41 protein-coding genes, 1 pseudogene and 1 riboswitch (2 of these 43 running past the window's edge) are annotated in these 57671 nt (G+C 70.4%); of the genes and pseudogenes, 20 read left to right on the top strand and 22 right to left on the bottom strand.

The window, feature by feature from the left end:
• A protein-coding gene (locus PZE19_RS23900; RefSeq protein WP_277863117.1) for a dienelactone hydrolase family protein crosses the window boundary here: on the top strand, positions 1–127 show its 3' portion. Its footprint begins 767 nt before the window's first position; 127 of the gene's 894 nt are visible here — the last part of the coding sequence; its start codon lies off the left edge, out of view; the stop codon is at positions 125–127.
• Between the two features lie 143 nt (positions 128–270).
• On the top strand, positions 271–987 hold the full coding sequence (locus tag PZE19_RS23895; protein WP_277863116.1) for a zinc metallopeptidase: 717 nt from the start codon (positions 271–273) through the stop codon (positions 985–987).
• Between the two features lie 333 nt (positions 988–1320).
• Here the strand turns inward: PZE19_RS23895 and PZE19_RS23890 are convergent, their stop codons facing one another.
• From PZE19_RS23890 to PZE19_RS23880, 3 genes are all read right to left on the bottom strand, one after another.
• Positions 1321–2127, bottom strand: a complete 807-nt coding sequence (locus PZE19_RS23890) for a class I SAM-dependent methyltransferase (RefSeq protein ID WP_277863115.1) — start codon at positions 2125–2127, stop codon at positions 1321–1323.
• A gap of 6 nt (positions 2128–2133) precedes the next feature.
• Complete coding sequence (locus PZE19_RS23885) at positions 2134–3015, bottom strand: glycosyltransferase family 2 protein (protein ID WP_277863114.1); 882 nt, start codon at positions 3013–3015, stop codon at positions 2134–2136.
• A gap of 172 nt (positions 3016–3187) precedes the next feature.
• Complete coding sequence (locus PZE19_RS23880) at positions 3188–4456, bottom strand: hypothetical protein (RefSeq protein ID WP_277863113.1); 1269 nt, start codon at positions 4454–4456, stop codon at positions 3188–3190.
• Between the two features lie 238 nt (positions 4457–4694).
• A riboswitch (cobalamin riboswitch) is annotated at positions 4695–4876 on the top strand.
• Between the two features lie 137 nt (positions 4877–5013).
• Between PZE19_RS23880 and PZE19_RS23875 the strand changes: the two genes are divergently transcribed.
• The 3 genes from PZE19_RS23875 to PZE19_RS23865 all read left to right on the top strand — a co-directional run bounded on the left by PZE19_RS23875 (position 5014) and on the right by PZE19_RS23865 (position 8426).
• Positions 5014–5874, top strand: a complete 861-nt coding sequence (locus PZE19_RS23875) for a DUF4465 domain-containing protein (RefSeq protein ID WP_277863112.1) — start codon at positions 5014–5016, stop codon at positions 5872–5874.
• Between the two features lie 189 nt (positions 5875–6063).
• A complete protein-coding gene (locus PZE19_RS23870) occupies positions 6064–7671 on the top strand; it encodes a TolC family protein (RefSeq protein WP_277863111.1) in 1608 nt (535 codons plus the stop codon).
• Positions 7672–7748: 77 nt separating this feature from the next.
• On the top strand, positions 7749–8426 hold the full coding sequence (locus tag PZE19_RS23865; protein ID WP_277863110.1) for a hypothetical protein: 678 nt from the start codon (positions 7749–7751) through the stop codon (positions 8424–8426).
• A gap of 22 nt (positions 8427–8448) precedes the next feature.
• On the opposite strand, the gene PZE19_RS23860 is transcribed toward PZE19_RS23865, so the two are convergent.
• The 3 genes from PZE19_RS23860 to PZE19_RS23850 all read right to left on the bottom strand — a co-directional run bounded on the left by PZE19_RS23860 (position 8449) and on the right by PZE19_RS23850 (position 10257).
• On the bottom strand, positions 8449–8898 hold the full coding sequence (locus tag PZE19_RS23860; protein ID WP_277863109.1) for a DoxX family protein: 450 nt from the start codon (positions 8896–8898) through the stop codon (positions 8449–8451).
• A 119-nt stretch (positions 8899–9017) separates the two neighbouring features.
• Positions 9018–9716, bottom strand: coding sequence for a pirin family protein (locus PZE19_RS23855; RefSeq protein WP_277863108.1), 699 nt, complete (start codon positions 9714–9716; stop codon positions 9018–9020).
• Positions 9717–9783: 67 nt separating this feature from the next.
• Entirely contained in the window at positions 9784–10257 is a 474-nt protein-coding gene (locus PZE19_RS23850) for a MarR family winged helix-turn-helix transcriptional regulator (protein ID WP_277863107.1), read from the bottom strand.
• Between the two features lie 151 nt (positions 10258–10408).
• On the opposite strand from PZE19_RS23850, the gene PZE19_RS23845 reads away from it, so the two are divergent.
• Complete coding sequence (locus PZE19_RS23845) at positions 10409–11014, top strand: DUF5658 family protein (RefSeq protein WP_277863106.1); 606 nt, start codon at positions 10409–10411, stop codon at positions 11012–11014.
• Between the two features lie 15 nt (positions 11015–11029).
• On the opposite strand, the gene PZE19_RS23840 is transcribed toward PZE19_RS23845, so the two are convergent.
• Positions 11030–11707, bottom strand: a complete 678-nt coding sequence (locus PZE19_RS23840; RefSeq protein WP_277863105.1) for a GNAT family N-acetyltransferase — start codon at positions 11705–11707, stop codon at positions 11030–11032.
• 26 nt (positions 11708–11733) lie between these two features.
• The gene (locus PZE19_RS23835; RefSeq protein ID WP_277863104.1) at positions 11734–12576 is read right to left on the bottom strand and encodes a GNAT family N-acetyltransferase; all 843 of its coding nucleotides are present in this window, start codon (positions 12574–12576) and stop codon (positions 11734–11736) included.
• 199 nt (positions 12577–12775) lie between these two features.
• Here PZE19_RS23835 and PZE19_RS23830 point away from each other — a divergent pair, with 199 nt between their 5' ends.
• On the top strand, positions 12776–16513 hold the full coding sequence (locus PZE19_RS23830; protein ID WP_277863103.1) for a PVC-type heme-binding CxxCH protein: 3738 nt from the start codon (positions 12776–12778) through the stop codon (positions 16511–16513).
• Between the two features lie 102 nt (positions 16514–16615).
• Complete coding sequence (locus tag PZE19_RS23825; protein WP_277863102.1) at positions 16616–18472, top strand: hypothetical protein; 1857 nt, start codon at positions 16616–16618, stop codon at positions 18470–18472.
• Between the two features lie 16 nt (positions 18473–18488).
• Here the strand turns inward: PZE19_RS23825 and PZE19_RS23820 are convergent, their stop codons facing one another.
• The 5 genes from PZE19_RS23820 to PZE19_RS23800 all read right to left on the bottom strand — a co-directional run bounded on the left by PZE19_RS23820 (position 18489) and on the right by PZE19_RS23800 (position 25094).
• Positions 18489–19796, bottom strand: a complete 1308-nt coding sequence (locus PZE19_RS23820; RefSeq protein ID WP_277863101.1) for a DUF1501 domain-containing protein — start codon at positions 19794–19796, stop codon at positions 18489–18491.
• A 35-nt stretch (positions 19797–19831) separates the two neighbouring features.
• On the bottom strand, positions 19832–21727 hold the full coding sequence (locus PZE19_RS23815; RefSeq protein WP_277863100.1) for a DUF1549 domain-containing protein: 1896 nt from the start codon (positions 21725–21727) through the stop codon (positions 19832–19834).
• 129 nt (positions 21728–21856) lie between these two features.
• On the bottom strand, positions 21857–22180 hold the full coding sequence (locus PZE19_RS23810; RefSeq protein WP_277863099.1) for a TMEM14 family protein: 324 nt from the start codon (positions 22178–22180) through the stop codon (positions 21857–21859).
• Positions 22181–22395: 215 nt separating this feature from the next.
• Positions 22396–22836 (bottom strand): hypothetical protein, encoded by a 441-nt coding sequence (locus PZE19_RS23805; RefSeq protein ID WP_277863098.1) that lies wholly within the window; start codon positions 22834–22836, stop codon positions 22396–22398.
• Between the two features lie 299 nt (positions 22837–23135).
• Positions 23136–25094 carry an Nramp family divalent metal transporter gene (locus tag PZE19_RS23800; protein WP_277863097.1) on the bottom strand — a complete coding sequence of 653 codons (1959 nt, stop codon included), beginning with the start codon at positions 25092–25094 and terminating at the stop codon, positions 23136–23138.
• Between the two features lie 292 nt (positions 25095–25386).
• Between PZE19_RS23800 and PZE19_RS23795 the strand changes: the two genes are divergently transcribed.
• From PZE19_RS23795 to PZE19_RS23780, 4 genes are all read left to right on the top strand, one after another.
• Positions 25387–26007 carry a hypothetical protein gene (locus PZE19_RS23795; RefSeq protein WP_277863096.1) on the top strand — a complete coding sequence of 207 codons (621 nt, stop codon included), beginning with the start codon at positions 25387–25389 and terminating at the stop codon, positions 26005–26007.
• A gap of 187 nt (positions 26008–26194) precedes the next feature.
• Complete coding sequence (locus tag PZE19_RS23790; RefSeq protein WP_277863095.1) at positions 26195–27715, top strand: RNA polymerase sigma factor; 1521 nt, start codon at positions 26195–26197, stop codon at positions 27713–27715.
• 223 nt (positions 27716–27938) lie between these two features.
• Positions 27939–29051: an MlaD family protein gene (locus PZE19_RS23785; protein ID WP_277863094.1), complete on the top strand. Its 1113-nt coding sequence runs from the start codon at positions 27939–27941 to the stop codon at positions 29049–29051.
• Between the two features lie 109 nt (positions 29052–29160).
• Positions 29161–30873: an ATP-binding protein gene (locus tag PZE19_RS23780; protein ID WP_277863093.1), complete on the top strand. Its 1713-nt coding sequence runs from the start codon at positions 29161–29163 to the stop codon at positions 30871–30873.
• Between the two features lie 26 nt (positions 30874–30899).
• On the opposite strand, the gene dnaE is transcribed toward PZE19_RS23780, so the two are convergent.
• The 4 genes from dnaE to PZE19_RS23760 all read right to left on the bottom strand — a co-directional run bounded on the left by dnaE (position 30900) and on the right by PZE19_RS23760 (position 37305).
• Entirely contained in the window at positions 30900–34616 is a 3717-nt protein-coding gene (dnaE, locus tag PZE19_RS23775) for a DNA polymerase III subunit alpha (protein WP_277863092.1), read from the bottom strand.
• Between the two features lie 130 nt (positions 34617–34746).
• Positions 34747–35217, bottom strand: a complete 471-nt coding sequence (gene nikR / locus PZE19_RS23770; RefSeq protein WP_277863091.1) for a nickel-responsive transcriptional regulator NikR — start codon at positions 35215–35217, stop codon at positions 34747–34749.
• A gap of 26 nt (positions 35218–35243) precedes the next feature.
• Complete coding sequence (locus PZE19_RS23765) at positions 35244–36407, bottom strand: Gfo/Idh/MocA family protein (protein WP_277863090.1); 1164 nt, start codon at positions 36405–36407, stop codon at positions 35244–35246.
• 127 nt (positions 36408–36534) lie between these two features.
• Positions 36535–37305: a YkgJ family cysteine cluster protein gene (locus PZE19_RS23760; protein ID WP_277863089.1), complete on the bottom strand. Its 771-nt coding sequence runs from the start codon at positions 37303–37305 to the stop codon at positions 36535–36537.
• 296 nt (positions 37306–37601) lie between these two features.
• Between PZE19_RS23760 and PZE19_RS23755 the strand changes: the two genes are divergently transcribed.
• Complete coding sequence (locus tag PZE19_RS23755) at positions 37602–38783, top strand: Gfo/Idh/MocA family protein (RefSeq protein ID WP_277863088.1); 1182 nt, start codon at positions 37602–37604, stop codon at positions 38781–38783.
• A 111-nt stretch (positions 38784–38894) separates the two neighbouring features.
• Positions 38895–40067 (top strand): Gfo/Idh/MocA family protein, encoded by a 1173-nt coding sequence (locus tag PZE19_RS23750; protein ID WP_277863087.1) that lies wholly within the window; start codon positions 38895–38897, stop codon positions 40065–40067.
• A 360-nt stretch (positions 40068–40427) separates the two neighbouring features.
• Here the strand turns inward: PZE19_RS23750 and PZE19_RS23745 are convergent, their stop codons facing one another.
• The gene (locus PZE19_RS23745) at positions 40428–42119 is read right to left on the bottom strand and encodes a complex I subunit 4 family protein (RefSeq protein ID WP_277863086.1); all 1692 of its coding nucleotides are present in this window, start codon (positions 42117–42119) and stop codon (positions 40428–40430) included.
• Positions 42120–42173: 54 nt separating this feature from the next.
• Entirely contained in the window at positions 42174–44462 is a 2289-nt protein-coding gene (gene nuoL / locus PZE19_RS23740) for an NADH-quinone oxidoreductase subunit L (RefSeq protein ID WP_277863085.1), read from the bottom strand.
• A gap of 288 nt (positions 44463–44750) precedes the next feature.
• Between nuoL and PZE19_RS23735 the strand changes: the two genes are divergently transcribed.
• The 6 genes and pseudogenes from PZE19_RS23735 to PZE19_RS23710 all read left to right on the top strand — a co-directional run bounded on the left by PZE19_RS23735 (position 44751) and on the right by PZE19_RS23710 (position 55226).
• Positions 44751–45074, top strand: a complete 324-nt coding sequence (locus PZE19_RS23735) for a 2Fe-2S iron-sulfur cluster-binding protein (protein WP_277863084.1) — start codon at positions 44751–44753, stop codon at positions 45072–45074.
• A 129-nt stretch (positions 45075–45203) separates the two neighbouring features.
• The gene (locus PZE19_RS23730) at positions 45204–45605 is read left to right on the top strand and encodes a hypothetical protein (RefSeq protein WP_277863083.1); all 402 of its coding nucleotides are present in this window, start codon (positions 45204–45206) and stop codon (positions 45603–45605) included.
• Between the two features lie 63 nt (positions 45606–45668).
• Entirely contained in the window at positions 45669–48488 is a 2820-nt protein-coding gene (locus PZE19_RS23725) for a M16 family metallopeptidase (protein WP_277863082.1), read from the top strand.
• A 114-nt stretch (positions 48489–48602) separates the two neighbouring features.
• A complete protein-coding gene (locus PZE19_RS23720) occupies positions 48603–49928 on the top strand; it encodes a dicarboxylate/amino acid:cation symporter (RefSeq protein ID WP_277863081.1) in 1326 nt (441 codons plus the stop codon).
• A gap of 158 nt (positions 49929–50086) precedes the next feature.
• On the top strand, positions 50087–54304 hold the full coding sequence (locus tag PZE19_RS23715; protein WP_277863080.1) for an Ig-like domain repeat protein: 4218 nt from the start codon (positions 50087–50089) through the stop codon (positions 54302–54304).
• Between the two features lie 218 nt (positions 54305–54522).
• Positions 54523–55226: pseudogene (locus tag PZE19_RS23710) on the top strand (bestrophin-like domain).
• Here PZE19_RS23710 and PZE19_RS23705 read toward each other — a convergent pair.
• From PZE19_RS23705 to PZE19_RS23695, 3 genes are all read right to left on the bottom strand, one after another.
• A complete protein-coding gene (locus PZE19_RS23705; RefSeq protein WP_277863078.1) occupies positions 55207–55359 on the bottom strand; it encodes a hypothetical protein in 153 nt (50 codons plus the stop codon). The pseudogene PZE19_RS23710 and the gene PZE19_RS23705 overlap by 20 nt on opposite strands.
• A gap of 197 nt (positions 55360–55556) precedes the next feature.
• Positions 55557–56579 (bottom strand): S66 peptidase family protein, encoded by a 1023-nt coding sequence (locus PZE19_RS23700; RefSeq protein WP_277863077.1) that lies wholly within the window; start codon positions 56577–56579, stop codon positions 55557–55559.
• A 149-nt stretch (positions 56580–56728) separates the two neighbouring features.
• Positions 56729–57671, bottom strand: partial view of a N,N-dimethylformamidase beta subunit family domain-containing protein gene (locus PZE19_RS23695; RefSeq protein WP_277863076.1) — the 3' portion only. The gene runs 536 nt beyond the window's last position; the window shows 943 of its 1479 coding nt (coding positions 537–1479); its start codon lies off the right edge, out of view — the gene reads right to left on this strand; its stop codon occupies positions 56729–56731.

Raw genomic sequence — 57671 nt, 5'->3', positions numbered from 1 at the left:
CTACCCCGGCGCGCCCCACGCCTTCAACGCCGACTACCGGCCGAGCTATCGCAAGGCCGAGGCCGAGAACGGCTGGCGGCGGCTGCTGGACTGGTTCCAGAAGCACGGCGTCGCGCCCAAGGCGTGAGCCTCGCCCGGTCCGTGGACCCGGCGGACCGTGGGAATGCGCCTGTGGCTGGACTATGATTTGCGTGAAGTCACGGGGCGGGCCGGATGGTCGGCCCGCCCCGAGACGACGTCGAGTCAGGCCCCACCACAGGAACCGCCCCCATGTTCTTCGGCGCCGATCCCCTGTACCTGCTCCTGGTGATGCCGGCCCTCGCGCTGGCGGGATGGGCCCAGACCCGCATCGTGACGGCGTACCGCGAGGGGTCGCGGTATCGCGCGTCGTCGGGGGTGACCGGCGCGCAGGCCGCGGAGATGGTGATGCGGGAGGGGGGCGTCCAGGGGGTGACGATCGAACCCGTCGCCGGCCAGTTGACCGACCACTACGACCCCTCGCACAAGGTCCTCCGGCTCTCGTCGGGGAACTTCCAGGAAGACTCGCTCGCGGCCGTCGGCGTCGCCGCGCACGAGGCCGGGCACGCGATCCAGGACGCGACCCATTATCCCCTGCTGGTGGTCCGCAACCTGATGGTCCCGCTCGCGGGCCTGGGCTCGAACGCCTCGATGATGCTGCTGATCGGCGGCGTCGCGCTGCAATGGCCGGCGCTCATGTACATCGCCATCGGCCTCTTCTCGCTGGCCGTGCTGTTCCAGGTCGTGAACCTGCCCGTCGAGTTCAACGCCAGCCGACGCGCCCGGACCATGCTCCAGCAATCGGGCTTGATCTCGCCCGAGGAAGACGTCGTCGTCGGTAAGGTCCTGAACGCGGCCGCAATGACCTACGTCGCCGCCACCCTGACGGGCGTCTCGCAGTTGGTGTACTTCCTCATCCGCAGCGGCGCGGTGGGACGCGGCAGCCGCGACGACGATCGGACGGCCTGACCTCTCCCGATCATCCCTCCGGGGCATCGGCCGCCGAGGAGATTCCGGCGGTCTGAAGACCAAGGGGCGTTCGCAATCGCCGAGGCTGGCCCATGATCTCTACAGGGATGGTGCGCGCGGCACCGCCCCGTGAGGATCCGGGGTGAGCGATGGAAGGCGGCTCGCAGAAAAAAATATCGACGACCGAAGCCAATCCCGGAGGCCGTTTTTCGACCTTAAACCCCAATAGCAATAGGGTTTAGGTTGTATGGGTCTGTTGGTCGCCCGGGACGAGCGGAGCCGATTTTTTGGGTTGGAGCGCCGCCAGGGTTCGGCGGCCCCTGAGGGATCGGGTCAGGGGGCGGACGGCTTCGCTTCGCTGGAGGGTTTGGGCTCGGCGGGCTTCGGTTCGGCGGGCTTCTCGAAGACGATGACGTGCTGCCAGGGGAGGAACTCGTGGGAGGTCTTGAAGGTGAAGCCGCGGGGCTCGACCTCGCGGCGGACCTGTTCGAGGGTCATCTTGTGCTCGGGCTTGATGGGGACCTCGGGGTCCTCGCCGCGGAACTCCACCAGGACGAGCCGGCCGCCGGGCTTGAGCGCGGCGAGCATGCCGTCGAGGAGGGCCTCCGGGCTTGAGCACTCGTGGTAGACGTCGACCATCAGGATCAGGTCGACCTCGCCGGCGGGGAGCTTGGTGTCGCGCTGGGTGCAGAGCAGGGGGCGGATGTTGCGGACGCCGGCGGCCTTGGCGTTGTCGCGGAGCATGGTGAGCATCTGGCGCTGGACGTCGGTGGCCAGGACGACGCCCGCTTCGCCGACGCGCTTCGCAAGCCGCAGGCTGTGGTAGCCCGCGCCGGCGCCGACGTCGGCGACGGTCATCCCGGGGGCGATCTCCAGGGCGTCGAGCATCGCCTCGGGCTGCTCCTCCTCGACGCGGGTCTCGCGGAAGAGCCACTCGACGCCCTCCCACGACATGACGTCGGCGATCGGCCGGCCCATGTAGAAGCCGGGCCGGTCGCGGCGCGCGGGCTTGGCCTTCGGCTTCTCCTGCGGCTTCGCGTCGCCGGGCGGCGTCGGGGCGGGTTGCTGGGCCTGCGCGCGAGCGGCGGCGAGCCAGGCGCAGAGGATGGCCGCGAGGAGTCGACCGGTCGCGTTCGTCATGGTGCCTCAGTCGCCGAAGGCGTAGCGGACGATGCAGTAGAGCGCCTGGAAGCCGTCCTTGACGCCGATCTTCTTCCCCTCGCGGTAGGTTCGCCCGTGGTACGACACGGGGATCTCGTAGATCCGGCAGGCGCGTTCCTGGCCGTTCTCGTCCTTCATGCGGTAGCGGGCGACCTTGGCGGTGACCTCGGGCTCGAAGCCGAACCGGTCGCTCTTCAGGGGGATGCTCTGGATGATCTCGCGCTTGAAGAGCTTGTAGCAGACCTCCATGTCGGTCAGGTTCAGATTCGTGAACATGTTCGACAGCAGGGTCAGGACCTTGTTGCCGACCGAGTGCCAGAAGTAGAGCACGCGGTGGGTCTCGCCGACGAACCGCGAGCCGAAGACGACGTCGGCCCTGCCCTCGATGATCGGCTGGAGCAGTTCGGGATATTGCTCGGGCTCGTATTCGAGGTCGGCGTCCTGGATGATCACGACGTCGCCGGTGGCGTGCTTGAAGCCGGTGCGCAGCGCCGCGCCCTTGCCCTGGTTGACCTGGTGGAAGGCGACGACGAGGTCGTCGTCGGCCTTGGCCAGCTCGCGGAGGACGTCGGCGGTGCCGTCCCGGGAGCAGTCGTCGACCAGGATGATCTGCTTGCGGATGGGGACGGCCCGGACCCGGCGGAGGATCTCGTGGATCGTCTTGTGCTCGTTGTAGACCGGGATGACGACCGAGAGCAGGAAGTCGGGCGGGATCCGGTAGACGCCGATCTTGCGGCAGAAGGTCTCGCCGAGGTTGCTCAGCAACCAGTCGCGGCGTTCCTCGTCGAGCGGGAAGTTCGGGCCGCCGCCTTCGTGCGGATCGGCGTCGGCCAGCCTCGAAGGCGCGGCGGAAGAGGGGTCGAACATCGCGATGCAAGCCTCCTGGGTCGAGTCCGCCGCGATCGGCTCGGGGGCGCTCCTCGCCTCCCGAAGGCCCCTGCGGGCCGCCGCCGCGGATCGTCGCTAAGGATGATCTGGCGGTCATGATACGCCAGACGTCGGAAACAAAGGAAGCCGGAATCCGGCCGGGCCGCCGCGATCAGGGATCCTCGGGGTCCAGGTCGGGGCCGCGGACGGCGCGGCTGCCGGCCTTGGGGGCCTTGGCGGACTTCGGCCTGGGGGCGTCGGCCTCGGCGTCCGCGTCGGCGCCCTCGAGGGTCGTCTTGGCGGCGTCGCCGCGGGCGCTCGACTTGGCGCGGCTGGCGACGGCGATGTCGAGGAAGACGAGGACCTCGGTGCTGCTGGGGGCGCCCAGCGGGGTGCCCAGCCAGCCGCCCTTCTTGTCGATCACGCCGGGGTGGATGCCGCCGCTGAGCAGCAGCGTCTGGCCCAGCGGCCAGTTCTTGATGGTCTGGTCCAGCCGGGTCTGGTAGGCGACGGGGACGTCGATCGACATCTCGCTGGAGCCGACCTCGCGGGGGGCGATGATCTTGGTGCGCTGGAACGCCTGCACCGAGTTGACGGTCAGGTCGACCGCGGCGTCGGCGGCGTCGCCCTCGTGGGTGAGCAGGGGGCTCATCCGCAGGACGATCGACTCCTCGAGCTTGTCGGCCTTGGGCTGGAAGCCGGTCCCCGCCGCGCTCTCGCGCTGGATGCCGCCGGAGTAGGTCCGGGGCTCGAACGTGCGGACGGTCAGGGTCTGGCCGTTGACGACCTCGACCTTCTGATCGACCAGACGGCGGAACCCCTGCTGCATCTGCATCTGCGCCAGGACGTGGGCGGCGTCGTCCATGGCGAGGGTCCAGATCTGCTGCCCCTGGGGGCCGCTGCCGACCGGCTCCAGCCTCCAGTAGACGGCGTGCCGCCAGCGGGTGTCGACGGCCGCGACGACCTGGATGTGCAGCGAGAGCACGTCCTCGAGCGCGTCGGTGAACCGCTCGACGACGCTGTCCACCTGGTCGAGGACCTCGGGGCTGTTGTACGCCCGCAGCTCGGTCTTGCTCGCGGTCAGGACGGCGGTCTTCTCGCCGTGCCAGTCGGCGGTCCCGGTGCGGCGGAAGATCCAGTCGAGGATCGCCTTCTGGGGGACCTTCTGCTCCAGGGCGGCCTGCGTGTAGCGCGTGATCGGGAAGCTTCGCCACTGGAAGCCGGGCTCGTTGACGAAGCCCGCGGGCTGGGGCTCGTCGGCGTCGAGGGCGGTCCGCCGCGACGCCTGGGCCTCGGCCTCGGCGGTGCCGGCGGGGCGGAAGTCGGGGTCTTCGCGGGGCTTCGGCTTCGGCTCGCGCCGCTTCGGCTCCTGCCCCAGGAGCCTCGACGGCGCGAGGGCGCCCAGCAGCGTCGTCAGCATCAGAGCGGTGCGGCGATCCATGCCACGAGGCCTCCTTGCCGGTTGGGGCGGGATCCGGACGGCGAGGCGATCGGCGGGCCGCGGACGCGAAGCCGCCGACCCGACGCCTCGGCCCGATCATCTGGCGGAAACCTAGCAGACACCGAAATTCGGCTCAAGTCCAATCGGCGATCGGCCGAAGGACCTCCGCCGCGCCGCCGACGCGCCGCTTGACGCCTCGCACGCCGCGATGCTCTAATCGACCTCCTCGACGGGAGTCCCGGGGTCGGCTTCGGCCGGCCTTCGAGAACGGGAAGAATAGGGAAGCCGGTGCGATTCCGGCGCGGGGCCGCCGCTGTAAACGGCCGAAAAGCGCGAGCCGCAGGGCCACTGCCGCGAGGTGGGAAGGCCGCTCGACGCCAGGCCGTGAGCCAGAAGACCTGCCCGTCGAGCCCATTTTGCTTGGGATGCTTCGGCCGCGAGCATCCGGGCGAGCGCGTACGCAGGCGACCTGCTCCCAGCGACTCACCGGAAACGACGACATCCCATCCCCGCGCGGGCCCACCGCCCGCGCGCGTCACCTCCCTGGAGTCCCGCCCATGCGTCTCGCCATCGCCCCCGCCCTGACCCTTGCGGTCGCCCTCGTTTCGGCGACGCCCGCCGCCCGCGCCGGCGACGTCCTCACGACGACCACTTTCGAGGGCTTTCCCGGCCTGACCGCCCCGGAGAGCTACGCCAACAACGCCAGCGGCTCCTCGGTCGGCGACGGCTCGTTCGCGTTCAACGGCAACGGCTTCAACAATCATTACGACGACACGTTCGGCCCTTACTGGGACGGCTGGGCGATCTCGAACCAGACCCTGCCGACCAGCCCGAACGCCGACTTCATGAACCAGTACCTGGCCGTCCCGACGGCCGGCGCCGGCGGGTCGTCGAACTACGCCGTGGCGTACTCCCCGGAGAGCGTCTTCCGGTCGAACTACGCGACGATCACCCTGGCCCAGGGGCAGTCCGCCTACTCGATCGACGTCGCCAACACCCTGTACGCCTTCATGGCGATCACGCAGGGCGACGGCTGGGCCCGCGCCTTCGGCCTGGGCGATTCGTTCAAGCTTTCCATCGAGGGGCTCGACGCCTCCGGCCAGGTCGTCGGCTCGGTCGACGTGACCCTCGCCGACTACACGAGCCAGGACTCCCGGGACTGGTACGTCCGCGACGACTGGACGACGGTCGACCTGACCTCGCTCGGCTCGGCGGCCCGATCGCTCCGGTTCGATTTCGAGACCACCGACGTCGGGGCGCTGGACGGCGAGGCCCGGACGCCGCTCACCGCCGCGTTCGACAACTTCACCACCTTCGCCCCCGCGGCCGCCGTCCCCGAGCCGGCGACATGGGCGCTGATGAGCCTGGGGCTGGCCGGAACCCTCATCTTCGGCCGAAGCGGGTGGCGCAAGGTCTGAGGATTGCGGTAAAAGAAGACCCCTGGGAGACCGCCGGAGGGGAAGGCGGTTGGGGATAAGTCGCTAAACCGGGGTATCTCCGAAGTCCGATACCTGAGACGAACCGAGACGACGTGCCACGGCCTCCGAGGTCGGGGCGAACCGGCGTGGCGCGGTCGACGGCGGAGCCGTCCCAGGAGTTCGTCCAGGATGTATCAGGGAATCCAAGCGAGCAGGCCGGCCCCGGGCCGTTGGAGATCCGCGCTGGTGCTGGGGGCGCTGGGACTGGCGTCCGCCTCCTCGGCCCGCGGCCAGGCGCCCGAGTTCGACGTCCCGGATCCGCCCGGGGTCTCCGCGGGGCGCAGCATGCTCGGCCCCGCGCCGGGGGCCGCGGGCTCGGGCCGGATCGGCGGCGCGGACGAGCCGGTGATCGGCGGCCGGGCGGGGCCGTCGGCGACCCGCGCCCCGCTCGATTCGGCCACGCCCCGCTCGGGCCGGGGCGAGATCCAGGGCCAACCCGACCTTCGGGTCCGCGCGCTCCCCGAGGCGTCTGTGCCCACCTACGGGGCCCTCGACCTGCCGGCCGCCGACGTGCCGATCGGCGGCGAGGAAGGCTATTCGATCGACGACGCGATCGCGATCCTGCTCCAGCGGAACCTCACCCTGCTGGCGATGAAGTACGAGATCCCCATGGCCGAGGCCGACGTCCTCACGGCCGGCCTGTGGTCCAACCCGATCTTCTACGCGGACGCCCAGCTCGTCCCCTACGGCCACTACTCGTCCTCGCGGCCCGGCGGCCAGACCCAGTACGACGTCAACATCACCCATCCGATCGACGCCAACGGCAAGCGCCGGATGCGGAAAGAGGTCGCCCGCGTCGCCAAGCGGGCCGTCGAGGCCCAGTTCCAGGACGCCGTCCGCCGCCAGATCGACAACCTCTACACGTCGTTCGTCGACGTCGCCGCCGCGAAGCTCACGCTCGAATACAGCCGCAAGTACGAGCAGGGGATCGCCCAGCTCCTGACCATCAACGCGGACCTGCTCGAGAAGAAGCAGATCTCGGAAGACCCGGTCTTCGCCCTGCGCGCCCAGCACGAGGCGTCGCGGGTGCAGGTCCGCGAGGCGACCCTGTCGGTCACCCGGACGACGCGCACGCTGGCCCAGCTCCTGGACGTCCCCCGCGACCAGGCCCTTTCGATCCAGATCAAGGACCGGCTCCGCGACGAACGCACGCTGCCGATGCCGGAGGACCAGCTCGTCGCCCTCGCCCTCGAGCGCCGGCCCGACCTGGCCGCGATGCGCCTGGGCGTCCAGCGGGCCCACGCCGACGTCCGCCTGGCCCAGCGCGAGCGGCTGTCGGACTTCTACCTCCTCTGCCAGCCCTACACGCTGCAGGACAACCGCCCGAGCGGCGTGAAGAGCCCGACGTCGTGGGCCTTCGGCCTGACGGCGCCGATGCCGCTCTACAACCGCAACCAGGGCAACATCGCCCGCGCCCACCTCAACGTCGACCAGACCCACCTGGAGCTCGCCCGGATGGAGCGGCAGGTGCAAGACGAGGTCGTCGACGCGGCCAACGAGTTCGAGCTCAGCCGCCTGGCCATGATCGAGGCCGAGACGCGGATCCTCCCGGCCTCGCGACGGGTCCGCGACGCGGCCTTCCGACGCTGGCAGGGGGGCGAGTCGAACATCCTCGAATTCCTCGCCGCCCAGCGCGACTTCAACGAGCGCGTCCGCGACTATCGCGACGTCATCGTCCGCCACCGCCGCGCGTCGCTCGACCTCGACTCGGCGGTCGCGATGCGCGTCCTCCCCTGACACGACCCGAACCGATCGGATCCAGGCCCCGGGCCCGGTACGGGTCGCCGGCGCCGCCAGCCCCTCACGGAGCGAGCATGCCGATGGACCGCCCCACGCCCCCGCCCACCCCCCGCCGCCGGCCTCGCTTCGCGCCCCGTTGCGAGCGACTCGAACTCCGAACGGTCCTCTCCGGCCCCTCGGCCGTGGGCGGGGCCGCCCTCAACTTCGGCGGCTCGTCGGGACTGAGCTTCAACGCGTCGACGGCCGCGGCGCTCGCGGGGGTGGACGTCTCCGTCTTCCCGCTTCGCTACCAGAAATTCACCGCCCGCTTCCAGGGGAACTACCTCACCGCGCCGGCCCGGCTCGACGGCTTCTCGACGATGCTCTACATGAACGGCGGCGGCATGGGCTCGATGTTCCTGCACGGCAACATCCAGATCGCCTACTACACGCCGACCGACGCGACCCAGCCGGCCGTGGGCCGCTCCCTCATCCTCCCGAAGAGCGCCATCCAGAGCGGCTCGCAGCTCGTGCTCGACCTGCAGGCCGTCCCGGGCGCGCTCGACAAGTCGGGCCGGCCCACGACGTTCACCTGGACGGTCGATCCGGCCAGCTCGGCCCAGTACACCGCCAGCCAGGGCGCCGGGACGGTCGAGTTGGTGTATACGCCCAGCACCCGAGGCCCGCGCGGCGGCGGCTCGGGTCGGCTGGGCGTCATCATCTCCGGCCAGATCGGACTGACGGGAACGGACGATCCGCTGCGGGGCAAATGACCGCGTGAGGCGAGGCCTCGCCTCAGACGACGGCTTCCTCGAGGACCACAGCCTTCGCCGACTGCGACCGCCGGGAGTCGAGGCTCCAGGCCCCGCCGCCGTTGGCGATCAGGAAGAGCATGGCGCCGGCCATCGACAGGTTCTTCATGAACTGGATCATCTGCTCCTGACCCTCCTGGCCGGGGTGATTCCAGAAGTCGTGGAAGAGGTACGTCGTCGGCAGCAGGAAGAGGAATAGCAGGAGCGCGCCCAGCCGCGTCTTCCAGCCCGCGATCACCGACAGGCTGCCGGCGACCAGGAAGGCGATCGCGCCCAGCAGCAGGAACTTCGGCGCGGGCAGGCCCTTCGAGCCCAGCAGGTCCGACACCTGGTTGAAATTCGGGATCTTGTTGCCGACCGCGCTCAGCAGGAAGATCGTCGAAAGCGCCACCCGACCCGCCACGCTGACCAGACCTTGAAACGCCGTAGCCATGAAGACCTCCGTATAGCAGGAACTGAAAAGAGGCTCGAAGAGGAAACCCGCTCACGACCGAGCAGGGGCGGGCCGCCGGACGAGGCGCCGACCTCGTCCGGCCCTGAATTGAGCCCGGCTCAGGCCAGGTCGAAGAGCATGACCTCGGCGGGCTGGTCGGCCCGGAGGGCGAGCGACGATTCGCCGCTGACGGCGGCCCCGTCGCTGGTTTCGAGGGGCCGGCCGTTGAGGACGACCGAGCCCTTCAGGACCTGCAGCCAGGCGTGACGGCCCGGCGCGAGGTCCCGATTCAGCTCCTTGCCGGGGTCGAGCGACGCCAGGTGGATCGAGGCGTCCTGGTGGATCTTCAGCGAGCCCTCGCGGCCGTCGGGCGAGACGACCACCCGCCAGGCGTCGCGCCGCTCGGCGTCCGGGAAGGCCTTCTGCTCGTAGCTGGGCGTCAGCCCCGGGCGTTCGGGCAGCAGCCAGATCTGGTAGAGGTGGACCGGAGACTCGTCCGACGGGTTGGCCTCGCTGTGCCGCACGCCCTGGCCGGCGGTCATCCTCTGGACCTCGCCGGGGCCGAGCACCGACGCGTTGTTCATGCTGTCGCGGTGCTCGAGCGCCCCCGAGAGGACGACCGTGACGATCTCCATGTCGCGGTGCCCGTGCATCCCGAAGCCCTGGCCGGGCTGGACCACGTCCTCGTTGATGACGCGGAGCGAGCGGAAGCCCATCTGCCGGGGGTCGTGATACGTGTTGAACGAAAAGGTGTGCGCCGTCTGCAGCCAGCCGTGGTCGGCGCCGCCGCGGTCGGCGGCCTTGCGGATCGTGATCATAACAAAACCTCCTATTGCGACCGACGTGAACTTGTAACTGTAAATTGGTATGTTGGGGAGTCTGCGGCTACGGGGCCTCGAGCGGCTCGCGGATCTTGTCCAGGAGCCGGCCGAGCGTGGCCAGCTCGGCCGGGGTCAGGCCCGAGCAGATCCGCGACTGCAGCTCTTTCAACGGGCCGTCGAGTTCCTTCAGGATCGCCTCGGCCCTGGGGGCGATGACGACGTAGATGATCCGCCGGTCCTCGTCGCAACGCTGGCGGTGGACCAGTTCGAGCTTCTCCAGGCGGTCGATCAGGCCCGTGATCCCGGGCGTCTCGGTGAGCATCCGGTCGGCGATGCCCAGGATCGGCGTGGGGGCGCCGAGGCCCCGCAGGATCCGCAGGACGTTGTACTGGGCGGCCGTCAGGCCGTGGTCGCGGAGCAGCCTCCCGGCGTGCCCCTGGACCCGGTCCGCCGTCCGCACGAGGTTCAGCATCGCCGCCTCCTCCCGCGTGCCGAACGGCTCCCGCTTGCCGATCCTCCGCCCCAGCTCGTCCGACATCGCCCGCCCTCCCATCGACCGCGACTTTCGTCACACGTCATTAGTTTACGTGTCAACTATCGACGAGTCAAGATTAGCCGGGGATTTCGCTGGACGGCCCCGGGGCGTGCATGGTGTGATCGGCCTCACGCCGGGAGGCGGGGAGGGTCGGATGCGGGCGGACGATTCCGATGCGACGGTGCGGTTCCCCTGCGCGTGGTGCGGCCTCGGGGTCACGGCGCCGGCGGGCGTGGCGAAGGTGAAGGGGCGGTGTCCGCACTGCGGGGCCGTCCAGGACGTCCCGCGGCCGGCGACGCCCCCGCCCGAGCCGTACGCGCTGATCGAGGAACCGCCCGCCCCTGCGGTCGCGGCGCCCACGCCCACGCCCGTTCCCGCTCGCGTGGTGCGAGGTTCGAAAGGCTTCTGGCGGAGCCTCCTCCACGAATCGGCCGGGCGCGAAAGCGTGCTGGCGGCCGAGATCTCGGCCCTGCTCCTGCTGAGCGTCGCCGACCTGATGACCACCTACCACCTGATGCGGACGCATCCCAAGTTCTACGAGTCGAACCCCGTCGCGCAGTTCTTCTTCGCGAGGTGGAACATCGCCGGCATGGCGGTCTTCAAGTTCTCGGTCATCGCGTTCGTGGTCGTCGTCGGCGAGGTCGTCGAACGCCGCCGACCTGGGCTGGGCCGATTCGTCATCCTGACCGGCTGCCTGGCCTCGATGGTCGTCGTGGTCCACGGCCTGCGGCTGGCCTTCGGGGAATTCGCCGCGGAGTAGGGGGCGCGTCCGTCGTCACGGCGCCAGGTCGCGACGGACCCGGAAGAATTCCACGTCGCGACGCCGGACGAAGCCCGCGTTCTCATAGGCCGACCTCGCGACGGCGTTGTCGGCGTCCACGTGCAGGAACGGCGTGAGGCCCTCGCGGAGGATCGCCCCGACGAGCAGGGCGACGAGACGGCTGGCGTGGCCCTTCCCCCGCGCCTCCGGGCGCGTGGCGACGCCGCTGATCTCGCGATGGCCGTCGAGGCACATCCGCTGACCGGCCATCGCGACCAGTAGGCCGCCCTGGCGGACGCCCAGGTACATCCCCATCTCGGGCGTCCTCGGCCGGAAGTACCCGGGGTAGACCTCGGCCATGAGGTCGATCATGTCGGGCGCGTCTCCCGGCCCGAGGACCGCGACGCCCTCGTCGCTCGCCGGGGGGGCGATGCGGCCGACGAAGACCATCTGCGCGATCGGCGGGAGACGCTCGGCCGTCACGCCTGGCGGCAGATCCGGCGCGACGCCGGCGACGTAGAGCGTCTCTCCGGGCTCGATCAGTTCGGCCATCGCGGCGGTGGATTCCGGGCTCGCGTCGACCGTCCCCAGGAACGGGGCCATGTCCGCGGGGTAGCGCCTGGCCCGCTCGCCGCCCAGGGCCAGATGGGTTTGCCGCGTCGTCAGGGCGCTCCAAATGACGTTGTCCAGCATGGACCGGCGACCCCCTCGCATGAACCTCAGCCGATCTCGAACGCGGTGATCCCATAGATGCGGTCGAGCGGCAGGCCCGGGTCTCCCCGCAGATACATGCGGACGCACTCGAATTCGGGGGTCATGCCGTATCGCCCAGCCAGCGCCATTCCGTCCCGGTTCGGCTCGGGGACGTCCAGGTAGACCGGACCGCCCAACCCGTGGTTGCCGAGGGCGGCGAACAGGGCGTCGGCTGCGCGCTCGTCCTCGGCGAACAGGGGGCCGATTTTGAATCCCGTCCGGCAGGGTCGGATGACGCCGTAACCGCCGATCTCGCCGTCCTCGACGAACGCCAGGGCCGTCGCGCCGGGCTGGGCGATCCAGCGCGCGAGGAAAGTCGGCCGAGGCGCGGAGAAGTGCCGGGCGTCGTAATCGGCCAGCCTCTCGAAGTCCACGCTCTCGGCGTCGACGATCCGGCCGTCGGGGTCCAAGGCTTGCCGAGGCGTGTAGACGTGTCGGATGCTCCGATGCGCCGGCCGGTAGCCGAGCCGGCCGTATTTCTCGACCATCGAGGTCACGCCGTCCAGGCCCGCGTTCCGGTCCCCGACGTGGCGCATCAGGGCCTGGGTGATCGCCATCCCGTAGCCGAGTCCGCGGAACTCCGGGGCCACGATGTAGAGGCCGACGAACGCGAAACGGTCGTCATACGCGACCGCCGAGGCGCGGCCGACGACCCGGCCGTCCATCACCCCCATGAAGAACCCCGTCGGGTCGATGGCCCAGAAGCATTCGGCGTCGTGCAGCCCGGGATTCCAACCCTCGCGCGCGGCGGCCTCGATCGCGAGGTCGAGTTCGGGCCGGGGCATGCGTTCGACGTGAAAGCGGTTCATCGAGGTCCCCATCTCGCGCCCCGGTCCGGGAGTTCCGGCGCTTCGCCCTTTCCATGGTGCGTCTGAATCGTGGGCTCGTCAAACCTCGGGGCCGCTCGGGCCGCGAGGTCGCGAGGTTGCGGGCGGTTTCACAAGGGTTGTACAATCGCGGCCACTCCGTGTCGCCCGGTCCTCGAAGCCCGAACAGGACGCCCGCCCCATGCCCCCCGGATTTCCCTCGCGGACGACGCTCGCCCTCCTGCTCGGACTCGCCCTCGCCGCCCCCGCGCGGGGGGACCTGCCCAAGGTACCGGACGGCTTCAAGATCCGGCTGGTGGCGGCGGTGCCGGCGGTGTCGTATCCGTGTCAGCTCGCCACCGCGCCGGACGGCTCGCTGTTCGTCGGCGAGGACCCGATGGACCAGGTGGGCCCGGCCGACAAGCCCATCGACCGCGTCCTGGTGTTCCGCCCCGGCAAGGATCCCGTCGTCTTCGCCGAGGGGCTCAACGCCGTCTTCGGGATGCTCTGGCACGACGGATCGCTCTACGTCATGAACATGCCCAACCTGACCATCCTTCGGGACACCGACGGCGATGGCAAGGCCGACGTGCGCAAGGAGTTGTTCACGGATATGGGGGTGGGGCCCGGCTTCCCCAACATGCTCAACGACCACATCGTCTCGGGCATTCAGGTCGGCATGGACGGTTATCTGTACATCTCGGTCGGCGACAAGGGGGTGCCCAAGGCGACGGGCCCCGACGGCCGGACGATCCAGCTCAAGGGGGGCGGCGTGGTTCGCTGCCGGCCCGACGGCACGATGCTCGAAGTCCTCTCTTCGGGCACGCGGAACCACCTGGAGCCGAACCTCGACGCCCGCGACACGCTCTTCACGTACGACAACACCGATGACGGCCTGGGCTGGTGGACGCGGGTCGTCCACCACGTCGACGGCGGCTATTACGGCTATCCCTTCGACTATCACGACCGCAAGGACAAGATCCTCCCCCACATGGCCGAGTACGGCGGTGGCTCCCCCTGCGGGGGCCTCGTCTACGAGGAGGACGCCTGGCCCGAGGACTTCCGCGGCCGCGCCTTCTGGTCGGAGTGGGGCAAGCGCTCGGTGCGGGCCTTCCGCTTCAAGCCCAAGGGGGCGAGCTTCGAGGTCGCCGACGTGGTCGAGTTCGTCCAGCCGGGCGACGTCGAGAGCTTCCGGCCGATCGACCTGGCCCTATCGCACGACGGCGAGACCCTCTACGTCGCCGACTGGTCGATGGGCGGCTGGGGCGAGAAGAAGGACCAGTTCGGCCGCGTCTACGCCGTGACCTACGCGGGCGAGCCGATCGCGCGGAAGCCGCGCGGGAAGGACGCCGATCCGACGCCCTCGCTGATCGCCTCGCTCGACCACCCGGCTCGGTCGGAACGGCTCCGCGCCCAGCGCGAGCTGATCCGCCGCGGCGACGCGGCCTATGACGCCGTGACCGCCGCCCTGGCGAAGCCCGAGACGCCCGAGACGGCCCGTCGGCACTTGACCTGGGCCGTGGCCGACATCGCCCCCCGCTCGCCGCGCGGCCAGGAGCCGGTGGCGGCGGCCCTCAAGGACCCCTCGGCCGACGTCCGCGCCCAGGCCGCCCGCGCGATCGGCCTCAATTTCGGCCCGGTCGCGGCCGACGCCCTCGTCGAGAGGCTGGCCGACCCCGAGGCCCCGGTCCGGCTCCAGGCGATCATCGCGCTGGGGCGCATCGCCGAGCCCTCGGCCGTCGCCGCCTTGATCCCGATCGTGGCCGACCCCGACGCTTTCCTCGCCTTCTCCGCCCGCAAGGCTTTGGCCCGCATCGGCGACTGGGAGAAGGTCTCGAAGGGCCTGGAGTCGCCCGATCCCCGGGTTCGCGAGGGCACATTGCTGGCCCTCGAAGGGGTCTATCGCAAGGAGGCCGTGACGGTGCTGGCGGGCTTCGCCGCCGGCGGGGGCGAGGCGTCCGAACGAGCCCTCGCGGTGCGGCGGCTGGCCTCGGCGGCGCGTGAGACGCCGCCCTGGGACGGCAAGTGGTGGGGCACGCAGCCCGCCAAGGGCAAGCCGCCGGCGAAGACCGTCGAGTGGGAGGGGACGACGATCGTGCTCGACTCGCTCCGCGCCCGGCTCGACGACCCCGCGTCGCCCGTCCGGATCGCGGCGGCCGACGCCGTGGCCGAGGTCGACGATCAGCCGTCCAAGGCCCTCATCCGGGCGAGGCTTCCCAAAGAACCCGATCCCGAGGTCCGCGCGGCCCTGGCCCGGGCGCTGGGCGGGCTGCACGACGCCGAGGCGCTGCCGATTCTCGCCGCGGCCGTCCGGGACGCGAACGGGCCCGACGTCGTCCGCGACGCGGCGCTCAAGGCGGTCGAGGCGATCGGCGGCGAGCAGGCGACGGGCGTGCTGGTGGAGGTGCTGGAAGATCCCGCCCTGGGCGACGACCGCCGCAAGGGGGTGGTCGCGGCGCTGGGGCGGTTCCAGGCCGAGGCGGCCGTCTCGGCCCTGGTGAAGACGCTCGCCAACACCGCGCCCTCGGTCCGCGAGGCGGCCGTCGGGGCCCTGGCTTCGGTGCTCGACGCCAGGAAGGGCGACGCGCCGGAGCCGGCCCTGGCCGCGATCCGCGCGCGGCTCGACGACCCGGCGCTGGAGGTTCGCAAGCGGGCGATCGAGTCGCTCGGGACGCTGGCCGACCCGGCGTCGGTCCCGGCCCTGATCGCCGCGGCCGACCGCGAGGACGTCCGCTTCGAGGCCGTCGAGGCGCTGGCCGCCCATCCCAATCCGGCGGCGCTCTCGGTCTACCTGGGCGCCCTCGGCGACAGGAGCCCGGCGATCCGCAAGCGAGCCGCCGCCGCGCTGGCCCAGTTGAAGGACCAGGCCGCGCCGCGGCTGGACCAGCTGGCCGGCCGTCGCGAGCTGCCGGCCGCCGCCTTGCCCGACCTCCGCGAGGCGTTCTCGGTGGCGGCGCCGATCGCGACGTGGAGCCTCGCCGGGCCGTTCCCGATCGACGCCCCGCCGCCGTTCCCGCTCGACCAGCCGATCGATCCCAAGGCCGAAATGGACGCGATCGACGGTGCGAAGGTCGCTTGGAGGGAGGCCGCGGCCCGCGAGCGTCGGGGCCGCATCAACCTGGCGCGGATCTACAGATCGAGCGACAAGCGTTCGGCCTTCGGCGTCGCCGAGTTCGACAGCCCGTCCGACCGCGCGGCGAAGTTCACGGTCGGCTCGGACGACACCTTGACCGTCTGGGTGAACGGCGAGCAGGTCTACCACTTCGGCGACAGCCGGAGCTACAGCCACGAGTCCGACCACTTCGACGCCAGGCTTCGGAAGGGGCCGAACCGCATCGTCGTCCGCTGCGGCAACAACGGCGGGCCCTGGGACTTCTCGGTGGCCGTCTCGGGGGCGGTCGACTACGCCTTCCTGAAGGAGCCGGCCGCGGGCGGGTTCGATCCCGAGGCCTATCGCGTCGCGGCCGTGAAGGGGGGCGGCGACGCGAACCACGGGAAGGCGATCTTCCACGATCTGAAGGGGCTCGCCTGCGTGAAGTGCCACGCGGTCGGCCCGGGCGGGGCGACGGTCGGGCCCGAGCTTTCGAGCGTCGGGGCCAAGTACCCGAGGGACGAGCTGATCACGGCCGTTTTGTACCCCTCGGCGAAGATCTCCAGCGGCTACGAGCCGGTCGTCCTGGCCCTCGACGACGGCCGCGTCCTCTCGGGGATCGTCAAGAGCGAGACGCCCGAGGCCGTCGAGCTTCAGGACTCGGAGGCCAAGACGATCAAGGTCGAGGCCGGACGCATCGAGGAACGCAAGCGCGGCGACGTCTCGATCATGCCCCCGGGACTCGCCGAGGGCATCAGCCCCGCCGACTTCGCCGACCTGATCGCCTTCCTGGAGACCCTCAAGGAAGTGAAGCCCGCCGCCGCCCCGCCGGCCGGTTCAGGCGGCTGATCCGCCCGAGAATTCCGCCTTCGTCCCTTGAATCGACGACGCCCGGGCGCTCTAATGGCCCCTTGTGCGACAAGTGTCGTAGAAGGCGTCGAGGCGCGTGCGATGTCGTTGGGGATGTTCTTGCGGCGCGAGTACGTCGTCTCGATCGGCCGCGGGTCGTTGTTCCGGGACCGCCTCCTGGCGGCGGCCCTGACAGGGTCCGCGGTGCTCGCGTGCCTCCTGCTGTGGGACTGGAACCGGTGGGACCGGACGTCGATCGCCGGGGCCTCGTCGGTCGGCCGCGTCGCTTTCGGGCTGCTTGTCGTCGTGCAGGTCGGCTTCGCGGTCGCGTTCGTCCTCCCCACGGCGCGGGCGATCGCCTCGGAGCGGGACGGGAGGTCGCTGGACGACCTGCTCGCGACCCGCCTGTCCAGCTCGGAGATCGTCCTCGGCGTGATGGCGGCGGGCCTGTTTCGGTTCGCGAACGCGCTGGCGGCCACCATCCCGGTGTCCGTCCTGATCGTCTACCTGGGCGGGGTCGATCCTCGGTACGCCCTGCTGGCGTTCGCGGGCTCCGCGTCGACGGCCCTGCTCGTCGCGGCGATGTCGGTCGCGGCCTCGGTGGAGTCGCGCACGGCGGGTCGCGCGGCCAGGTCGGCGTTCGGGCTCCTCTACCTGTGGTTCGTCGTCCCGGCGCTCTTGCTGACGGCCCGCGGCTTCCTCCTGCCGGCCGTCCCGGACTGGCTGCTGACGCCCCTCTTGTGGGCTCTCGACGGCGGTCCGCTCGGCCCGGCGGGGAGCGGGATCGGCATCCTCCCGAGGCCCTGGGGCATCGTCGAGGCGGTCGCTCGCATGGCCGCGATCCAGGTCGTCGTCGCCGGGGCGCTGACGGCCTGGGCGATCCGGCGGCTTCGGCCGGTTTCGCGTGCGCTGTACGACCTCGAAGGGCGAATCGGCCTGCTCCAGGCTCTGCGGGCGGCGAGTCGATCGCGGCCGAGGCGACGCCTCTGCGGCGACGACCCGGTGTTCTGGAACGAGGCTTTCGGCCAGCCGACGGAGACCCGGGCGGGCCGCGCCGCGAGTCGAGGGGTCCAGTTCGCGGGGATCGGCGCGATCGTCGTCTGCACCTGGTGGTTCGCCGGGCCCGCTTTCAGGGAGTTGGCCGATCGCGGCTACGGGCCTTCGGCCGAGGCGTACCGGATGCCGGAAATGAATCCGCTGCCCCGGGTGATCGCCGAGCGGTTGGTCGTGGGGACGGCCGTCGTTCCGGCGCCGGGGCGGGCGCGGCTGGAGTTCAACCTCGCGCTCCGGCAGTTCACGGCGCTGGTCGCCCTCGGTTTCGCCATCTCGATCTTCGGGTTCGGAGTCGAGGGCGTGGCCCGCGAGCGTCGACGCGACACCTGGACCGGCCTGCTCGCGACGCCGCTCTCGGGCCGAGACATCATCCGAGGCAAGGTCCTGGGGGCGCTTTGGAAGGCTCGCTCGACGGCGGCCGTGCTGCTGGGGCTGTGGACGGTCGGGCTCGCCGCCGGCGCGGTCCACCCCCTGGGGTTGGCCGCCGCGCTCTTCTGGATGGGCGTTTCGGGACCGCTGTACGGGATGCTCGGCGTCTCCGCGGGCCTTCGAGCGGAGGAGTCGAAATGGCCCCTCAATCCGGCCATGTGGGCCCGGTCCCTCGCGGCCTTCTTCGGCGTGTCGACGCTGTTGACCCTCGTCCCCATGCTCCTCGCCGGGGCATCTCTCTTCACTTATGAAGACGTCCAGGCCGCGGCCCGCTCGGGACCGTTCCCGCCGTTCGACGAGCCGATCCTCCGGCCCTGGATCGGCGCGCGGACGATCGGCCTCGCGTGCCTCGGCGGGACGACCGCGCTGCTGGTCGAGGCCGTCCTCTTCGCAGGGACGCTGACGCTCGCGTTCGACGCGCTCGTCGGCCGGCCGGCTCGCCCCCGTGAGGACGCGCCGGCCGGGGCCGCGTCGTGACTCCCGTTCGGAGCGGTCAGCCGAAGAGCTCGCCGACCGCCTTGCCGCCGTCGACGATCTTCATGGGTCGGCCGATGGACGTCTGGTTCTCCTTGGCGGCGTCGACTCCGAGCGAGCGGCAGATGGAGGACATCAGGTCGGGCACGGTCACGGGGCGGTCCTTGACCTCGGTCCCGTCGCCGCTGGAGCCGCCGATCACCTGGCCGCCTTTCACGCCGCCTCCGGCCAGGGCGACGTTGAAGACGCGCGGGAAGTGGTCGCGGCCGGCGTTCGGGTTGACCTTGGGCGTGCGGCCGAACTCGCCCATCCAGACCACCAGCGTGCGGTCGAGCATCCCGCGGCTCTTGAGGTCGTTGATCAGCGTGGCGAAGGCCGGGTCGACCTGGCCGGCGAGGGCGGCGACGCGCTGGTTGTTCTCGGTGTGCGTGTCCCAGCCGCCGCAGCGGACCTCGACGAAGGTGACGCCCGCCTCGACGAGCCGACGGGCGAGCAGGCAGCCCTGGCCGAAGGGCGTGCGGCCGTAGGCGTCGCGGATCGGGGCGGCCTCCTGGTCGAGGTCGAACGCCTTCATCCGGGGCGAGAGGACCATCTTCGACGTCTGGCTGTAGAGGGCGCGATGGTCGCGGACGCGGTCGGCGCCGCCGGCCTGCTCGAAGCCGGCCTTCTCCAGCCGGTTCAACAGGCCCAGCCGGCGCTGAAAGCGGTCGACCGGGACGCGGGCCTGGGCGTTGTCGGGCGGCTTCTGGACGTTGGGGACGACGAAGGGCTCGTACGAGGCGCCGAGGAAGCCGGCCCCGGCGGTCGGGCCGCCGATGGCGACCATGTGCGGCAGGTCGAAGCCGGAATCGCCCAGCTCGGCGGCGGCGATGGAGCCGATGTTCGGGTGCTTGAGCGTGGCCGTCGGGGTGTAGCCGGTGTGGAGTTGGTAGTCGGCCCGCTGGTGGTTGCCTTCCTTGTTGGTCATCGACCGGATCAGGGCGACGTCCTTCATGACGCCGGCGGTCTTCTCCCAGCCCTGGGCGATCGAGATGCCCGGCGCGGCAGTCTCGATCGCCTTGGTTCCGCCGCCGTTGGCGGCCTCGGGCTTGGGGTCGAAGGTCTCGAGCTGGCTGGGCCCGCCGGCCATCCAGAGCAGGATGCAGGCCGTCTGCCGCTTGCGCAGCTCGTCGGCCCGCAGGGTCAGCAGGTCGGTCAGGCCCAGGGGCGCGACGCCCCCCGCGGCGAGCCCCGCCGCGCCCAGGCCGACGGCCCGGAGGAAGCCGCGACGGCCGGCGACGCCGTGACGGTTCATGGCCACCTGGACGATGTTCGATTCGGTCCGCATCAAGGTCTGCTCCATTCGGATGGGGGCCGGGTTGGTCAGCGTCGCGAGAGGAACTCGGTCGAGTTCACGAGGCTCCAGTAGACGTCCTCGAAGGCCTCCTTGCGGTCGTCGGCCTTCGCCAGGTACTCGCCGCAGACCTCGACCTCCCGGGGGGTCGGGCGGCGGGAGAGGACGCGTACGTAGATCGCGTCGAGCGCCTCGCGATCGCCGGCCGAGCGGGCCAGGATCGCTCCCAGGGGCGTCCCGGGGCGGGCCTGAGTGCGGTTGTGCACGATCGGCCCGTTCATCAGGAAGAGGGCCTGGGGGATGGTGCCGAGGACCTCGTCGGGCTGCGTCGAGGGGTCGACGCCGAAGAGCTTGTCGAACGGCTGGCGGAGGCTCGTCGCGCGGCCCCCCTTCTTGCCGCCGGCCGCGCCGGCCAGGCCGGCCGCCTCGATCGCCTTCTTGGGATTCTTGGGCGCCCCCGCGGAGGCCTGGATCGGGGTCAACGGCTTGCCGTCGGGCTGCTTCGGCGAGCCGTCGGGGGGCGTTGCCGACTCGGTCGGCAGGTCGAGGGCGACGGCCAGCGACTCGAAGATCTGGTCGGCGCGGAGGCGGCTGGGGCACACGGCCGCCAGCCGGGTCGCGCCGGCGGGCGACGAGGTCGACCGCGCCCGCCGCTGGTAGGCGCGGGTGTTGAGGATCGTCCGGAAGAGCCACTGCACGTCGTAACCGCCGGCGCGCCACTGGTCGGCCAGGGGGAAGAGGATCTCCTCGCCCTTCGCGGCCCGTTCGGGGCCGATGTCGTCGACGGCGTCGTAGAAGCCCTCGCCCATCAGGACCGTCCAGACCCGGTTGACGTAGGCGCGGGCGAACCAGGGGTCGTCCTGGCCGGTGATGTACGACGCGATCAGCTCGCGGAGCTGGGCCGGCGTGAGGCCGTCGGGGACGCTCTCGGACTTCGACGCCGCCAGGAAGAACCGGGGCTTGACCGGGGTCGTCTTGGCCGGGTCGGCCAGGTCGGGCATGGCGTAGCGGGCGCGAGGGGTCTCCTGGACGGCGAACGCGGCCCGAACGCCGGGCGACGCCTTCACCACCCGCTGCACCCGGCCGCCGGCGAAGAAGGCGGCGAACTCGTGGAACTGCTCGCGCTTCCACGAATCCGTCTTGTGGTCGTGGCACTCCGCGCACTGGATCTGGACGCCGAGGAAGACCCGCGAGGCCTCGCCGGCCGTCTGCACGGCCGAGGCCGCGTGCGCCGCGCTGAAGTTGGCGGCGCCGTTCTCGTCGGTGCGGCCGGTCCCCCGGATCAGGCCCGAGGCGATCTCGTCCCAGGGGCGGTTGCGCTCGAACTGCTCGGCCAGCCAGGTCTCCAGCAGGTCGTAGCGGACCTGGGCGGCGGCGGGGTTCGAGGCGTGGAACTGGACGACCTCGCGCCAGTAGCGCGACCAGTTGCGGGCGTACTCGGGCGACTTCAGCAGCTCGTCGATCAGCCTCGCCCGCTTGTCCGGCGACTTGTCGACGACGAAATCGCGGACCTGGGCGGGGGTCGGCGGCACGCCGGCCACGTCGAGGTGGATGCGGCGGACGAACTCGACGTCGGTGGTCGCGGGGGCGGGCTCGACGCCCGGGCTCGACTTGGCCAGGCGGGCGGCGACCAGGGCGTCGATCTCCGCGGTCGTGATCGTGGGCGCGACGACCTTCCGCTCGGGGCGCTTCGGCGGCTCGACGGCCTTCGGCTTGCCGTTCTTCTTGAGGTTGGCCTGGCGCAGCTCCTGGACGGCCCGCATGACCTCGCGGGCCCCGTCGGCGTCGAGGGACATCTCGGCCGAGGGGGGGGCGGGCCTGGGAGGTGCCTGGGCGTGGGCGCCGGGGGCGAGGCCGAGCCAGCCCGCCGCCGCGAACGCCAACCACCCGGAGCCTCGGCGAACTTCGACGGTTCCCTCGCGCATGACGGCCGCTCCCCGCTGCATCTCGACGATCGACGCGCCCGACGCGCGTCCTTCGCTGTCCATTCAACACCCGGATCGAGCCGAGGTGTCGCCTGGTGGGGAAATTTCACCGCGGCGGGGCGCGTTCGCTCAGATGACCGAGAGCAGGAGGCCGGTGAAGACCAGGAGGCTGATGATGGCGAGCATGCCGGCGGGCATGAGCTTGCGGGTCCCGGCCACGAACCGGAAGTTGAAGAAGATGGTCAACGCAAGGGCGACGGCGGCGCCCGCCTGGAGTCCGCGTTCCGCGTGGAGGAACGAGAACAGGAGCGCGAGCAGGCACAACGCCGCGCTGCCGACCCCGGCGTAGAGCGACGGCTTGCTGCCGGCCTTCTTGTAGCCGACGTATCCGCCCACGCCGAGGAGGAGGGCGTACAACCCCAGGAGGATCCGGGCGAAGAGGAAGCTGAACATGGGGGCCGGGCCTCGATCAAGGAGATGATGGTTCGTCGCGGCCTCAAGGCCGGGGCCGGATCCGGGCCTGGAGTGCAGGCTAGGGGGGCGGCGGGGCCGCGTCAACGGGGAGGGCCGGAAACGGACGAAGGGCGGCTCCCCCGCCGATCGCGGGCCGTGAAGCCGCGATCGTCGGAGGGGCCGCCCTCGTGGGGGCGGATGGAGGTCCGTCCGGGTCAGGGACGATTGCGCTGAGGATTGGCCTCATCCATGGCCGGGACCGGATCCGGGTCGGGGCCGGGGCCGACGCCGGGATTCGGCGGCTGCGGGATGTCTTCCAGCGGGCTGGCGTTGACGTCGGTCGGGTTGCCGAACCCGCGCTGGATGCCCGGGGTGGTCCCCGGGGCGGAGCGCTGCGTCGTGATCGGCTCGGTGCTGCCGGGCACGTCCATGCCCATGGCCCGCATCCGGGCCCGCTGGGTGGCCGCCTGGGTGTTGGCCCAGGGGAACTCGGGACCCTTCGCGAAGTACTGGACGTCGTCGTGCATATACTTGCCGGAGGGCAAGGTCATGCCGGCGTATTCGACCTGACAGCCGACCGTCGGCAAGACGAAACCCATCGCCAGCGCCGACCAGAGCGCCGCCCGTCGGCGCGTGGCTCCTCGCGGCGAACTCATGCCGGGCAACCCCATAGCTTCCACCCTCCTTGGCGTCTTCGGCGGGCCCTCCATTCCTTCGACCCCCGGGTAGGGGGAGGAGGGCCGCCGCGGGGAGTCGTATTTCTAAAAAGCCCGACGGCCGGATGCGATGACGCGGGCGACCCGCGACCCGATCCGCTCTCGACTGACCGATCCGCGGGCCTCGCGTCTCGGCCGTCGGGCTTCTTACTCGGTTAAGGAATCGGCCGGATCGCCGGGTCAAGCCCAATGATTCCGGCCATTTCCCCCGAAATGCCCCGCGGCGGCTTGACGCGGGCTCAGGCGTCGGGACCCGCCTGGGGGCCGGGGCGGGCGATCAGCATGGGGACGTCCAGGCTGTGCCGCACGCGGTCCACGGTCTCGCCGTAGAGCAGGTCCCGGACCCAGCCGTGGCCGTGCGAGCCGACGACCAGGATGTCGACCGGCCGCTCGCGCAGGTGCTCGACTAGGGTCCGCGCCGGGTTGGGCCCGTGGAGCAGGGAGGGGGAGGCGCGATAGCCCTGATCGGTCAGGGCCCGGACCAGGCCGTCCAGGTAGTCGGCGTCGGCGCTGGTCTCCAGGTCGGCCGTCTCGGGCCCGTGGAGCACCGACACGGGGGAGTCGACCACGTGCAGGAGCACCAGCTCCCCCTGGCCGCCCTGGCCCTGCACCAGGCTGATCGCCCGGTTGAGGATCTCGACGTCGGCCGAGGTATGCTCGAGGGCCACGCCGATCCGGCCCATCGGCCGGGGCCGGAGCGCCTCTTCCCAGTCCATCTCCGTCCGGGTCGGGAGCGACCACGCGGGCGAGGGGCGGACGATCGGCTTGATCAGGACCCATCCCAGCAGCGTCGCGACGCCCGCGGTCACGCCCCACAGCACGCCCGCCACCGGCCAGGCCAGCGGGATCGGGCCCAGCCGGATCCCCGACGCCGCGGCCGCCGCGGTCCATTCCAGCACCTGGTCGAACACGAGGTAGCCGTTGAGCCCCACGATCACGGCCGCGATGGCCCAGGCCAGGATCTGCCCCCACCAGGGGGTCGCGAACGGGCCCATGTTGCGCCGGTTGGACGTGAAGTGGATCAGCGGGATCACCGCGAACGACAGCTGAAGGCTCAGGACCACCTGGCTGAGGACGAGCAGGCTCTGCGTCGACCGTTCGCCCGCCAAGGCGATCACCACGACCGCCGGGATCAGGGCGATCAGCCGGGTGATCAGCCGTCGCAGCCAGGGGGCGATCCGCAGGTGCAGGTAGCCCTCCATCACGATCTGGCCGGCGAGCGTCCCGGTCAGCGTCGAGCTCTGCCCGGCGCACAGAAGGGCCACGCCGAACAGGATCGGCGCCGCGGCCCCGAGGAAGCCGGGGAGCAACTCATACGCTTCCTCAATGGTCGCGACCTCGTTGCCGTGGGCGTGGAAGACCGCCGCGCTCAGCACCAGGATCGCCGAGTTGACGAAGAAGGCCGCGTTGAGGGCGACCGTCGAATCGATCAGGTAGAAGCGGCAGGCGGTCGCCTTGCTCCGTTTGTCCGCCCCGATCCGCCGCGTCTGCACCAGGGCCGAGTGCAGGTACAGGTTGTGCGGCATCACCGTGGCGCCCAGGATGCCGATCGCCACGACCAGCGAGCCGGGGGGGAGCGACGGCCTCAAACCGACGGCCATCGCGCCCAGGTCGGGACGGGCCATGAAGACCTGGATCAGGAAGCAGGCCCCGATCGTCGCCACCAGGGCCAGGATCACCGCCTCCATCTTCCGCATCCCCCAGCGCTGGAGGTACAGCAGGAGGAACGTGTCGAACGCCGTGATGACGCAGCCCAGCAGCATCGGCATGCCGAACATCAGCTTGAGCGCGATGATCGTCCCCAGGATCTCGGCCAGGTCGGTCGCCGCGATGGCGATCTCGGCCAGGACCCAGAGGATCGCGTTGACGCGGGGCGAGTACTCGGCGCGGCAGGCCTGGGCCAGGTCGTGACGCGTGACCACCCCCAGCCGCGCCGCGAGCGTCTGGAGGAGCAGGGCCATCACGTTCGACATCAGCAAGACCCAGAGCAGGGCGTAGCCGAACCGCGCGCCGCCCTCCAGGTCCGTCGCCCAGTTGCCGGGATCCATGTAGCCGACGCTGACCAGGTACGCCGGCCCCATGAACGAGAACATCCGCCGGAAGCGTCCGAACCGCCCCCCGCCGCTCGGGACGTCGACAGAACCGTGCACCTCTTCGAGCGAACGACGATCCGATCCCACGTCCTCGACCACGGCCATGCCAGCCCTCACTTCCAGGTCGCCCCCATCCCCGGCGGATGCGGCGCGGCTTTTGCTCGACGCCCCATGGCATCGCCCCCTTTGTAGCCCATGTTTCGATGACTTGCAAGCGTATGTTGAAAATCGACCAAAACAAAGTTTGGGAAGGCCAAAATCGCCGACCTGGCTTTTCTCGATCGTTTTCGTCACACGCTCGGGGCGAGGTCGCACTAAGATAGAGAAGATGAGAGAGCCCAGGGGCGAGGCGGCGCTCCGGGCTACGACTTCGAGCCTGCATCAGGAGTGGTCATCGATGAGGCGGACACTGCTCGGCGTGGCGGCGTGCTTCTTGATCGTCCCCGGCTCGTCGAGCCTGGCCCAGGGCGTGGGCGAGGCCCCGGCCTACGGCGGCTTCGGCGGCCAGTACGTCCAGGCGCCCTCGCTCTACTACCCCTATCCGGGGATCATCGAGTCCCGGTTCGGGACCTACTTCTCGGTTCCGGTCATGGCCGAAACCGCGGAGACCCCCATCGAGGCGGCCACGATCGACGCGACCAACGCCGCCCAACTCGGGATCGAGGCCGACGCCGTCGATCCGAAGGACGTCGACGTCGCCAAGGCGAAGGACGCCGCGAAGGCCAAGGCCGCCCCCGTCGCGGCGAAGGCCGCTCTCAAGGCCCGTGTGGCGCGCAAGCCCGCCAAGGTCTACGCTCGGGGCTACGACCGCGAACCCGCGCCCTTCCGCCGGGTCCTGCCCCGCGGCAACCTCGACGACCTCAACAACGCGCCCGCCGGCATCCCGACCTACTCCCCGTACGCCCGCTACCAGGCCTACGGCCAGGCTTACGGCATGGGCCCCTACGGCAGCAACTTCTACTCCAACTACTGGCACGGCTACGCCCCCGCGAGCGACTACGCCGCCCCGACGCCCTGAGCCGGGCGAGCCGTTTCAACCTTCATCGGTGCCCCGCCGGCCGGGCTCTCGGAGCCCAGGTCAGGCCCTCGCGATCCCGGTGATTTCGTCGATCGCTATAAAATCCGTATGAAATGGAGGTCGATCAGGTAATACCCTGGTGAGGGAGACGTGAACGGTCGGGGATCGCAGGGGGAAGAGCAGCCGGATGAACGGAGCCGTCCGCGGACTTCAAATCCTCCTCGACGTCGGCGCGACCGGGTCGCTCTCGGATGGGGAACTCCTCGATCGTTTTCTGGCCCGCGGGGACGGGGCCGTCTTCGAGGCGATCGTGGACCGGCACGGCCCGATGGTCTGGGGCGTGTGCCGCAGGGTCCTGAGGGACCACCATGACGCCCAGGACGCCTTCCAGGCGACGTTCCTCGTCCTCGCACGAAGGGCGGCGTCGGTCGTTCCGCGGGAGAAACTCGGCCACTGGCTCTACGGCGTCGCCTACCGGACGGCCCTCAAGGCGAGGTCGACGCGGGCCAAGCGACGTGCCCGCGAAGCCCCGACGCAGGACGTCCCGGAACCCCCGGCGCGTCCTGGCGACCGAAGGATCGGACTTGCCGAATCCCTCGATCGGGAGCTGAGTCGGCTCCCCGAGAAATACCGCATCCCGATCATCCTCTGCGACCTGGAAGGCCGGTCGCACAAGGAGGCCGCAGGCCGGCTCGGCTGGCCGATCGGGACGGTCTCGGGTCGACTCTCGCGGGCCCGGTCGTTGCTCGCCCAGCGCCTGGTGAGACGGGGCGTCTCGCTCTCGATCGGCTCGCTCGTCGCATTCATGTCCGAGGATGCGGCGATGGCCGGCGCGCCGACGTGGCTGGTCAAGACCGGACGTATCGTCGGCGAGGGGCCGACCGCGATGGCGGCCCCTCTTTCAAAGCAGGTCATGTCCCTGGCAAAAGAGGTTCAAGGAGGAATGATGATGACGAAACTAAAGGCGGCGGCGACCGTCCTCGCGGCTGCATTTCTGGCGACCGGCGCCGCCGTGATGGCCTACACCCAGGATGGGCATCCCCCGACCGGCGACATGACGATTCCGAGGGAGGAGCCGACGTCGAGGGTGATCGACCCCGGCAAGGACGGCGGTTCGATGACCAAGTCCTACTATGTCGGCGACCTCGTCGTGGCCAGGCCCGGCGCACCCTCTGTGGATGGCCTGCCGGATATCGATTTCGCGACCGTGGTGGACCTGATCACCTCGACGATCGCCCCGTCGACCTGGCAGGCAGGCGACCGGCCGGATCGTTCGATCAAACCGTTCCGCGGGAACATCACCCTCATCATCCGCCACGAACCCGAGGTCCACGAACGGATCGAGGCCTTGCTCCAAGGCCTGCGCCGCAGGGACGACCTGTGGGCCGCCGCTCTGGGACATGGCCCCCACGAGCGATTCGAGGAGGTCTTCTTCGTCGGCGACCTCCTGGGCCCCGGCGCATCGCCCGACTTCGAGCCTGTGATCGACCTCGTCATCGCCACGATCGCCCCGGGCACCTGGACGAGGGATCCGGCGACGGTGCCCGGCATCTTCGCCGATCCCGTGGAACGGACGCTCGTCGTCCGCCACAACCGGCACGTGCTCGATCAGGTCAAGGGCCTGCTCGACCGCCTGAGGCGGTTCCAGGAGGCGCGCGGCATCGGGACCAAGGATCGGCCGGGCGCGGATCGCGAGCCGAAGCCCTGAGGTCGAGGTCGCCCCGGCCGTCGACTCTCGAAGGCCCTTCCCGGTCGGCCGGGGCGGGCCTTTTTCGCGTTGACGATTCGCCTCGGCAGCCGGCGGGGATTCCGGCGTCACGTTATCTCGACTTGTCAGGAATCCGGACGAGGCGAATCATGGAGCCTGTCCAGTTCATATCACGGCGGTGGTCGAAGCGATTCCCAAGCCGATCGGCGAGGGGCGGTGCCGGATGACGCAGGCGATGGGGCGGTGGAGGTTGCTGGCGAACGTCGGATTCGCGGCGGTCGTGCTGGCCGTCGCCGGGTTCGGGCTGTTCCAGGTCGCGAATCGGCGCTGGCAGGTGCAGCCGACGTTCCACGTCCGCGCGCGGTTCGCCAGCGTCGTCGGCGTCGAGCCCGGCCATCGGGTGCGGTTCCAGGGGATCGACGCCGGCGTGGTCGAGGGCGTCGTCGCCCCGGCGAAGCCCGGCGACCCGGTGGAGCTGGTCCTCCGGATCGACGAGACGTTGCACCGCCTGGTCCGCCAGGACACGATGGCCCGGATCGTCCTCGAGGGGATGATCGGGGCGCGCGTCGTCGACCTGAAACCGGGCGAGCCCGATGCGCCGGCGGCGACGGAGGGGGCGCTGATCCGCTCCGAGCCGCCGACCGACCTCGCCGACCTGATGCGCCAGGCGGGCGAGTCGCTGAGGAAGTTCGACGAGACGGCGAAGGAGGCCCGCAGCGGCCTGGAGCATCTCGCGGCCGTCGCCGGCGACGTGCGCGACGGCAAGGGGAGCCTCGGCAAGCTGGTCCGCGACGACGCCGTGTACGACAACCTCGTCGCCCTGACGAGGCGGGGCGAGAAGGCCGTCGAGTCGCTCGACGAGAACCTCATGGCCATGAAGCAGACCTGGCCGATCTCGCGCTACTTCGAGTCGCGGGCCTATTACGATCGCGACCGGGTCCTCTACCGGCCCGGCAGCCTTCGCGAGAGCCGGTCGCTCACGTCCGAGGAGCTGTTCGAACCCGGCCGGGCGCTGCTCACGCCGGTCGGCAAGACGCGGCTGGACGAGGTGGCGCGGTGGTCCCAGTCGTCGGGCCGGCTGCGGTCGGAGGTGGTCATCGCCGCCTTCACCGACCCCTCCGCCGACCCCGACCTCGCCGAGGCCCTGACCCAGGACCAGGCCGACGCCGTCTGCAAGTACCTGGTCGACCAGCACGGCATCAACTCCTCGGGCTGGTTCCGCAAGCGCAAGGTCGCCGCCGTGGGCTTCGGCGGCCAGGACCCCCGGCCGCTCGCCGACTCCGAACGGCCGCCGTCGCGGCGGGTCGACATCATCCTCTTCACGCCCCAGGCCTGAGCCCCGGCGGGCGTCGCGGTCGGTTGACGACGCGCGCGCCATGCGTTAGGGTGACGTAACTCCGGACGTCCCGAGTGCCTCCCCCCGCGCGCCGAGGAGATCGATCCCCGTGGCCTCCTTGTTCGTCATCCAAGGGGCCGACCAGGGCAAGCGATTCGAGTTCCAGTCGAGCCCCGTGGCCCTGGGACGCGACAACTCGAACGCCATCCGGCTCCACGACACCGAAGTCTCGCGCCGGCACGCCGAGATCCGCCTGGACGAGGACCTCTTCCGGGTCGTCGACCTGGGCTCGGCCAACGGGACGTTCGTCAACGGCCACCTCATCGACCAGGCCCCCCTGCGCACCGGCGACCGACTCCAGCTCGGCCAGACGGTGATGCTCTACAACGAGGGCCCCCTGGGCGGCCGCCGCGACCTCACCGCGCGGGTCGACCTGCTGAGCAAGAGCAGCCCCGAGGACCGCTCGGCCATCCTCCGGAGCATCCCCTCGGACGAGGGCTCGCGCGTCCTCCAGCAGCCCGACGGCGCGGCCGGCTGGCTGCGCGAGCGGCTGATGAGCCTCTCGGTCATGTATCGGGCCACCCAGGCCGTCAGCCACATCCTCGACGTCGACTCGCTCCTGCCCCAGGTGCTTGAGCTGGTCTTCGAGTCGATCGGGGCCGACCGCGGCGCGATCCTGCTCCGCGACGAGGCCGGGACGCTGACGCCCAAGGCCGTCCGCTGGCGGATGCCGGTCGGCGCCGACGAGCGGATGACGATCTCCAGCACGATCACCGACTACGTGCTTGAACAGGGGCAGGGGGTCATCACCACCGACGCCCCCGGCGACACCCGGTTCGGCCCCGCCGAGTCGATCATGGACCTGCGCATCCGCGAGGCCATCTGCGTCCCCGTCCAGGGCCGGCACACCACGCTGGGCGTCCTCTACGCGGACATCCAGGCCGACGGCTCGGCGCTGATCCCCATCGGCAAGCCGGGGCGGCAGGGCAAGTTCTCGCAGGACCACCTGATGCTCATGGTGGCGATCGGCCACCAGGCGGGCCTGGCGATCGAGAACACCACGTTCTACAACGACAAGATCCAGGCCGAGCGGCTGGCGGCCGTCGGCCAGACGATCGCCACGCTCTCGCACCACATCAAGAACATCCTGCAAGGCGTCCGGGGCGGCAGCTACCTGATCGACCTGGGCCTGAACGAGAAGGACGAGTCGATCGTCCGCCGGGGTTGGACGATCGTCGAGAAGAACCAGACGAAGATCTACAACCTCGTCATGGACATGCTCTCGTTCTCCAAGGACCGCGAGCCGGCCCTCGAACCGACCGACCTGAACGAGACCGTCGGCGACGTCGTCGAGCTGATGCAGTCCCGCGCCGCGGAGTTCGAGGTCGGCCTCGACTGGGCCCCCTGCGAGGGCCTGCCCAAGATCTGGGTCGACCCCGATGGGATCCACCGGGCCGTGCTGAACGTGGTGACGAACGCGATCGACGCCGCCGAGGGGGCCGCCCAGGCGCGCGTCGGCGTCTCGATCGTCCACGACGCCGAGGCCGGCCTCGTCCGGATCCGCGTCGAGGACAACGGCCGGGGAATGGAGGAGGCCGACGTCCCGGGCATCTTCCAGATCTTCGCCAGCAGCAAGGGCTCGCGCGGGACCGGCCTCGGCCTGCCGGTCTCGCAGAAGATCGTCCGCGAGCACGGCGGCACCATCCAGGTCGCCTCCCGCCTGGGCCAGGGCTCGACCTTCACCCTCGAACTCCCCGCCCTCCGCCGCCCCGAGGCCAAGGAAGACGCGGTCGACGAGGCACCCGAAAGCGCCCCCGAGTGAGAGCCCGACGAGGCTGATCGAGCCGGTCAATCGTCGTCGGAGTCATCCATGTCGTCCATGGGCGCGTCCATCCCCGCGGCGACGGCGACCGGCGCGAGGGCGGGCGCGGCGGTAGCCGCAGGGGCCTCGACGCGGGCCGTGGCGCCGCGAGAGCCGAGGAGTCGGACGTTGCCGACACCGACGACCTGGCCCATTTCCGACACCATGCGGTCGTCGTAGCGGACCCTCAGCGAGGCCCCGGCGCGGTAGATCACGCGGCGGACGTGCTCGATGCCGAAGATCTCCAGGTAGAGGTCGAGGTTGCCGGGGCGGACGCGGACGATCCGCAGCAACCGCTCCAGGTCCTCCTGCTGCTGCACCCCTTTTCGGAGGGTGACGACGACGCCCTTGGCCAGCTCGGCGTCGGCGTTCTCGATCGGGATGAAGCGGCTGACGACGATCTCGGCCGGCTCGCGGCTGAGGTCGATCGTCCCCTTGATGAAGCCGATGGCGTCGTCCTTGACGACGTCGCCCATCTTGGCGAACTCCTCGGGCCAGAGCATGGCCGGGGTCGTCCCGCTCAGGTCCTCGAACGTGAACTTGGCCATGCGGGTCAGGCCCGAGCGGCTCTTCTGGACGTTGCGGACCTGGACGTTGGTGACCAGCCCGCCCAGGATCACCTCCATCCGCGGTCCGCCCGATTGCCGGAAGCCGCCCCGGCCGCTCGACGCCGGCGCGCCGGCCGACGACTCCTTCATCCGGGCCGCCGCCACGGCGATGTCGGCCGCGCGGTGCGTCGCCAGGGCCTCGAGCTTCACGGCGTGCCGCGCCAGAGGGTGGCTCGACATGTAGAAGCCCAGCGCCTTCTTCTCGCCGGAGAGCCGTTCGACGTCGGGCAGCTCGGGGACGTCGGGGAGGTTGGCGGCCGCTTTGCCGTTCGCGGCCGGTTCGGCGTCGTCGTCGTCGAAGAGGCCGCGCTGGCCGCGCTTGCGGTCCTCCTGCTTGGCCTGGCCCCCCTGCATCGCCCGGGGCAGGATCGTCAGGAGCTGCGAGCGGCGGGCGCCCAGGAAGTCGAAGGCCCCGGCGCGGATGAGGGTCTCGCCCGCCGCGGCGCCGACCTCGCGGATGGAGACGCGCTCGAAGAAGTCTTCCAGGCTCTTGAACGGGCCCCCCTTCTCGCGGGCCTTGACGATCGACTCGACGGCCTTGGCCCCCACCCCCTTGATCGCCTCCAGGCCGAACTCGACCTGGCCCTCGGTGTGGACGGTGAACGTCGCCTCGCCCCGGTTGACGTTGGGCGGCTGGACCTCGATGTTCATCCGGCGGCAGTCTTCGATGTGTTCGACGAAGAACTTGTCGCGCTCGGCGCCGCCCATCTCGGACGATAGCACGGCGGCCATGTACTCGGTCGGGTAGTGCGACTTCAGGTAGGCGGTCTGGTAGGCCACCAGGGCGTACGCCGTGCTGTGCGACTTGTTGAAGCCGTAGCCGCCGAAGAACTCGATCAGCTCGAAGATCCGCGCCGCCTTGTCGCGCTCCAGGCCCTTGCTCACGGCCCCCTTGACGAACTGCTCGCGGCCCTCGGCGATGACCTCGGTCTTCTTCTTCGAGATGGCCTTGATGCAGGCGTACGCCTTGGAGAGCTCGATGTCCCCCAGGCGGTTGAGGATGCGCATGACCTGTTCCTGGTAGACCATCACGCCGTAGGTCTCTTCCAGGACGTCCTGCAGCACCGGGTGCAGGTACGACGCCTGCTTGCGCTTGTTCTTGACGTCGACGTACTCGTCGACCATGCCGCCGTTGAGCGGGCCCGGGCGGTAGAGGGCGTTGGTGGCGATGATGTCGGCGAAACGGTCGGGCTTCATCTTCACCAGCAGGTCGCGGATGCCCGCGCTCTCGAGCTGGAAGACGCCCTTGGTCTCGCCGCGCTGGAGCAGCTCGAACGCCTTGGGGTCGTCGAGCGGCAGCTTGCCGATGTCGACGGGGGCGTCGGGGTTGCGGGCGTTGATCAGCTTGACGGCCGCCTGCAACGTGGTGAGGTTTCGCAGGCCGAGGAAGTCCATCTTGAGGAGGCCGGCCTTCTCGACGTCGCCCATGCCCCACTGGGTGCAGACGACCTCCTCCTTGTCGCCGCGGCGGATGACCTGGAGCGGGACGAGCGACTCCAGCGGCTGGTCGGCGATGACCACGCCGGCCGCGTGGGTGCTGGCGTTCCGCGCCGAGCCTTCCAGCCGGCGGGCGAAGTCGAGCAGCTTCTGGACGTCGGGGTCGCCGTCGGCCATCCTCTTGAGCGTGGGCTCCTCGGCGATCGCCTCGTCGAGCGTGATGTTGAGCCGGGTGGGGATGAGCCGGTTGATCTCCTCGACCCTCGACAGCGGCATGTTCATGGCGCGGCCGACGTCCTTGATCGCGGCCTTCGCCTTCATGGTGCCGAAGGTGCCGATCTGGGCCACGTTGGCGTCGCCGTACTTGCGGCGGACGTACTCGATGACCTCGTAGCGGCGGTCCTGGCAGAGGTCGATGTCGATGTCCGGCGCCTCGGACCGGTTGGGGTCCAAAAACCGCTCGAACAGCAGGTCGTATTTGATCGGGCAGACGTCGCTGAGGTGCAGGACGTAGCTCACCAGGGCGCCGCAGGCCGAGCCTCTCGCCAGCGCCGGGATCTGGCTCTCGCGGGCGTAGCGGACGAAGTCCCAGACGATCAGGAAGTACGAGGCGAATCCCATCCGGTTGATGACGCCCAGCTCGTGCTCCAGGCGGTCGCGGGCCTCGGGCGGGGGCGGGTCGGGGTAGCGCGCCTTGAGCCCGGCCTCGCACAGCTCGCGCAGGTAGGCCTCGGGCGTCTTCTCGTCGGGGGGCTTGAACGAGGGGAACTGGCGCTTGCCCAGCTCGGCGCTGGTGTAGTTCTCCTCGACCATCTCGGCGATCAGGGTCGACTGCTTCAGGGCCTCTTCGAAGCCGACCGCCGCGGCGTACATCTCGTCGGGCGAGCGGACGTGGAACTGGTCGGAGATCCGGCCCTCGTCGTTGACGAACCGGGGCTTGTCGAGCGGCTGGTCGATCGTCTTGCCGGTGTTGATGCAGAGCAGGACGTCGTGCGAGAGGTGGTCGTCCTGCCTCAGGTAGTGGGCGTCGCTGGTGGCGACCAGCGGCATCCCCAGCCGCCGCGCCACGTCGACCTGGCGCTCGCGGGCGTCGCGCTGGATCTGCAGGCCGTTGTCCTGGATCTCGACGAAGAAGTTGCCCTCGCCGAAGGTCTGCTGGTACCAGATCGCCAGCTTCTCGGCCTGCTCGATCCGGTCGTGCAGCAGGTGCTGCGAGAACTCCGACCCCACGCAGCCCGACAGGCAGATCAGGCCCTCGCTGTAGCGGGTGAGCAGCTCCTTGTCGATCCGGGGCTTGTAGTAGTACCCCTCCTGATACGATCGCGACGAGAGCCGCAGCAGGTTGCGGAAGCCGACGCCGTTCTTCGCCAGCAGCGTCAGGTGGTAGGCGAACTTCTCCTCGCCCGACCCGTTCGTCGAGCGGTCGGTCCGCTTGCCGGGGGCGACGTAGGCCTCGATCCCCACGATCGGCTTGATCCCGGCGTACTTCGCCTCGCGGAGGAACTCGACGGCCCCGAACAGGTTGCCGTGGTCCGTCACCGCGATCGCCGACATCCCGCTCGCCTTCACGTGCTTGACCAGGTCCGGCAGCTTGTTCGCCCCGTCGAGCAGGCTGTAGTGGCTGTGGCAGTGGAGGTGGCAGAACGATCGGCTGGACATTCCCGATTTCTCCGCGCGAGAGGATCACGCGGGTTCTTCGTGTACCCGCGTCCAGTCCAGTATATCATACGAGGCCCGACGCCGGGATGGCGATCGGGGCCGTCGTCGTCGTCCCGCGTGCAGCCCGGACTCAATGAGGATGCTTGTGCCCGTGGCCGTGCTCGTGGGGGTGCCCGTGGCCGTCGGCGATGGGGGCGGCGGCGGCGAGGACGAGGCGGCCGGTCTCGACGCCCTTGGTGCCGATCAGGTCGTCGGCGAGGCGGCGGACCAGGGCGGCGCCGCCGCGGAGGAGGATGACTTCGAGGCAGCGGGCGGCGTCGAGGTGGACGTGGGTCGTGGTGACGACCATCTCCAGGTGCTCGTGCTGGATGTCGGTCAGGCGTTTGGCGATGCGGGTCGCGTGGTGGTCGTAGATCAGGGTGACGACGCCCATCGCGTCGGTCGCGCCCTCGTCGATCGCCTCGTCGATCAACGCGGCGCGCATCAGGCCGCGGACGGCCTCGCTGCGGTTGGGGTAGCGGTGGCGCTCGCGGTAGTCGTCGAACCGCCGCAGCAGCTCGCCGCCGATCGCGACGCTGAAACGCACCAGGGATTCCTTCACGGGACGGTCCTCCGGCCGCGGCGGCCTCAGCCCGAGAACGGCACGTCGACCCAGGCGCCGTCTTCGCGGGCGCTGGCGACGGCCGCGTCCAGGAACGCCATGACGGCGACGCCGTCGACGATCCCGGGGTGGTCGAACGGCTTGGGGACGTCCTCGCCGCGACGGCCGCGGATCGTCCATTCGAGCGTCCGGTGCAGGTTGGCGAGGGCCTCGTGGAACCCCTCGGGGTGGCCGCAGGGCATCCGCAGATAGGGCCTGATGGAGGCCGGCATGTAGCCGTAGTCGACCCCGGCGCGGTAGACGGCGACGGGCCGGTCGGCGACGAAGTGTTCGAGCTGCGCGAAGTGGGTGTGCCGCCATTGCAGCGTCCCGGCGGTGCCGATCACGCGGAAGCCGTTGTCGTTCTCGGCCCCGATGGTGATCTGCGAGGCCGTCACGGTGGCGATCGCGCCGTTGTTCAGCTCGGCGAGGACCGTGAAGTCGTCGTCGAGCGCCCGGCCGGGGACGATCGACTTCATCCGCGCCGAGAGCTTCACGGCGTGCAGGCCGGTCGCGAACCGGACGAATTCGTAGGCGTGCGAGCCGATGTCGCCGCCGCAGCCCGAGGCCCCCGCCTGCGCCGGGTCGGTCCGCCACGACGCCTGCTTGTGGCCCCCCTCCTCGCGGCGGGTGGCCAGCCAGCCCTGGGGGTACCAGGCCTCGACCTTGCGGACCTCGCCGACCAGGCCGTCGCGGACGAGCTGGCGCGCGAACATGACCATGGGGTAGCCGGTGTAGGTGTGGGCGACGACGAACGGGACCCCCTCGGCCTGGACGGCGGCGTGGAGCCGGCGGGCCTCGTCGAGGTTCGTCGTCAGGGGCTTCTCGCAGAGGACCGGGATCCCGGCGTTCGCCGCGGCCTCGGCGGGGCCGACGTGGGCGTCGTTGGGGGTGACGATCGTCAGGTAGTCGATCCGCTCGCCCCCGGGCAGGGCGGCCTCGCCGGCGACGAGCGCCTTCCAGTCGGGGTAGCCGCGGGCGAAGAACAGCTCCTCGGCGGCGGCGATCGCCTCGGCCGGCTTGCTCCGGAGCGCGCCGGCGGCCAGCTCGGACGTGTTGTCCATCAGGATCGCCCGGCGGTGGGGGGCCCCGAAGAAGCTGTTGGCCCCGCCCCCGCCCACCATCCCCACGCGCAGCTTGCTTCGTTTCATGGCGACGGACTTCTCCGCGTCGAGATCCCCCTGGCGCGCGAGCCGGCTCGCGGCGACCGTCGAGCGTAGCCACGCGCCGGGAGCCGTCGCAAGGGGGGTGCCGGGGCCGTACGACGTCGCATCGGGATCAGGCCGATGGGTCGGCCTCGGCCTTCGCGAGCGGCCCGGCGACGTTGCGGAACAGCTCGTCGACCAGGACCCGCGCGGGACGCGTCGGCGGCTCCTCGGGGTGCCCGGCGGCGAACTCGAGCGCCAGGACGAGGGGCGTCCAGGAGATCGACCGCGCGCCCGGGACGGGGGGCTCCAGCCGGGCGGCGGCCGTCCACACCGACGTCGGCATCCGCACCATGTCGATCCCCTCGGCGGTGGGGTGCGAGCAGTTCTCGGCGGGCGAGGTGACGAGGTATTCGCGGCAGGCGAGCGGCCGGTCGGGGTGGATCGAGCAGGACTCGTCTTCGAGGAACGGGCAGGGGACCCCCTGGTGGAAGTAGGTCAGGCCGACGCGGCGGCGGTCGTCGGCGTCCCAGGCGTCGCGGCGGCGCAGGTCGGCCGCCAGGCCCGCCTCGTCGAGCTTGCGTGCGGCCGCGTCGAAGCGGCGGCGGACCTCGTTGCGGCGGGGCTCGGGCATGGCGTCGACCAGTTCGGCGATCCGGCGGGCCTCGGCCTGGCCGATCGGCACGAGCTGGCGGCAGCAGGCGCCGCAACCCGCCCGGCAAGAGACCGCCCGCCCGTGGGCCTCGGCGTCGAGCACGGTCAGCTCGACGATCCGGTCGGACAGGGCGCGGGCGAGCGGCAGGACGCGGCCGATCGGGACGTCGCCGTCGGGGGCGGTCACTTCCAGCTCCAGGCTCCCCGCCGGCAGCCTTAGCTCGATCCGCGCCGTACGGTCCGTCGCCATGCCCAGGCCCCCCGTACGAACGCCGCCCCGGACCGCTCCCAACGCCCGGATCCGGATACGCCCCCAATCGCGACGAGTGACGCGCCGGGCGGCGGTCGGCCCTTGGACGGCCCCGGGGGGCCGGCTATATTGGCCTGCATCGTCGCGGGGCTTCGGGGCTTTCGCCTGCGTGCGGGGCGGCCTTCCGCCCGCCGCCCGGTCCTCTCCCCGACGGCCTTGTCGGTTCCGTTCGTGCGCGCCGCCGGCCCCCCGCTGAAGGGGGCGTCGGCCCTCCTTCCGTTCGTCGAGGGCATCATATGGGCGAGATCAACGTGGCCATGATCGGCCAGGGGTTCATGGGGCGGACGCACTCGAACGCCTGGTCGCAGCTCCCCCGGTTCTTCAAGCCGCCGGTCTCGGCGGCGATGCACACGGTCTTCGGCCGCGACGCCGCCGGCGTGCAGGCGTTCGCGAAGACCTGGGGCTGGCGGCACGCGTCGACCGACTGGAAGGCCGCGGTGGCCGACCCGGCGATCGACCTGGTCGACGTCGTCACGCCCAACAACATGCACGCCGAGGTCTCGCTGGCGGCCCTCAAGGCCGGCAAGCACGTCGCCTGCGAGAAGCCCATCGCCCGCACGATCGAGGAGGCCCGGCTGATGGTCGCCGCGGCCCGCGAGGCCAAGGGCAAGACGTTCATCTGGTACAACTACCGCCGCTGCCCGGCCGTCGCCACGGCGTACAAGCTCGTGCAGTCGGGCGCGATCGGCACCGTCCGCCACGTCCGCGCGTTCTACCTCCAGGACTGGGCCGACGAGACGATCCCGCTGATCTGGCGGTTCCAGAAGGAAGGCTCGGGCGCCGGCTCGCACGGCGACCTGAACGCCCACATCATCGACATGGTCCGGTTCGTCACCGGCGAGGAGATCACCGAGATCGCCGGCGCGATCGCCGAGACCTTCATCAAGGAGCGGAAGCTGGTGACCGGCCCGACCGCCGGCGGCATCGCCGCGGGCGTCGGCGGCGCCGACAAGACCGGGCCCGTCACGGTCGACGACGCCGTGCTCTTCCTGGCCCGGACCTCCGGCGGCGGCGTCGCCTCGTTCGAGGCCGCCCGCCAGGCGACCGGCAACCAGAACCGCAACGGCTTCGAGATCAACGGCTCCAAGGGCGCGCTCAAGTTCGACTTCGAACGCATGAACGAGCTGCAGTTCTACGACGCCACCCGCCCCCGCGCCGTGCAGGGCTGGACGACCATCATGTGCACCCACGGCGGCGATCACCCCTACGCCGAGAACTGGTGGCCCGACGCCCACGTCCTGGGCTACGAGCACGGCTTCACCAACCAGGCGTACGACATCCTCCGCGTCCTCGGCGGCCAGGAGCCGGTCGTGCCGATCCCCGACTTCGAGGACGCCTACCAGACCCAGCGCGTCCTCGAGGCCGCGATCATCTCCGCCGTCGAGCGGCGGCCGGTGTCGGTCTCCGAAGTGAGGTGAGCCGAGCCCAGGCCTCGCCGCGCCGTCCCCACGACCCTGAATGAATCCATCCCCAGCCCCCGCGACCCGGCCCGCCGGGTCGACAGCGAAGCCAGCGAGAGGAATCCTGCGATGGGCGCTCCCTACGTCCTTTCCAACCCCCCCAAGGTCGCCCTGATCGGCGGCGGCTTCATCGGCCCCGTCCACGCCGAGGCCCTGCGCCGGATCGGCGTCCAGGTCGCCGGCCTGCTCGACATCACGCCCGAGAAGGCCCGCCCCCAGGCCGAGAAGCTGGGCATCCCCAAGGTCTACAGCACCATCGAGGAGGTCCTCGCCGACCCCGAGATCGGCGCGGTGCACCTGGCCTCGCCGAACAACGTCCACTACCAGCACGCCAAGATGGCGCTCGAGGCCGGCAAGCACGTCCTCTGCGAGAAGCCCCTGGCGGTCAGCTCGAAGGAGTCGGCCGAGCTGGCGAAGCTGGCCGCGAGCCGACCCAAGCAGGCGGCCGGCGTGAACTACAACCTGCGGTTCTACCCGCTCGCCCAGGAGATGCACACCCGCGTCGCCCGCGGCGACCTGGGCCGGATCCTCTCCGTCGCCGGCTCGTACACCCAGGACTGGCTGCTGCTCGTCGACGACTACAACTGGCGGGTCGAGCCCGACGGCCACACCAACCTGCGGGCGATCGCCGACATCGGCACCCACTGGATGGACCTCGCCCAGTTCATCACCGGCCGGCACATCGAGTCGGTCAACGCCGACCTCGCCACCTTCCACCCCGAGCGCAACCGCCCGATCGGCGGGGCCGAGACCTACACCGGGCCCAACACCGCCAAGAAGGCGTCCGAGGCCGTCAAGATCACGACCGAGGACTACGGCGCGGTGATGCTGCACCTCTCGGGCGGCGGCCGGGGCGTCTTCTACGTCAACCAGATGCACGGCGGCCGCAAGAACCGGCTCTACCTGGAGGTCTGCGGCACCGAGGGCTCGATGGTGTGGGACAGCGAGTCGCCCGAGCTGCTCTGGCTCGGCCGCCGCGGCGCGCCCAACCAGCTCATGAACCGCGACCCGTCCATTTTGAGCGCCGAGGCCGGCCACTTCAGCCACTACCCCGGCGGCCACGCCGAGGGCTTCCCCGACGCCTTCAAGCAGCTCGACCTGGCCTTCTACACCTACATCTCCAACGGCTGCCAGGGCGTCCCGAACTTCCCGACCTTCGCCGAAGGCCACCGCGAAGTCCAGATCTGCGAGGCCATCGCCCAGAGCGCCAAGGCCCGCAACTGGGTCAACGTCGAGGCCTGACGCACCGCCCCCACGAGCGATCCGGCATTGGCTTGGAAATGGGTCCGTTCGTCACTTCGACCAACGGACCCATTTGCCGTAAAGCGTTTCGTGGTTACGCGTTGATGGCGATTTTTCGGTGTCCGGCTTCGGTTTTCGTTTTTGATTTTCCATGCGGATTCTCCCCGCGTCCCGAGATCTCGCATTCGCCCCGGCCGATCTGACGCGAAGCGGCCCCTCTGGGACTATGGTCCACGATCGTCGATCGCGGACGCGATGCGACGAGAATTGCGATCGTGGGGCTCAGGCCGAGCCTCCCTTCTCCCACGAGGGGAGAAGGACGATTCGCCCAGGCTCGCGAATCGAGATTCGACACGGCGGTCAGCGCGCCCGGACGACCAGCGGGACGCCCGGCGCGTCGGCCTTCGCCATCGGGCCGGAGGCCGTCTGCGCGGTGCCGGCGGCGACGCCGGCGACCATGCGGTCGACGGAGGGGCTCAGCCAGCGGAGGACGAGGGGCTGGGGGAAGACGCCCATCAGGACCGTCAAGACCACGAGCGGGGCGATGATGCCGACCTCGCGCGGGGTCAGGTCGGATAGGCCCTTCCAGGTCTCGTTGCGGCCCAGGAAGACGCGCTGGATGGTCCAGAGGATGTAGCCGGCCGTCAGAACGACGGCGGCCGCGGCTAAAACGCCGAGCGCCACGCTGTAGTGGAATGCGGCGAGCACCACGAAGACCTCGGCCACGAAGCCGCAGAGGCCGGGCAGGCCCATCGAGCCGAAGAAGATCACGTACGACACGGCCCCGTAAACGGGCATCGCGTCGTTGAGGCCGCCCAGCTTGTCGAGGTCCCGCGTATGGGCCCGCTCGTAGATCACGCCGACCAGGAAGAACATCGCGGCCGACGTGACGCCGTGGGCCAGCATCATGTACATCGCGCCGTTGACGCCGCAGGCGTAATACCCCGCGCCGCCGGCCAGATTCATGACCGACATCCCCAGCGTGACGTACCCCATGTGGCTGATCGAGCTGTAGGCGACCAGCTTCTTGAAGTCCGTCTGCGCCATGGCCGCGAGCGCGCCGTACAGGATGCTGAACACCCCCAGCGCCGCCGTGACGTACGACCAGTCGAGGGCCCCCGCCGGCGCGAGCGGCCAGGCCAGGCGGATCAGGCCGTAGCCGCCGATCTTCAGCAAGACGCCCGCCAGGATCATGCTGATCGGCGTCGGCGCCTGCACGTGCGCGTCGGGCAGCCAGGTGTGGAACGGGAAGGACGGCAGCTTGACCAGGAACCCGACCAGGAACAGCACGAAGATCCAGTCCTGGATCCAGCGCCCGTAATACCCGGTCGTCGAGGCGATCGTGGTGAGGGCGACGATGTCGAACGTCCCGGCCTGGAACGACCCGGCGGGCGCGTCGCCGGGCCGCCAGAAGTAGAGGATCAGGATCGCGACCAGGATGAACACCGAGCCGAAGAGCGTGAATAACAAGAACTTGATCGCCGCGTACTCCCGGTTCTCGCCCCCCCAGATGGCGATCAGGAAGTACATCGGCAGCAGCATGACCTCGAAGAAGACGTAGAAGAGGAACAGGTCGAGCGCCAGGAAGACGCCCGTCATGCTCGCGACCAGCAGCAGGAAGAGCGAGTAATACCCTCGCACCTGCTTCTCGATCCCCCACGAGGCCACGCAGGCCAGCAGGCTCACCAGACCCGTGAGCACGAGCAGGCTGACGCTGATGCCGTCGAGCCCCAGGTAATATTGGATGTTGAACGCCGGGATCCAGGCGCGACGAACCATCAGGTCGCCCGCCCCCTGCGACTCGTCGACCGCGACGACGCCGTTCTCGTACGCCACCGCGTTGTGCGCCGCACGCTCGGCGAGGGGGGCCCAGGCCCGGTCGTCGCCGACGTAGGCGAGGAGCGCCACGAGCGTCAGCGCGAAGCCGACGGCGGTGAAGGCCGTCGCGACGTATTTGACGAGTCGTTCCGACCCCTTCGGCACGAGCAGGACGGCCCCCGCGCCGAGCAGGGGGACGAGCCAGAGGGAGGTCAGCAGCAGGTTGTCGCTCATGTGCGGAGCACCGGACAAGGGGGATTCGTGGCTGCGGGTCGCGGCCGGGCGGGGTCAGCCCACCCAGGCGTAGAAGCCGGCGAACAGGCCGATGAGGCCCAGCGCCAGGTACATCAGGTAATTGCGGATCCGGCCGGTCTGGAGCCTCCGCGCGTGGTCGCCGGCGACGTAGACCGCCTGCGCGAGGCCGTTCACCAGGCCGTCGACGCCGAACGCGTCGAACAGCCCGCCCAGCCGGCTGAACATCTCGACGGACCGCGCCAGGCCGTTCACCAGGCCGTCGATCAGGTAGCGGTCGAGCCCCGCGCAGCCCTTCGCCAACCGCAGGCAGGGGCGGACGAGCGCGACGGCGTAGAGGTCGTCCAGGAACCACTTGTTCTTGAACAGGGCGTAGAGCGGCCGGAACCGCGCCGCCGTCCGGGCCGGGCTCAGCCGCAAGGCCGGGAGGAACGGCAGGCCGGCGGGACCGTAGTAGAGGACGCCCAGCAGGAAGCCCAAGGCGACGATCAAGAGCGAGGCCCCCAGCGCGTAGCCGTGGGCCCAGTGGGCGTCGATCACGCCGGCGGGCTCGCCGTGGGCGACCATCCGTTCCAGCAGCGGCGTGCCGATCGGCAGGCCGAGCCAGACCGTCCAGCCGGCGAAGACGCTGAGCACCGCCAGGGCGACCAGCGGCCGGGTCATGATCGGCGGGCTCTCGTGCGCGTGGGCCGCCGGGTCGAGCGCGTGCTGCGGGGCTCCGACGCCGTGCTCGGCGTCCTCGACGGCCAGTACGTTCTCCTCGTCGCGGGCGTGGACGACGCGGGCCGTGGAGGGGTCGGGGAAGCCGCGGGACTCGCCGGCGAAGACCAGGAACCACATGCGGAACATGTAGAACGTCGTCATCACCGCGCCCAGGGCCGGCAGGACGAACAGCAGGGCGTGCTGCGGACTTTGCCAGACCCTCGCCAGCGCGGCGGCGAGGATGGCGTCTTTCGAGTAGAACCCGCTGAAGAAGGGCACGCCCGAGATCGCCAGCGTGCCCACGAGCATCGTCGCGGCCGTGGTCGGCATCTTCTTCCGAAGGCCGCCGAGCCCGGCCATCTCGTACGTGTGGACGCTGTGGTAGACGCTGCCGGCGCCCAGGAAGAGCAGGGCCTTGAAGAAGGCGTGCGTCAGCAGGTGGAACACGCCCGCCGCCCAGCCGCCGACGCCCAGGGCGAGCATCATGAAGCCGAGCTGGCTGACGGTCGAGTAGGCGAGAACCTTCTTGTAGTCGGTCTGCACCATCGCCACGGTCGCCGCGAGGAACAGCGTGATCCCGCCGGTGTAGGCGATGTAGAGCAGGACCTCGGGCGTGAAGACCGGGAAGAACCGCGCGACGAGGTACACGCCGGCCGCCACCATCGTCGCCGCGTGGATCAGCGCCGAGACGGGCGTCGGCCCGGCCATCGCGTCGGGCAGCCAGACGTGCAGCGGGAACTGGGCGCTCTTGCCCGCGCAGCCGGCGAAGATCCCCAGGCCGGCGAGCGTCAGCAAACCGTACGAGATTCCGGGCGCCGGCAGGTCCACGGGCTGCCGGTACGGCGTCCGGAACGGGACGAGATCGTCGAATGCGGCCGGCTGCATGATTTGGAGGTGGCCCGAGGCGTCGCGGAGGCCCTGGCTCACCGCCTGGAAGTCGAACGTCCCGAGCGCCGACCAAAGGATCCCCAGGCCGATCAGCATGCCGACGTCGCCGACGCGGTTGACGACGAACGCCTTGTTGGCGGCGTCGGCGTTGGCCTTCTCCTCGTACCAGAAGCCGATGAGCAGGTACGAGCAGATCCCGACCAGCTCCCAGAAGAGGAAGATCATGAACAGGTTCGACGCCGCGACCAGCCCCAGCATCGAGAAGCAGAAGAGCGACAAATACGCGAAGAACCGCGGGTAACGCGGATCCTCGGCCATGTAGCCCATTGAATACAGGTGGATCAGCGTCGCGACGAACGTGACCATCAGGAACATGATCGCCGCGAGGCCGTCGATGTACACGCCCAGCGGCAGCGACAGCCGGCGGCCGGACTGGGGCGCGTCGAGGACGACCCAGTCGAGGCTCCCCTTCCAGACGAGCGGGCCGGGGTGGGCCTCGGCCGTGGCGGCGTGCTCGGAAGCTTCGTGATGGGCCGGCTCGGCGAGCGCGGCGCGGTTTTCGACGAGGAAGTAATCGAGGAAGCCGACGGCGCTCAAGACGCACGAGGCGGCGATCGCGGCGGTGGCGATGCGGGCGTTGAGCCGTCGGAGTCGTCGGATGAAGAGGATCTCGACGAGGAAGGCCGCCAGGGGGATCAAGACGGCGGCGGTGTAGAGACCCACCTGCCAGGGCATGTTCGGGCGTCCTTCGTTGCGTTCGCGGCGATGCAGGCCCGACTCGCGGCGTCGGACGATCCCATCTTTGCGACCGTTCGGTCGGCCCCGCCGTACCTGTACAAAGGGCCCGCGCGAGGACGCGCCGGCGGGGCGAGGCGTGAGTCTGGACTATGGCACAGCAAGACCCTCGACGCAAGACCCCGCCGCGCCCCGGCTCGTCTCCCTTGTCCGCCCCGACGGCGGTGTGGCATGATCGGGGCCCTGGCGAAGCGCGAGCATCCGAACAGCATCCGGGAGCCCCGAATCATGCCCACGGTGACGGTCGACGGCGAGAAGGCGTTCGAGGTCGAGGCGGGCAAGAAGCTCGTGCTGGCGATCGAGGACGCGGGCATCGACATCATGCACAAGTGCGGCGGCAACGCCCGCTGCACCACCTGCCGCGTCGAGGTCCTCGCCGGCGAGGTCCCCCCGCCCGAAGCCGCCGAGACCGAGCGGCTGGCGCGCGAGGCCGACCTCGCCCCCAACATCCGCCTCTCCTGTCAGATCCGCGTCGAGGACGACGTCTGGGTCGCCGTCCTCCAGCGCTCCTCCGTCACGGGCGTCCCGGCCGGCACCCGGCCCCAGGATTGAGGCCGGGCGTCGCCCCCTGGCCCCGCCTTCGGCGCCGCTCCTTGGTGCAGAAGGCGGCCGCCGACGGGAACCCGAAAAGACGTCCTCGGCCGTCGGATCGACCCATCCCGTCGCCGTCAGGATGCCACGATGCCGAATCCCGACTCCTCGTTCCTGGTCCTCGCCTGCCTGACGGCGGTCTGGATCGTCCTGGTCCTCGCCTCGTTTTTGCTCCTTTATCGCGGCGGTGATTCGGCATTCAAGCGAAGGTGGTTTCGGTCGAGCGTCCTCCAGGCGGGCCTCCTCGTCTACTTCTTCTCGTTGGCGATGACCATCCTGTCGCCTCATGGACTCGGGGTGCTCTCCGACCTGATTTGGTTCGTGCCGGCCGTTTGCTTGATCTCCTGGCTCGACAACAAGCACACGAAGTTCTGCGATGGCTGCGGGGCGACGGTCTATCAGCACAACGGGTTCTCTGAGGCGAGATGCTGCTCGAAATGCGGTGCAAGGATCGATTGGAAGCCGGACGTTCGCGACGACCCGCTCGATTGAATGGCGATCGGGACTCGGAGTCGACCCGATTTGGAACGTGAACCTTACCGAAAGATCGCCCGCATGAAACTCGTCGCCGTCGCCTCGTTCGTCCTGCTCCTGAGCCTGTCTCTCCCCGAAGCCCTCTCGCAGCAGCCCGCCGTCCGGGCGCATGAAGTCCCCGCGCTCGCGGTCGAGAAGTACACGCTCCCCAACGGCCTGACGGTCCTGCTGCACGAGGACCACAAGACGCCCGTCGCGGCGGTCCACCTGTGGTACAAGGTCGGCTCGAAGGACGAGAAGGCGGGGCGCACCGGGTTCGCGCACCTGTTCGAGCACATGATGTTCCAGGGCTCGAAGCATCACGACCGCGACTACTTCGAGCCGCTGGAGAAGCTCGGGGCCGACATCAACGGCAACACCACCGAGGACCGGACGGTCTACTTCGAGTCGGTTCCGAGCAACGCGACCGAACTGGCCCTCTGGCTCGAGGCCGACCGCATGGGGTTCCTCGTGCCGGCCATGACCCCGGCCAAGCTCGACAACCAGCGCGACGTGGTCAAGAACGAGCGCCGGGAGGCCGTCGAGAACGTCCCCTACGGCATGGCCGAAGAGGTCATGCGGCGGGCGATCTACCCCGAAGGGCACCCCTACCGCCACGAGGTCATCGGCTCGATGGCCGACCTGTCGGCGGCGAGCCTCGACGACGTCTCGGCCTTCTTCCGGACGTATTACGCCCCGGACGACGCCATCCTCTGCGTCGCGGGCGACATCGACCGGGCGCAGGTCAAGGCGTGGGTCGAGAAGGCGTTCGGCCCGATCCCCAAGGGGCCGGCCGTCGAGCATCCCAAGCCGTGGGTCCCGAAACTCGACGGCCCGAAGCACATCACCCAGACCGACCGGGTCTCGCTGCCCCGCGCCCAGCTCGTCTGGCCGACGGTGCCGAGCATGCACCCGGACGAGCCGGCGCTCGACGTGCTGGCCTCGGTCCTGGGGGGGCTCGACAAGGAGAACCGCCTCTATCGGGCCCTGATGCACGACCGCCGGCTCGCCGCCGAGGTGAGCGCCCAGCACCCCACGCTCAACCTCTCAGGAACCTTCGAGGTCGACCTGCTGGCCCCGCCGGACGGCGACCTGGACGCGATCGTCAAGATCGCCCGCGAGGAGATCGACCGTCTCAAGCGCGAGGGGCCGACGCCCGACGAGGTCGTCAAGAGCCGCAACGGCCGCGAGAGCGGGCTGATCCTGGGCCTGCAATCCGTGCTCACCAAGGCCGAGACCTTCTGCCTGTATGAGGCCGTCTCGGGCGACCCGCTGGGCTACCGCGGCGAGCTGGATCGGCTCTTCGCCGTCACGCCCGAGGACGTGAAGCGGGTGGCGAACCAGTACCTGACCGACGCCTTCATCCGGCTCGACGTGATCCCCGGGCCGCCGCCCGAGCGTCCCGCGGAGGCCTTGATCGAGCGGCCCGCGCCTTCGCCGTTCGAGCCCACGCAGCAGGCCCGCGAGACGGCCGACTCGATCGTCATGCCGACCGTCGGCCCGCCCCCCGCGTTCACGCCCCCGGCCTTCGAGCGGCGGACGCTCTCCAACGGCCTGCCGGTCTGGATCGTCTCCCGTCGCGAGCTGCCGATCGTCAGCTTCCGGCTGGTGGTCGCCGCCGGCGAGACCTCCACCCCCGAGGGCAAGGAAGGGCTGGGCTCGCTCGCCGTCGGCCTGCTCGACGGCGGCACGAAGACCCGCACCTCGCTGCAGATCGCCGGCGAACTCTCCGAGATCGGCGCGAGCCTGGGTCTCACCTGCGCCCTGGAGTGGAGCGGGGCGAGCGTCACGACGCTCCTCCGCCACCTGGACCGCGCGCTCGACGTCTACGCCGACGCCGTGCTCAACTCGACGTTCCCCCAGGACGAGGTCGACCGCCGCAAGCAGGTCCGCCTCGCCGACCTTGAATCGCGCCGGGATTCGGCCGACGAGGTGGCCGGGGACGTCTTCCGCAGCCTGGTCTTCGGCCCCAAACACCCGTACGGCCGCCCCCAGCTCGGCACCAGGGCGACGGTCGAGTCGGTCGCCCGCGAGGACCTGGCGGCGTTCCACGAGGCCCATTTCACACCCACGGCCGCGACCCTGATCGTCGTCGGCGACGTCGAGCCCGACGCCGTCACGAAGGCGCTCGAGGCCCGATTCGGGGCCTGGAAGCCGCGGCCCGCCCCGCCCAAGGTCGTCCCGCAGCCGCCCACGGACGCCGCGGCGGCCGGCGCGTACGCGGTCGACAAGGCGGGCGCGGCGCAGTCGGTGCTGGCGGTCGGCCGGCTGGGCGTCGAGCGGAAGTCGCCGGAGGTGCCGGCGCTCGGGCTCCTGAACGCGATCGTCGGCGGCCAGTTCTCCAGCCGGCTGAACATGAACCTGCGCGAGGACAAGGGCTACAGCTACGGCGTCAGCTCCGAGTTCCGCTCGCTCCGCGCCCCCGGCTGGTTCGAGATCCGGGGGTCGGTCCAGACGGCCGTCACCCGCGAGTCGCTCGTCGAGGTCCGCCGCGAGCTGGCCGACCTGCAAGGCCCCAGGCCCCTGACCGACGCCGAGATCGACTTCGCCCGCCGCCGCACCGTCTACGGCTTCCCCTCGCGATTCGAGACCACGTTCGACGTCGCCGACCAGCTCTCGGCGATCGCCGCCTACGACCTGCCGGACGATTACCTCGCGACCTACATCCGCCGCATCGAGGCCGTCGCGCCCGACGCGATCCGCAAGCTCGCCGGCGTCCACCTCAAGCCCGAGGCGATGACCACCCTGATCGTCGGCGACCGCGCCGCGATCGAGCCCGAGCTGCGCAAGCTCCCCGACGGGGCCGCCGTCCGCTTCGTGGACGAGGACGGCAAGCCCGCGGCGGCGCCGGGCGGGAAGTGACGCGGGGGCCGTCGCGCCCTCGCGACCGGCGTTGCGCGCGGGCATAATCTCACGTCCTCTCCTTGGGACCCGATCCGCCCCGCGCCGACCTGCGAACGACTCCCGGAGACCGCGATGCCGCCCAGCGAGAACGACCACGACGCCACGCCCACGACTTACCCGGCTCCGGAGCTGGATCCGACGCTCGGCGCCCCCGCGGTTGAGGACGAGCCCGAGAGCCGGCCGGGCGGGCTGCCGCTGTACGTCTGGGTGATCCTCGCCGTCGCGCTCGCCATCCCGATCGGCCTGGGCTGGGGCGAGGGGGCCAAGGCGCTGGAGATCGTCCCCAACCTGATCATGCGAGCGCTCACGGCGCTCGCCGCGCCGCTGGTCGTGCTGGCGATCCTGCACGCGATCGTCAGCAACGACATCCGCGGCAAACAGGGGGGGATGATGATGTTCCTCTACCTGATCAACACCCTGGTCGCCATGCTGATCGGCCTGGGCCTGTCGAACCTCATCAAGCCCGGCCTGGGGGCCGCGCTCGGCGATCCCGGCGCGACCCAGACGGTCGCCAAGAAGACCGTCACGGAGCTGATCACCGAGCTGATCCCCCGCAGCATCGGCGAGGCGTTCGCCACCAACAACATCGCCCAGCTCGTCGTCCTGACGCTCGCCCTGGGGATCGGCCTGGTGAAGATCCGCGACGCCCACCGCCTGGCCGGCAAGGAGTCGTTCCAGACGGTCATCGACCTGCTCTCGATCGGGTTCGAGCTGCTCATGAAGGTCCTGCTCTGGGTGGTGGCCCTGGTGCCGCTGGCGGTGCTCGGCATCGTGGCCTCGCGGGTCGGCCAGAAGGAGGGGATGCAGGTCTTCGCGTCGCTGATCTGGCTGATCCTGGTGGTCGTCCTGGGCCTCGCCTGCCAGGTCTCGTGGTACCTGCTCCAGATGGCGGTCTTCGCCCGGATGTCCCCCGTGCGGTTCCTCGGCGGCGCGGCCGACGTCATGGCCAACACGTTCAGCACGGCCAGCACGGCGGCCACGATCCCGATCACGCTCAAGTCGCTGGGCCGGATGGGCGTCACCCGGCAGTCGAGCCAGCTCTGCGCGTGCATCGGCACGAACTTCAACAACGACGGCACGGCGCTCTACCAGGCGACGGCCGCCCTGTTCATGGCCCAGGCGCTCGGCTACACGCTGAGCCTCTCGGACCAGATCGTCGTCGTCTTGACCACGCTGGTCGCCAGCATCGGCGCGGGGGGCATCCCGTCGGGGAGCTTCGTCACCATGCCGCTGATCTTCGCCGCCGTCCGGCTCCCCGCCGACAAGATCCCCATCCTGCTGACCATCGACTGGTTCCTCGACCGCTGCCGGACCACGTCCAACGTCCTCGGCGACATGACCGTCGCCGTCCTGCTCGACAAGCTCGTCCCGCCCCGGTCCGAGCCGATCGAGCCCTGAGCAGCCCGGTCTCGGCCTAATGAAAATTCGTTCATGTCCGAACGGTATCGTGGAATTTCGCCAGCACGCATGCATAATGGGGATGTCGAGGGCCCCCCGTCACGTCGGCCTGCGCGGTCGCCGGGCCCCGACCTCTCCCCGCATGATGCGAGTCGTCGATGTTCCACTTCGGTGCCGTGAGGGGCGACGCCTCGGCCGTCGCCTCGGTATTGGATGACGTTCGCGCCGGCAAGCGGCCGGCGAGGCGTCGGCGAGCGATCCGGCCCCGCCCCGAGCTGCTGGAAGGCCGCCTGGCGCCGGCGTCGGGGGTCGGGGCTTCCGCCCTCGCCCCGGCGCTGGTCTCGAACGCCTCGCGTATCTCGGCGACCCTGCCGATCGAGGCGCAATACGCGGCGTCGGAGGCGATGGGCCGTGAGGACTCGTCCTATGCGACGACCGCCGTCGCCTCCGGCTTCGTGGCGAACAACGCGACCAACGGATACACGGCGACGCTCGACGCCTCCGGCCTGTACCTCGCGGCCGGCGCCGACGCCTGGTCGCTGGCGGTGCAGGGGATCGGCTACGGCGGGACGCTCCATCCGCTGGGGGCGGCGGCGACGACCGCGACGGCGAACCGGGTCGAGTACGACTACGGGGACGTCTCGCAGTGGTTCGTGAACGGCCCGCTCGGGCTCCAGCAGGGCTTCACGCTCGACCACCGTCCCTCCGGGGGCGACGGCCTGTTGACCGTGGGCCTGGCGCTGGGAGGAGACCTGACGGCGACGGCCGACGCCGGGGGGACGAGCGTCACGCTGGCCCGGCCCGGCGGCGGCGCGTCGCTGAGCTACGGCGGACTGATCGCCTACGACGCGACCGGCCGGGCGATGCCGGCCTTCATGTCGGTCGCGAACACGGCCGAGGGCCAGTCGCTGTCGATCCGGGTCGACGATGCCGGCGCGCAATACCCGCTCACCATCGACCCCTACATCCAGCAGGCCAAGCTGTCGTCCCCGATCGCGGGCGACGACATCGCGTACGGTTGGGGGACCTCCTTGACCTCGGACGGCGAGACCCTGGCGGTCGGGGCCCCGGGCGGCGGGCCCGACGCCGTGCCCGGGATGGTCTACCTCTACACGAGGACCGAGCGGATCTGGAACGAGGTCGGCCGGTTCGCGTCCCCCGCCGGGATCGCCACCGATCGCTTCGGCGTGGGGGTGGCCCTCAGCGGCGACGGGTCGACGCTGGCCGTCACCGCGAAGCCGGGCGAGTGGCAGCACGGCCCCGTCTCGCTCTACGTCTACGCCCGATCCGGGTCGGAATGGAATCTGACCCAGACGGTGACCATCGAGGATTCCAACGGCTTCGGCGGCTGGCTCTCCATCAGCGACGACGGCGGCGTGATCGCGGGGGGGGCCGCCTACGCCGACTCGGCGACCGGGGCGGCGTACGTCTTCACCCGGGCGAACGGCGTGTACACCCAGGAGCCGCCGATCGTCGCCCCGGACGGAGCGCCGGGCGCCTGGTTCGGCGAGCCGGCCGCGCTCAGCGGCGACGGGCTCACCCTGGTTGTCGGCTCGGGGCGGGCCTCCACGCTCGAAGTGGGCTCGGGCGCGATCTACGTCTATCAGAAGTCGGACGCCGGATGGACCCTGGCGGCCACGCTGGGCGCGCGGCTCGGCACGATGATCGGGACGAAGGTCGCGGTCAACGGCGACGGCACGGTCCTGCTGGCCCAGGGCCTCGAATCCGAAGAGGACGCGGGGGTCTATCGCGCCGGCTTCATCTACACGAAATCGGGCTCGACCTGGACGCGCACGGCCGAGCTGGTCGATCCCGATCCGTTCTCCTCCGGCAATTTCGGAGATTGGGTCGCGCTGAGCCCGGACGGCGCCACGGCGGTCGTCAGCGCGACCACCAGGGTGGTCGACGGGGTCACCGTCGCGGGGGCCGCTTACGTTTTCACGAAGTCGGGCTCGACCTGGGCCCTGACCCAGACGCTGACCGACCCCGACGGAGAGCGGTACGACACCTTCGGCCTCGGCGTCGCGATCCGGGGCCGGACCATCGCCGTCCCCTCTCCTCGGGCGGCCGTCGGCGCGCACGAGGGGCAGGGCGTCGTCTTCCTCTACGACGACCCGCAGGGATTGGCCGTCACGCTCGATCCGGTCGACCAGACGGGGCATCCGAGGACGAACGTCACCTTCACGGCCGCCGCGACCGGCGCGCCGGACTACGCGACCCAGTGGCAGGTCAGCACGGACGGCGGCGCGACGTGGGCCGACGTCCCCCAGGCGACGAGCCCCGCGTTCTCCTTCGTCCCGACCCTGGCCGATTCCGGCAAGCAGTTCCGGGCCGTCTTCACCCTCGACGGTGCGACCGTGGTCACGCACGCCGCGACCCTGACCGTGATCAAGGCGACGCCCGTCGTCGTGATCGAGCCCGTGCAGACGCCGGCGCCGTTCTACGAGGACCTGACGTTCATCGTCCGGGTCGTCTCGGACGGAGCGACCGACGTCCCGGCGAACGGCGGCGTGGTCGAGTTCAGCATGGGGCTGTTCAGGTTCACGGCGACGGTGCGCGACGGCGTCGCGACGTTCGTGGTCCCGGCCGGAAGTCGGCCGGGGATCTACTACCCCCAGGCGACGTACGACGGGACGGCCGATCCCGTGTTCGGCTCGGCCTACGGCTGGACGACGCAGGTCGTCCACAAGGCCTACGTCACGGTCGAGCCCGCCGTGAGCGACGATCGGCCCGCCATCGGCGATCCCGTGACGATCTCGGCCGTCATCGCCCAGATCCACCCGGGGCTGGACGGCCTGACCGGGCCGAACGGGATCGCCCTCTTCTTCGGCCTCGACGACGTCATCGGCGCCGCGAGGGCCGTGCGACCGGATTCTCCGCCGGCCCTCCCCTCGACCGTGACCTATACGACCCGGTTCACCAGCGGCGGCGGGCACTCGGTGGTCGTCCACTACCTGGGAGACGACTGGAACGAGGCCGCCGATTCCAACCCGATCTCGATCGTGGTCGATCCGGCGCCGACGAACCTCTCGGTGACCCTCGACCCCTACCCGATCGTCTATTACGGGCAGCCGATCTTCTTCACCGTGGTCGCGACCTCGCCCACCGGCGGCATCCCCCAGGGCGTCCTCGACATGACGCTCCGGGGCGACGACGGATCGACGTATTTCTACGAGTTCGCGATCGACGCCGCGGGCCGGTCCGAGGGCTACTTCCAGAACTACTTCACGCCGGGGGGCTACACGGCGACGTTCGTCTACTCCGACCCGCGCTTCGAACGATTCGAATCGGCCACCGCGGCCGTCGGCTTCGGGATCTGGAAGGGCCCGACGACCCTGGAGTTGAGGTCGTCCCGGCCCGTCTCCAGCGCGGGCGATGAGGTCGAGTTCATCGCCACCGTCCGCAACACGAACTACCCCTACCCGGTGGACGACGGGCTCGTCGATTTCTACATCGGCGGGGTTCTCGTCGCCACCGTCCCGGTCGAGCCCGACGGCTTCAGCCAGGCTCGGCTGGCGACCACCGCGCTGGTGCCCGGCGTCTACGACGTCGCGGCCGTGTATCGCGAGAGCACCGGGCTGCAGGGGAGCGTGTCCGAGCACGTGGTGCAAGTCGTCCAGCCCGGATCCGTCCCGCCGCATGCAAGCACATCGACCACGCTGATCTCGAGCCCCGGCCCGTCGACCGCCGGGGAGCCGGTCTCCTTCGTCGCGATCGTGTGGTCGGGTTTCTCGATCCCGACGTCCGGGGTGGTCGCGTTCTCGATCGGCGGCGTCGTGGTCGCCTACGAGCCGGTCGGCGGCGACGGCCGGGCGACGCTCACCACGACCGACCTGGTCCCGGGCGTCTACACCGTCACGGCCGCCTTCCTGGAGACCTACTCCCACCTGGGGAGCGAATCCTCCCCCCTCGTCCAGGTCGTCGAACCGGCCGTCCCCGTCGCGTCTGCGACGACCACGAGCCTGGCGACGAGCCTGAATCCGCGGTCGACCGCGCTGCCGCTGGCGTGGACCGTCACGGTCGCGGGCGTGGGCGGGGCGGCCGGGCCGACGTCGGGCTTCGTCCGCTTCTACGTCGGCCTGCAAGCCGTCGCCGAGGCCCCGATCGACGCGGCCGGCAGGGTGGTCGTCGACGCCTCGACGCTCGTCGCGGGCGATTACCTGATCACGGCCGTCTACCTGGGGAGCGACGGCTTCCAGACGAGCCAGTCGGACCACCTGGGCCAGGTCGTCGTCGCGGCGAGCCCGTCCGCCGCGGCCGCGCGAACCGCGACGGCGTCGGCATCGAGGGCGGTATCGGCCGTCGAGCCGGGCCGCCCCCGACGGGCGGTCAGGTTCGCCCAGAGGCGGCCTCCGGCGATGCGCGGCGGTCGCTGAGGCCGAAGCGACGTCGGCCCCGCCCTCCCAAGTTTCGGCCGCTCCCTCCTCGCGAGGCCTCCCGGGGGCCGTGACCCTAGAGGATATCCAAGCTCTCGCGTCGAGCCCTGGCCGGTCCCGCGACGTTGCAGGTCGGGCCGGCGGCCTCGCCGCCTCGCGGTCGGCGGATCGCGGGGACGCGCCCGGGCGACTTAAGAGCGGAAGCCGAAGGGCGATCGATGTTCTACTGGATCTACGACATCCCGACGGCGTCGCTAGCCTTCCTCGGCTCCGAGTTCTTCGTCGCCTTCACCTGGACGGGGACGCTGCTGGTGCGGCCGTCCCTGCGGATCTTTGTGAGGCGGCAGCCGAATGACAACGACCCGGTCGGCTACATCCTGTCGTGCTATTGCGTCTTCTACGGCCTGCTCCCGGGCCTGATCGCAGTCGCGGCCCATCAGAACTTCTCGGACTCCGACCGGGCCGTGACCGAGGAGGCCGCGGCCATGAACGGCCTCACCGCGACGTCTCGAACTATTCCGAGCCCGACCGGACGGAACTCCAGGGGGTCCTCCGCGAGTACGCGAGGTTCGTCATCGAGGAGGCCTGGCCGCTCCAGCGCGAGAGCCTGACCACCGAGAAGGGGGGCGAGCGGCCGGCGGCCGTCCTGACCCGCCTGGCGGCCCACGAGCCCAAGACCAAGCGGCAGGAGCGGCTCCACGCCGAGTCCCTCAGGGCGTTCAACGAGCTGAGCAAGCCGCGCCGAATGCGGGTGTTCAGAGTCTCGACCGGCATCCCGGCGATCATGTGGTACGTCGTGATGATCGGCGCGTTCATGAACATCATGATCGTCCGGCTGTTCGACATGAAGCTGATCGCCCACCTCTTCCTCGGCGGCCTGCTCTCGTTCTGCATCATGTCTTTCACCGCGAGAAGCTGCTGACCTCGTTGTGGGCCGGCGACGGCTTCATCGACTTCCAGGCGAAGGTCCCGGGCGAGGGCCGGGTCGTTCTCAACGCCGAGGGGCCGGCCGACCTGGTCGAGCTGGGCGACGAGGAGATCAGCTGCGAGGGCAAGTGCGCGCTCGCCCGGACGGCCGACGTCGACCACAAGGTCAAGCGCGCCCGGCTCGCGGGTCGGCGCGTACACCTCGGGCGAAAGCTCGCTCCGCGCCTTCCGCGGCCCCGGCAGCGTCCTGCTCTGCACGACCCCCTACTGGCGCAACCGGATGGTCAAGGAGATGGCGATCTGACGAGCGACCCCACGCGGGTCATCACTCCGCCGCCAGGGGCGATTCCAGCAGCCGTAAGGTCCCCGCGTTCGTGTCGATCTCGGCGGGGACGCCGCAGGGGAGCACGGCGTTGTGGGGGATGTGGCCGAGCGGGAACTCGGTGAGCACCGGGAACCCCTTGTCGGCGAGATAGTCGTGGAAGACGGCCTTCAGCTCGTCCTCGTCGGCCCCGTCGAACGTGCCCAGGACGACCCCGGCGAGGCCGTCGAGCAGGCCGGCGAGCCGGAGCTGGCTGAGCATCCGGTCGACCCGGTAGGCGGCCTCGTGCGTGTCCTCGAGGAAGAGGATCCGGCCCTTCGTCTCGATCTGGTAGGGCGTGCCGACCGTCGCGGCGATCAGCGACAGGTTGCCGCCCGTGAGCCGGCCGGTCGCCCTGCCGGCGGTCAGGACGTCGGGCCGCTCGGTCGGCTCGGGGACCGGGATCGTCAGGGCGACGGCGGGGTCGTCGGCGTATCTGCCGGTGCGCAGGAGCCGCCACAAGAGGTCCGAGGCGTACTTGTGCTCGCCGTCCTCGTTCTCCAGCGACGCCAGCGGCATGGGGCCGTGGAAGCTCACCAGACGGCACTTCGCGCCGATCGCCAGGTGGAGCGCCGTCAGGTCGGAGAAGCCCACCACGATCTTGGGATTCTTCCTGAGCGCCTCGTAGTCGATCCGATCGAGGATCCGGGTCAGCCCGTAGCCGCCCCGGCAGGCGAACACGGCGCGGGCGTGGGGGTCGCGGAAGGCCTCGTTCAGCTCGGCCGACCGCTCCTCGTCCGTGCCGTCGAGGTACAGATAGCGTCGCTCGATGTTCTCGGGGACCACGACCTTGAAGCCCTTCGCCTCGAACAGCGCCTGGCAACGCCGGACGGCCTCAAGCTCGACCGGCCCGGCGGGGGCGACGAACCGGATGACGTCGCCGGCGCGGAGCGGGCGGGGCTTGATCCACTCCTCGGCGTGCGAGGCCGAGCCGGGGAGGACGCACGCGAGAACGAGGAGGGTCGAGGCGAGGCGGGTGCGTGGCATGGGGTCTGGTCGCCCGGTGGTGGATCGTCGATGGAATGCCGGATGAAGTCGGGGCGAGATCCGGCGGCTCGATGGCCCGTCGTCCCCTCATCCGGCCCTTCGGGCCACCTTCCCCCGCGAGGGGGGAAGGCCGTCATGAGCGAGGACGGTCAGACCGTTCCACGCAGGCGTTCGAGCAGGTTGGCGGTGATCTTCTGGACCCTGGGGTCGACGCCCTTGGGCCTGGTGTAGACGTCGGGCATGACGAATCCGGGGGGGCTCGAAAGGCCGGTGGCCCACCAGATGGTCGAGGCGTTGAAGACGAAGTTGTCCTTCGGGCCGGGGTAGATGGTGGCCGTGTACACCCCCTCGCCGCGCGGGCTGGTGGTCGGGCCGCTGGCGACGACTTCGAGGCCGGGGATGTCCCAGGGCTCGCCGTGCCATTCCCAGCCGACGAGGCCGCCGATCGCGTCGCCCGCCTTCATGCCCGAGCCGGCGAACAGCCAGTGGTCGGGCTTGCGGCAGATCCAGTCGCCGCCGCCGGTGACGGGATACGTGCTCTGCGCGCCCATCAGGGTGGCCTCGTTGGGGCCGTTCTTCTTGAAGAGGCCCTCCTCGGGGAAGCCCTTCTCCAGCTCCTCCTTGCGGGGGGAGCCGAACCGGCCGACGCGCTCGATGATCCGGCCCGGCCGGCCGTCGCTCGACGGGTGGACGTCGACGACCCCGCAGATGCTGTTGCCCGACAGGAAGGCCAGGTTGAGGCCGTCGTCGCGGGCCTTCTTCATGTTCTCGAACATCTCCAGCGACCAGTACTCGTCGTGGCCGATGGAGATCCAGCCCTTCGCGCGGCGCAGGCCCGCGGGGTCGAGGTGGGTGTCGATGTTCGAGATGTACGTCACGTCGTAGCCCTGCTCCTCCATCCAGAAGGACAGGGGGAACTCCCAGAGGAGCCACTCGCCCGAGCCGACGGAGAGGGGGACGTCGAAGATCTGGCAGTACTTGCCGTAGGGGCGGTCGAAGCTCGTCTGGACGTCGGGGCCCCAGTACCAGTTCTTCTTGCCGTCGTCGTAGAGGGCGAATTGCGAGGGCCATCGGTTGTAGGCGTTCCAGGTG

Origin of the sequence: Paludisphaera mucosa (assembly GCF_029589435.1) — a bacterium.
GTDB lineage: Bacteria > Planctomycetota > Planctomycetia > Isosphaerales > Isosphaeraceae > Paludisphaera > Paludisphaera mucosa.
The sequence above is the reverse complement of the archived record's forward strand: the minus strand, read 5'-3'. Positions and strand labels throughout refer to the sequence as shown.

Bases quoted from the DNA above. Each gene is read 5' to 3' on its own strand.
- PZE19_RS23895 (WP_277863116.1), top strand. From the start codon at position 271: ATGTTCTTCGGCGCCGATCCCCTGTACCTGCTCCTGGTGATGCCGGCC.
- PZE19_RS23890 (WP_277863115.1), bottom strand. From the start codon at position 2,127: ATGACGAACGCGACCGGTCGACTCCTCGCGGCCATCCTCTGCGCCTGG.
- PZE19_RS23885 (WP_277863114.1), bottom strand. From the start codon at position 3,015: ATGTTCGACCCCTCTTCCGCCGCGCCTTCGAGGCTGGCCGACGCCGAT.
- PZE19_RS23880 (WP_277863113.1), bottom strand. From the start codon at position 4,456: ATGGATCGCCGCACCGCTCTGATGCTGACGACGCTGCTGGGCGCCCTC.
- PZE19_RS23875 (WP_277863112.1), top strand. From the start codon at position 5,014: ATGCGTCTCGCCATCGCCCCCGCCCTGACCCTTGCGGTCGCCCTCGTT.
- PZE19_RS23870 (WP_277863111.1), top strand. From the start codon at position 6,064: ATGTATCAGGGAATCCAAGCGAGCAGGCCGGCCCCGGGCCGTTGGAGA.
- PZE19_RS23865 (WP_277863110.1), top strand. From the start codon at position 7,749: ATGCCGATGGACCGCCCCACGCCCCCGCCCACCCCCCGCCGCCGGCCT.
- PZE19_RS23860 (WP_277863109.1), bottom strand. From the start codon at position 8,898: ATGGCTACGGCGTTTCAAGGTCTGGTCAGCGTGGCGGGTCGGGTGGCG.
- PZE19_RS23855 (WP_277863108.1), bottom strand. From the start codon at position 9,716: ATGATCACGATCCGCAAGGCCGCCGACCGCGGCGGCGCCGACCACGGC.
- PZE19_RS23850 (WP_277863107.1), bottom strand. From the start codon at position 10,257: ATGTCGGACGAGCTGGGGCGGAGGATCGGCAAGCGGGAGCCGTTCGGC.
- PZE19_RS23845 (WP_277863106.1), top strand. From the start codon at position 10,409: ATGCGGGCGGACGATTCCGATGCGACGGTGCGGTTCCCCTGCGCGTGG.
- PZE19_RS23840 (WP_277863105.1), bottom strand. From the start codon at position 11,707: ATGCTGGACAACGTCATTTGGAGCGCCCTGACGACGCGGCAAACCCAT.
- PZE19_RS23835 (WP_277863104.1), bottom strand. From the start codon at position 12,576: ATGAACCGCTTTCACGTCGAACGCATGCCCCGGCCCGAACTCGACCTC.
- PZE19_RS23830 (WP_277863103.1), top strand. From the start codon at position 12,776: ATGCCCCCCGGATTTCCCTCGCGGACGACGCTCGCCCTCCTGCTCGGA.
- PZE19_RS23825 (WP_277863102.1), top strand. From the start codon at position 16,616: ATGTCGTTGGGGATGTTCTTGCGGCGCGAGTACGTCGTCTCGATCGGC.
- PZE19_RS23820 (WP_277863101.1), bottom strand. From the start codon at position 19,796: ATGCGGACCGAATCGAACATCGTCCAGGTGGCCATGAACCGTCACGGC.
- PZE19_RS23815 (WP_277863100.1), bottom strand. From the start codon at position 21,727: ATGCGCGAGGGAACCGTCGAAGTTCGCCGAGGCTCCGGGTGGTTGGCG.
- PZE19_RS23810 (WP_277863099.1), bottom strand. From the start codon at position 22,180: ATGTTCAGCTTCCTCTTCGCCCGGATCCTCCTGGGGTTGTACGCCCTC.
- PZE19_RS23805 (WP_277863098.1), bottom strand. From the start codon at position 22,836: ATGAGTTCGCCGCGAGGAGCCACGCGCCGACGGGCGGCGCTCTGGTCG.
- PZE19_RS23800 (WP_277863097.1), bottom strand. From the start codon at position 25,094: ATGGCCGTGGTCGAGGACGTGGGATCGGATCGTCGTTCGCTCGAAGAG.
- PZE19_RS23795 (WP_277863096.1), top strand. From the start codon at position 25,387: ATGAGGCGGACACTGCTCGGCGTGGCGGCGTGCTTCTTGATCGTCCCC.
- PZE19_RS23790 (WP_277863095.1), top strand. From the start codon at position 26,195: ATGAACGGAGCCGTCCGCGGACTTCAAATCCTCCTCGACGTCGGCGCG.
- PZE19_RS23785 (WP_277863094.1), top strand. From the start codon at position 27,939: ATGACGCAGGCGATGGGGCGGTGGAGGTTGCTGGCGAACGTCGGATTC.
- dnaE (WP_277863092.1), bottom strand. From the start codon at position 34,616: ATGTCCAGCCGATCGTTCTGCCACCTCCACTGCCACAGCCACTACAGC.
- PZE19_RS23765 (WP_277863090.1), bottom strand. From the start codon at position 36,407: ATGAAACGAAGCAAGCTGCGCGTGGGGATGGTGGGCGGGGGCGGGGCC.
- PZE19_RS23760 (WP_277863089.1), bottom strand. From the start codon at position 37,305: ATGGCGACGGACCGTACGGCGCGGATCGAGCTAAGGCTGCCGGCGGGG.
- PZE19_RS23755 (WP_277863088.1), top strand. From the start codon at position 37,602: ATGGGCGAGATCAACGTGGCCATGATCGGCCAGGGGTTCATGGGGCGG.
- PZE19_RS23750 (WP_277863087.1), top strand. From the start codon at position 38,895: ATGGGCGCTCCCTACGTCCTTTCCAACCCCCCCAAGGTCGCCCTGATC.
- PZE19_RS23745 (WP_277863086.1), bottom strand. From the start codon at position 42,119: ATGAGCGACAACCTGCTGCTGACCTCCCTCTGGCTCGTCCCCCTGCTC.
- nuoL (WP_277863085.1), bottom strand. From the start codon at position 44,462: ATGCCCTGGCAGGTGGGTCTCTACACCGCCGCCGTCTTGATCCCCCTG.
- PZE19_RS23735 (WP_277863084.1), top strand. From the start codon at position 44,751: ATGCCCACGGTGACGGTCGACGGCGAGAAGGCGTTCGAGGTCGAGGCG.
- PZE19_RS23730 (WP_277863083.1), top strand. From the start codon at position 45,204: ATGCCGAATCCCGACTCCTCGTTCCTGGTCCTCGCCTGCCTGACGGCG.
- PZE19_RS23725 (WP_277863082.1), top strand. From the start codon at position 45,669: ATGAAACTCGTCGCCGTCGCCTCGTTCGTCCTGCTCCTGAGCCTGTCT.
- PZE19_RS23720 (WP_277863081.1), top strand. From the start codon at position 48,603: ATGCCGCCCAGCGAGAACGACCACGACGCCACGCCCACGACTTACCCG.
- PZE19_RS23715 (WP_277863080.1), top strand. From the start codon at position 50,087: ATGTTCCACTTCGGTGCCGTGAGGGGCGACGCCTCGGCCGTCGCCTCG.
- PZE19_RS23700 (WP_277863077.1), bottom strand. From the start codon at position 56,579: ATGCCACGCACCCGCCTCGCCTCGACCCTCCTCGTTCTCGCGTGCGTC.